We start from the raw sequence: 42,507 nt of genomic DNA, 5'->3' as shown, positions 1-42,507 counted from the left end.
ACCGTACTTGTTATGCTAATTTAACAACTGGTTCGAGGGAACAGGGAACAGGGAACAGGGAACAGAGATTAAGAAGGAATATTCAGGCATTTTCTTCAATAACCAACATTATTTCCCTTATACGGTAAGCTTTTTCGGATTTTATCAAAACAATTTAGCATATTAGGTACTGAAGAACCATAATTATCAATAAAATCAGTAATTTCCTGATAAAAAACCTGCCCTTTTTCCCTACTACTACTTGCAGTTACTAATAACCTTAAAGTTTCCACCAATGAACCGATAGTAGCATCACAAACCAAATCAAACAACTGACTTAAATCATCTTGGTTTTGTTGTCCATAGCCCAAAGCATGAATATAATCATTACGAATTTGATTATTAATCACTACAATAGGATACCCGGCACGAATTAACAATAAATTCATTAATAATCTAGCCGTTCTGCCATTCCCATCTCGAAAAGGATGGATAGAAACAAAACGATAATGTGCCATGGTTGCATATTCTACAGGATGGAGTGTTAAAGCAGCATCTGAATTGACCCAGGTCACAAAATCTGTCATTACTTGAGGCAGTAAATAATGGGGAGGATAAATATAATTTGTCCCTGCTGCCATTACATCTAATTGCCGATAAAAACCCGCTTCATTAGGGTGAATTTTCCTCAGAATTAGATTGTGAATTTGTTTAATTTCCCATTCATTAATTACTGTATCTTTTTGGGCTAAACTCTCAATATAGTCAATCGCTTCCTTATGTCCAATTACCTCTAAATGTTCATCAAGAGTCTTACCACCAATTGTAATTCCCTTGGTTAACACTAACTCAGTTTCACTTTGAGTTAAAGTATTCCCTTCAATGGCATTAGAGTTATAAGTAAAGCGGACATCATACAGCTTTTTTAGTTCGGCGACTATTGTTTGGTCAAATGGTCTAAAGTCATCTAACCAGGCTTTTAACTTGTCTATTTGTTCTAATTTAAGCTGGTAATTCATGCTAATATAGTTACTGATTAAAGCAGTTAAGGAAAAATCTTTTTTTTGACTTAAACCAATAACCTGATCAATAAACCGTTCATAAAGTTGAGAATAGGATACTAGCATAGGGTCTATGTTCATCCTGTAAATTATCCGTCCTTGGTGGAACCGTTCCCTGTTTTCTCTTACCTAACTTTTCGTTGGCAAAGAAATAACCTGTACTTCGCTGATTTTGAACAACTGCTGATCATTCGTAATCAACACTGCTGCACACTCCCAAGCACTCGCAAGAATAACAGCATCGGGAATCTTTAAGCTATATTTTCGTCGTAATTGAATCGTTTTTTCGGCAATAGTCGCATCTAGAGATACTTCGATAAGAGTTTTTAGAGTTGAGCGAATTAGATTCTCTTCCTCCAAAGATAAACCCTTAAAAGACAAAATCTCAATACTTGTGATCACAGAATAACCTATGTTACCATTGGGGACAGGTTGGGTTAATTCTTGATTGAACAATGAGATGAAAATATTAGTATCAATGAGATAATCCAGTTTCATCCCACTCACTCCGGATTTGCTCTTGCCAAGCTAAAGCATTAACCCCTTGAAAAGCTGTAATTTTGCCTGAGAGTTGGTTAATGGGATGTTCTAAAGCATGATCAAGATTGGATTGACTAGCAACTGCTTGGCTGTGGAGTTTTTGACCCAGATATTGGAAAATATCCTGTTTTTCTTGCCAAGATAATTGTTCAAGTAAACTAAATACTTGTTCTTTGGTAATTCGCAAGTTCAGCATTGCTTAAATCTCCATATCTTCTATTAGGTAATTGGTAATTGGTGATCAAATCTCTCTGTTCATCCTGTAAATTATCCGGCTTTGGTGGAACCGTTCGGTGTGTGCCATAAAACTTTTCTGTGCAGGCACTTTAACCCATACTTAAGTGTATAATAACTCTTGGCAATCACCACCTGACAAACCGCCCCAGACATGAGCAATCAAATCTACTGTCTCAACCCAGACTGTCTGCACCCCAACCCGGATAATTTTCAATACTGTCAGCAATGCGGTAGTAAGTTAGTGCTGACAGAAAGATACATACCCCGCTCAATCTTAGGTCAGGGTGGTTTTGGGCGCACATTTCTAGCTACAGACCAATATAAACCATCCCAGCCCTACTGTGTAATTAAGCAGTTTTTACCCCAAGCTCAGGGAACTGATACCATTGAAAAAGCATCCCAGTTATTTGCACAGGAAGCACAAAGATTAGAGGAGTTGGGTAAACATCCCCAAATTCCTGAGTTAATGGCTTATTTTATCGTCAATGGTCGCCAATATTTAGTACAAGAATTTGTAGCAGGAAAGACCCTACAAACTGAATTAGATCAAAAGGGTGTGTTTTCAGAACAGCAAATACGCGAATTATTACCAGAACTGTTACAGATATTAGAATACGTCCACAGCAAACAGGTTATACATCGAGATATCAAACCAGAGAATATTATTCGCCGCAGCAGTGACAACAAGTTATTTTTAGTAGACTTTGGCGCAGCTAAAGTAGTTAAACCACAACAGCGCACAGCAACAGGAACAATTATCGGCTCTGCGGAGTACTGCGCTCCTGAGCAGTCCATGGGGAAACCATTATTTACTAGTGATTTATATAGTTTAGGGGTAACTTGTCTCCATTTATTAACAGGGGTGAGTCCCTTTGATTTATATAGTCCCCTAGAAGGGGAATGGGTATGGCGAGACTACCTAAATGGGAATGTGGTAAGTGATGAGTTGGGGGAAATGCTGGAAAAGTTAGCCCATCCTATCCCTAAGCGCCGTTACCAGTCTGTGAGTGAAGTGATTCAAGCTTTGAGTCCGGTTAGTCCAGTAGTTACCCCGTCATCCAGTGTTTACCGTGACCAGGGAAAATCGGATTTAGCTCTGGCTGATTATAACCAAGCTATTGCGATTAATCTTAATAATGCTGATGCTTACATCCGCAGCGGTAATGTTTACCGTGACGAGGGAAAATGGGATTTAGCCCTTGCTAAGTATAACAAAGCTATTGCCATTAAACCTAATTTAGCCGATGCTTACTACAATCGCGGTGTTGTTTACCTTCAGCTAGGAGACATTAACAAAGTTAGGGAAAACCTGCAAAGAGCAGCGCAATTATTCTTAGCCCAAGGTAACAATGGTGCTTATCAACAAATTATCAGCTTATTACAATATTATGCTGATACTTACCTCAGTCGTAGTCTGGTTGACGCGCAGCAGCAAACAGGGGAAGTGATGAAGTCAATCAAAAACTGGGTCAGAGATTTCAGGAAGTGAGTATGTTAATGCCCAGCTGATACAATGAGTAACCTAGCTTGTAAATCTTCATATGTAATGGCTCGCACACCCACCCTACAATTTAACCGAGGTACTTTAATTTTACATCCACCACCACGGGGTAAAGGGTGGATGGATTACGCTACATGGGATGACCGGGTGGAAAAGTTTCGGATTCCGGCGATTAATTATCGCGCTGTGGTGGAAGCACTGCAAGGGGAGGAGGTATATTTTATTGATGAAGCCAAGGAATTTTACCCGGTGGATTTAATCCCCAGTTTAGAAATGGAGCCTTACCCCCACCAAATTGAAGCCTTAACGGCTTGGAAATTGGGGGGTAGACAGGGGGTTGTGGTTCTCCCCACGGCGGCGGGAAAGACTTATTTAGCACAAATGGCGATGCAATCTACACCCCGGACTACCCTAATTGTAGTGCCGACTCTGGATTTAATGCATCAGTGGTATGCTCATTTAGTGGCGGCGTTTCCTGATGCTGAGGTGGGTTTGTTGGGGGGTGGTTCGGGCGATCGCACGGCGATTTTAGTGGCGACCTATGATAGTGCGGCAATTCATGCGGAAAGTTTAGGCAATAAATATGCTTTAATAATTTTTGATGAATGTCATCACTTACCAACAGACTTTGGGCGGGTAATTGCTGAGTATTCTATTGCTCCTTATCGGTTAGGACTCTCAGCTACACCGGAACGTACCGATGGGAAACACGCTGATTTAAATATACTCATCGGGCCAGAAGTCTATCGCAAACGCCCTGAGGATTTAGCGGGGGGTGCTTTAGCTCACCATGAAATTGTGCATATGAAGGTGAAGTTATCCCAGCAGGAGCGAGAGAGATACAACCAGTTAATTCAAACCCGTAACGACTTCCTCCGCCAGTCTAAAATTTCCCTGGGGAGTATTCAAGGTTGGCAAATGTTTGTCAAAATGAGTGGGCGATCGCCAGCGGGTCGTAGAGCTATGTTAGCACACCGGGAAGCGAAAAATATTGCTTTAGGTACTGATGGCAAGTTGCGAATTTTAGCGGATCTATTAGCCCAACACTTCCCGGAGCGGATTTTAATCTTTACAGCTGATAATACCACAGTATATAGAATTTCCCAACAGTTATTAATTCCCGCCATTACCCACCAAACTCCTGTCAAAGAACGGCACGAAATTCTCACCAAGTTTCGAGAGGGTGAGTATAATACCTTGGTAGCTTCCCATGTCTTAAATGAGGGGGTTGATGTTCCCGCTGCTTCCGTAGCCATTATTTTATCCGGTACTGGTTCCACCAGGGAGTATATACAGCGGTTGGGTAGGGTGTTAAGAAAGGGGAATGTAGCTAATAAACAGGCGATTTTATATGAAGTAGTAGCAGAAGATACCAGCGAAGAGGGAACCTCCGCCAGACGCAGGGGGGTGGATCACCAAAGCCAGAGCAGGGAAAAACACCCAGAGAACAAGGGGAATTTACGGGTAATTTATGGCGGGGGTCAAGGTAGAGTCCCCAAAGCAGCAGAACAGTTAGACATTAAATATTCAACAGATCAGGGAAATGTTACCGACGGATTTACTGAGTCATCGCCAGAACGGAGAGGAAATCATTCCCAAGAGATTGAAGATTGATCGCCATAGTTTGGAGTTAGCGCAGGAGTTAATTAATTGTTTTGAGGGAGCGCGGGGTAAGTCTGTAGGGTTGCTAGAAAGTCAACTGTTAGACCTAGAGGGAGACGGGACAGATTACCGAGTCAAGCGGGGGTTAGGTTATATTCTCAAAAGCAGTTTCTGTACCTTTGAGGTAGTTAGTCCCCTAGAACCACCCATGTTAAGAGAGCGGGTATTTAGTTTAGCCTCCCAGTCTGTTTGTAGTAGAGAATCAACCCAAATTATTTTAACTAGAATTGCTGATGAACTGAGTCAGCAACTGCAAAGAGAAGTTTTATGGGAACAAGTGCGGGATGGGTTATATGCTGATTTGAATGAAAATAAGATTTTAACTAGTTTTGAAGCACCCACGCCCGTAGAATTATTAAATAGATATAACTTGTCTCAAGTCCAGGGAATTTTTTATAAAGCCAGTCAGTTAACTTTAAATGCTCATCGCAATGTGCCGGGGCAATATAAACTATTATTTCGGTATTTAAAATTGTTTCAATTGATGGCGTATATTGAGGGGGATGCTGACCATGGATTTACAATTACTGTTGACGGTCCGACAAGTTTATTTAGACCGAGTACAAGATATGGACTGGCGATCGCCAAATTAATTCCCGCCTTGCTTCATGTGACTAAATGGAGTCTTTGCGCCTCCTTACAGAGCAGAGATTTTGACACCCAAGAATGGAAAACTCGACGTTTTACCCTCAACTCTGAATGTGGCTTAGTCTCCCACTATTCCCCCGGTAAACCTTACGATAGTATGTTAGAGTCATCCTTTGCCGAGAAATGGGATGTACTCAAAACCGATTGGGTATTAGAGCGAGAAGTAGATTTAATTCCCATACCTGGTAGCGTCATGATTCCCGACTTTCGCCTAGTACATCCTGATGGACGTGACTACTTGCTAGAAATAGTTGGTTATTGGCGACCAGAATATCTACAAAAGAAATTTTATCAAGTGCGGCGTTCTGGATGTGAGAATTTAATTTTAGCCATTTCCGAAAGATTGAACCTAGAAAAAGCTGGAGTCAAGTTAGATAACGTCCCCGCCAAAATAGTCTGGTTCAAAGATAAACTTTTACCCAAAGCCGTGTTAACAGTCATAGAGGGAGACCAATAAAACCTCAGTGGTAACTCAGGTTAAAAAAACTCCACCTCATTTAACCTTGCTTCCAACAAATCTAATAACTCATTCACATCCTTACCCACCTGTGCAAAACAAACCGGGGGGGGAGGTTCAGGCGCAAACTGAATCAACTTCAGTTCACCCTTACCAATTGCAATCATCAACACTTCCACCTCAGGATCATGATGGTCAATAATTCCCAAAATTTCCTGAAGACGATTTTCTACCTTCTGATTTAAAACCTCAATCGCCCCTTGAGGACAATAAATAAAATGGGGACTAGGCTGTAAATCAATACCCAGGGTACCCTGCTCATTACCATTTTGTAACCACAACCCCCAAAAAACAGCCGCCAAATCGCGGTGATTATCCCTAACAAACTTATCTAACTCAACACGCCACTTGCTATTATGGGAAACCGCGCCACCACTACCAAACATCATAAACTCTCTGCGCCTGGTGCGCCTAGTACGTGAAACCTATCTTACCCCAGTTTGTCACCAAAACTGCAAAAACCGCGCCACCACAGCTAAACATTCAGATATTATAACAGAATTGAAAATTGTCCAAAGGTATCTTGAACACCAAACTAACCAATGATAGAATCTTGCTGCTTAACTAGCAGATCAACCGCCATGGCAATTAATGCTGGTGCTGCTAAGTTAAAAACTTTACCCAAAATCAAACAGCCGATAACGGGTCAAATTTATTGCGAATACTCGTGTTAGTAGTCAAGTCAGGGCTGACAGATAGGGCTTTTGGTCAGCCACAGCTAAGGTCATTTACCATTGGGTGAAACCGATATTACCACCATAGGGGAGAGGAGAGCATCTGGCTTTTGTAATCTGATTCTTCGGTGAGAACAGCTGAAGACGTGTCACCATAGTACAGGAGTTGCCTAAAGATGCAAAAGGAGATCAAACCTTGAAAAGTCAGCAATTCGGGAATTGGCAAACTACAGTTTTGGGTATTGTATTAGCACTGGTTGTCCTTGTGGGTGTAAATTCCTTTGTGATTCTCAGCCCGGGACAAGCAGGAGTCATCAGCATCTTAGGTAGAGCTAGAGATGGGGCGCTACTGGAAGGTATTCACATTAAACCACCGCTTATCTCAGTAGTTGATGTGTATGATTTGACAGTACAAAAGTTTGAAGTCCCGGCGGAAAGTTCTACCAAGGATTTGCAAAATTTATCTGCAAGATTTGCGATTAACTTTCGCCTTGATCCGGCGCAGGTAGTTGAGGTGAGAAGAAGACAAGGAACTTTAGCAAATATTGTTTCAAAGATAATTGCGCCGCAAACACAGGAAGCGTTTAAAATCGCGGCGGCCAGAAGGACGGTAGAAGAAGCAATTACCAAAAGAAGTGAATTAAAAGAAGATTTTGATTTAGCCTTGGGCGATCGCTTGGCTAAATATGGGATAATCGTTTTAGACACTAGTGTAGTTGACTTGAATTTCTCACCGGAGTTTGCCAGGGCTGTAGAAGAAAAACAAATAGCTGAACAACGGGCTCAAAGAGCGGTTTATGTAGCACGAGAAGCTGAACAGGAAGCGCAAGCAGATGTTAATCGCGCTAAGGGTAAAGCGGAGGCTCAAAGACTTTTAGCAGAAACCCTCAAGGCTCAAGGGGGAGAGTTAGTTCTGCAAAAAGAAGCAATTGAAGCTTGGAGAACTGGTGGCGCTCAAATGCCGAAAGTTCTCGTTATGGGTGGTGAAGCCAAAGGCAGTGTACCATTCATTTTCAACTTAGGTAATGTTTCCGACCAGTCATAATTTAGGTTAATCATAGCGGGGTGGGCTATACCCACCTCACACACACCACTAGCAAAACTCAACCAGAACATAAGAAACTAAGTTATGTCAACTCCCAACCATCAAAATCTCACAGTCTCAGAAGCCAAAAAAATTCTGAACAAATTCAACTGCTTAGATATAGCACCTATCCTCAAACCCTCAGAGGAGGCTTTAGTGCGTCGGTCTTTAATTTTGGTAACTAGTATTTCTGATTACCAAATATTGGGAATTTGTGCTGATACAGCCGCAGAAGGGATACTGGCGATGAGAACTTATTCTTATGCTTTTGGCTATGAAGCCCCGAGTAATTTACCAACACCAGAAGGTCCAGTTTATATCAAATTGAATGGCAAAAATGGTTTATGTTATCTTGATTCCTATGCGGGACATCATCGGGGAGTATTAATTTCTTGTCAATCTTATCGTGAAGGGGGAATTAACGAAATGTATGGACATTTGCCCCTGGATTTGTTTGCTTAGATCAGATTGGTAGTGAGGATTTTAGTCTTCTAGTTTAGATCAGGTTTGTAGTGAGGACTTTAGTCCTCTATGGATACAGCCGGATTTGATGGGAGTAGGTAGGCAGGGCGGGCAAGAAGCCCAGCCCACAATCAATATTTATGCTTATAATAATTAAAATAGCAAAATTTATATGAGTGTTATTACATTACAATCAGTTAAAAAAGATTTTGGGATCAAGGAAATTTTAAGAGATGCCAGTTTTAGTTTAGATGCTACTGATAAAGTGGGTTTAATTGGTACTAATGGTTCTGGTAAATCAACTTTGTTAAAAATGATTGCCGGATTAGAATCAATTGATAGTGGACAGATTACTTTTAGTGCTGGTGCAAAGGTAATTTACTTACCCCAGCAACCAGATGTAAACGAGAATTACACAGTTTTAGAGCAAATTTTTGCCGATAGCGGTGAGCACTTGTCTTTAGTACGTGAGTATGAGGAACTATCTCAGAAACTTGTTGATCATCCAGAAGATAGTCAGTTGATGTCTCGCTTGTCTGGGGTGATGCAAAGGATGGAAACCACGGGTGCTTGGGAGTTGGAAACCAACGCGAAAATTATTTTAACTAAGTTAGGAATTTCTGATTTTGATGCGGTGGTTGGGACTTTATCAGGGGGATATCGCAAGCGCATTGCTTTAGCTACAGCTTTACTATCGGAACCAGACGTTTTACTGATGGATGAACCTACTAACCATTTAGATGCGCTGTCTGTGGAATGGCTGCAAAGTTATTTAAATCGCTTTCGTGGTACGCTGTTACTGATTACTCACGATCGCTATTTCCTAGATCAGGTCACAAGCCGGATTATTGAAATAGACAGAGGTGATGTTTACACCTATGCAGGTAATTATTCATATTACCTGGAAAAGAAAGCTTTAGCCCAAGAGTCGGCTATGAGTAGCCAACGTAAACATCAAGGTGTATTACGTCGGGAATTAGAATGGTTGAGTCGGGGTCCAAAAGCCAGGAGTACTAAACAAAAAGCCCGAATTCAACGCATCCAAGCCATGCGGGAAACTGAGTTTAAACAAGTTCAGGGTAAAGTGGAGATTTCCACAGTTAGCCGCCGCATTGGTAAAAAGGTGATTGAATTAAATAATGTATCTAAGGGCTATGATGGCCGCACTCTGATTAATAATTTCACCTATGAATTTAGTCCAGAAGACAGGATTGGGATTATTGGGGGTAATGGTACTGGGAAATCTACTTTAATGGATATGATTACCGGGCGGATTCAACCTGATTCTGGTACTGTGGAAATTGGGGCTACGGTTCACATTGGTTATTTTGACCAGCATTCTGAAGAGTTACTCGCGGCGGTAGATGAAAATCAGCGGGTGATTGACTATATCAAGGAAGAAGGGGAATTTGTCAAAATCGCCGACGGTACTCAAATTTCGGCTTCGCAAATGTTGGAGCGATTTTTGTTTCCGGGAAACCAGCAGTACGCGCCAATTCATAAATTATCTGGGGGCGAAAAACGCCGTTTATTTTTGTTGCGAATTCTCATTGGTGCGCCCAATGTGTTGATTTTAGATGAACCAACTAATGATTTAGATGTGCAAACATTGGCGGTACTAGAAGATTATTTAGAAGATTTTGCGGGGTGTGTAATTGCGGTTTCTCACGATCGCTACTTTTTAGATCGGACTGTAGATAATGTTTTTGCCCTGGAGGAGGGCGGTAATCTGCGACAATATCCAGGTAATTACTCAGTTTATCTAGATTACAAAAAAGCAGAAGAGGAGCTAGAAAAACAACAGCAAGCAGCGAATACTCAGGAAAAACCAACCGCAGCACTTAAGGTGAGCAGTTCATCTACAGTGACGGAAAATAAAAAGCGTCGCGGACTGTCAAATTGGGAAAAGCGGGAATTTGGGGAGTTAGAACTTAAAATTGCCAAGTTGGAATCTGAGAAGGCGGAAGCGGAGAAAGCCTTGAGTAGTCTATCTGGGGGGAATTACACTCAGGTCCAAAAACTCTACGAACAGGTAGAAAACCTGAAGCAGTCCATTGATATAGCTACAGAACGCTGGTTAGAATTAGCGGAGATGGAATCTTAAGAAAAACGGTAAGAATTTATATGTCAGTTAAAGTTGGTGATACCGCCCCTGATTTTACCCTGAGCGATCAAAATGGCTCTAGAGTCAGTCTGAGGGATTTTCGGGGCAAAAAAGCGGTGGTTTTATACTTTTATCCCAAGGATGACACACCCGGATGTACGGCGGAGTCTTGTGGGTTCCGGGATCAATATGAGGTGTTTAAAACTGCGGGTGCTGAAGTGATTGGCGTGAGTGGAGATTCTCCGCAATCTCACCAGCAATTTGCGGCAAAATACAATTTGCCTTTCACTCTCTTGAGTGATAAAGATAACAAGGTGCGTAAGGAATACGGCGCTACTATGGCTTTTGGTTTTGTTCCTGGCCGTGTAACTTATGTAATTGATCAAGAGGGGGTTGTGCGGTTTGTTTTGGATACTATGTTTAATTTTCAGGCTCACGTAGAGGAAGCTCTGAAAATTTTGCAAGATTTAGCTGTGAAATAAATCCACCCATCACCCCTCCCCTGATTAAGGGGAGGGGACTAGATTTACTTACTTATATAAGTGGGATTTGTCCCCTACTGGATGATTAACATGGGCTGAATTACCATTCTTACCGTTGGTATGACCGTTGGTCTTGCGGGGTTGAATGACACCGTAACCGCCGTGGTTGCGTTCGTAAACTACGTTAATTTCGCCACTTTCTGAGTTGCGGAACATATAAAAGTCGTGTCCCACCAGTTGCAGCTGTTCTGTGGCTTCTGCAAGGGTCATGGGTGGCATGGTAAAGTATTTTGTCCGGATCACCTCATTGGGTAATTCGGGGGTGCGATCGCCGATTAAATCGGCGGCTACCGGTTCGGGAACTAAGGCTTGATTTGTGGGTTGTCCGTGAGTTTTTTGATCTTGACGTCTTTCTTTATATTTTCGCAGTTGACGGGCAATTTTATCTGCTACTAAGTCAATGCTGGCGTATAGGTTTTCGCTGCTTTCCTCCGCGCGGATGACGTTACCATTGGCGTAAATAGTCACTTCCGCTGCTTGCTTGGTAGTAATTCGGGGATTGCGGGCGACGCTTAGATGTACATCCACTTCATTAGTGATGTGTTGAAAGTGACTGACGGCTTTTTCAATTTTTTGATGTACATACTCCCGAATTGCATCGGTGATTTCAATATTTTTGCCGTGGATGACAAGCTTCATGTAAACTCTCCCACTGATATATTTTTTGATGTGAATTTGTTTTGTATGAATGGATGTCGCGGTAATATCGCGCATTACCGCCAAAACAAATTTTGAACAATTTTAATGTACTCTCTATCGGATCTTCGATCTGGTTTGAGATGCAAACTATTTATGATATTGATCGGCCAGTGCATTCGTTGTGATCCTGTTGGGCTTGATGCTTGATGCAGAGAATTCCTCCTAACACCATTGAGGTCATATATCTAACGTAGCACTTTGTATTCTGTAATGCACATTTAGTTGATGTTCCTTTAAAATCCTTTGCATAGCTTGACATTTGTTGCTTCAAGTCTTGTCATTTGCAATATATTTGGTCAATAAGGTAGTTGATTTTTGGCATGATCCGTAGTATGGAAACAGATCACAGAAGTTGTTTGTTATTTAATGTGGGATTGATGCCATATCTCGATGCTCTTTCATGGCAGCGATCGCTCTTGACTCAGCGCATTCATCACCCTAGTCTAGAGGATGTGTTAATCTTGCTCGAGCATCCCCCTGTCTACACTTTGGGACAAGGAAGTAACCCGGAATTTCTCAAGTTTGACCGACAAAATACTAAGTTTGATGTCCACACAGTTGAACGGGGCGGCGAAGTGACTTACCATTGTCCTGGTCAGGTGGTAGGTTATCCGATTTTAAATCTGCGACATTATCGCCAAGACCTGCATTGGTATTTAAGGCAATTAGAAGAAGTATTAATTCAGGTATTAGCTGTTTATGGCTTGTCGGGCGATCGCCTTGTGGGTTTGACTGGTGTTTGGCTAGAAGGACGAAAAGTAGCCGCCATCGGGATTAAAGTTAGCCGTTGGATTACTATGCATGGGTTCGCGCTCAATGTTTGTCCTGATATGTTAGGCTTTCAAGAGATTATCCCCTGTGGTATTGCGGATAAGCCTGTAAGTAGTTTAGCCGAATGGATTCCCGGTATTACCTCTCAAGAGGTACGTGTTCATATAGCCCGGTGTTTTGCCGAAGTATTCGGCGTGGAATTAGTCGCGGATGGACTAAACCGCTGGAGCAGCGGAAATCACCAACAATACTAGCAGTACCATCATCAGGATACTGAGTTTAAATATCAGGTAAGTGGTAGGGTCAGATAATGTGAGATTGTGAGTCATCTTACACCTCCATTTGCTGGGTTCCTACCTCCATTGTGGCTCAAAAATGCCTAAAATAGTGCTGATGTGAACTTTCAGTAATATTTTGTAGCATTCCTACACTGGGGCAGATTTTTGATATTCTATCCGTAGTTGTGGAATATCAGCGCGGTCACTCTCAAAAAATACAATCCGGTTGAGTTCTTGTAAACCCAATTGTGTAAACTGGGCTAGTTCGGAACTAGACAAAGGCCAAGGCGGTCCATCAGGTTCTACCTCAGTTTCGCGAAACCGATTAATCAATAGTAAAGTACCTGCTGGTGCAACTACAGAAGCAACCGATGTGATCGCGGTTGAGCGGATATTCAAGGGTAGAGCTTGGATATTCCTGATTTCTATAACTAAGTCAAAGGCTTGTTCCCAGTGTGAGGGAAGGGCTAACAAATCTACAACGACATATTTCACAGAGGAATCAGGAAATCTTTGCTGACACCAGTTAATAGCTGTGGGGGAAATATCAAAGGCGGTTACTTGAAATCCCCTGGTTGCTAAAGCTTCCGCATCATCCCCTAAACCACACCCAATTACCAGGGCTGATTTTCCCTCACCTTCAGGGTTAGTAGTCGTCAACCAATCTTGTAAATAGGGGTGAGCGGTTAACTTCGCCCAGGGGATTTGGGTAACATCACCCTGGGACTGACTATACAAAACATCAAACCAGGCGGTAGGATTTGAGTCCTCTATGGCTTCAGTGGCTAGTTGTTTTACCCTTTGCTGTAAATTTTGTGGCTGTTTCTCAAACATCTTTTACCTCTGGTTAGAATAAATTTATACATAAATACCCCCAGAAATTATGAGGGAGTTGGGGGGTATTCAATTCTGATGACTAGCTATACAGGGTTAGGTTGGTTTTTACCTTGCAGTAGCCGAATAATCGCGGTTTTTTCTAAAATTCCCACAAGTACCCCATTCTCAGAAATCACAGACAGGGTGGATAATTTGCGCTGTTCGAGTAGCTGTACTACTTCTAACAGGGGTTGATCTGATTTGACTGTGGTAGATTGCTCAATGGATTTCATGACGGCGCTGATGGGGGTTTGTGTCCATTGGGTTGTGGGAATACCTCGCAAATCATCCAGGTTAATTACCCCTACTAATCTTCCCTCTTCATCAGTGACTAGGAATTTCCTCCAGTCTTGATTTTGGAAAATTCTTTGATCGGCAAACTCTCTAAGGCTAGTATGAGCAGATACAATGGGGCTATCAGAGGTAACAGCATCTGCTGCTGTTAAACCTGTGCATTTTTCCTGTACTCTGGCAAATTGCGCTGCTCTACCGGCATTTTGCAGCAGGAAGAAACCAATTAATAGGTTCCAGAAGTTGGCGAAGCTACCAAAGAATACTAGTGGAATCACACCAGAGGCGATCGCCACCCAACCAAATACTTGTCCGACTCTACTGGCAAAGGATACACCTTTATAGGGATTTCCTGTAATCTTCCACACGGCTGCTTTGAGGATATTGCCACCATCTAGGGGTAAGCCGGGAATCAGGTTAAATAATGCTAAGGCTAAGTTAACGGAGGCGAGAACACCAAGGATGGCTGCTGTTGCTCCTGTGGCGGTGGTGGTGACATTAATTACTGTAAATGTCGCATACAGCAACAAGCTGACTAAAGGACCGGCGATCGCCACCCAAAATGCTTCCCCTGGGGTTTGGGACTCTTTTTCTAAGCTAGCTAGACCGCCAAATATAAACAGGGTAATAGATTTTACATCAATTCCCTGATGAATGGCGACAAAACTGTGTCCTAATTCATGGGCGACGACTGAGGTAAACAATAACAACGCCGTCATCAGTCCCAGTAAAAAAGCTAATCCCCCAGATAACCAGGGAAATTGTGCTGTTAGTCCACTACTGTAACTCCAAGCTACTAAGCCCAGCACGAGAAACCACGACGGATGGATATAGAAGGGAATCCCGAAGAGATTGCCAACGCGAATTGTACCATTCATGCCGTACACCTTTGAATACGTCTGCTGTATCCAATAATTGTAACGTAATATTAAAATCTATTAATTTATTCCCCAGTTGTGGTAACCGCACTAAAAGGGGCGGTTTTTAGCTTAAACAGCAACCTGACAACTCACTCTTAGAGGTTGTCACCTATGGAGATTCTGGAGTCTTTTGCAAGCGAATCAAGGTATTATAAACTTCTCGTTTTAACTCATTGTTACTTTGTAGCTCCATAGTGATTTTGTTGAATTGATCAATACTGAGTCCATTATTTTCGACTATTTTCTGAGAATTATTACAGTAAGTTACAGCGATATTTTGAGCCTGGCGTGGTAACTCTTGCATACTCTTGGGGTCGTTACAAAAGATTCTGGGCATTTCTCCACCCCCAATTAGTTTTTTAATTTCATCAAAAGCCTGTTGTCGGGGTGTTTCCATTGCCAAAATAGCTTGGGCGTAGTTGGTAATCTCAGTATTATTAACGGAATTGTTTACAGGTGGTGTTTGACCATCGGCTTGGTAACTGAAGGTAAGAGCGCTAGTGATGAAACTAGCAGTGGTGAGAATGCCTAAACATAGAATCTGGGAGAGCATATGTTGCAGACTAGTGTGACAAAATAAATTAGGGGTTGGTTTCATAAAGTCTATGACACACAAGTATAATAGGAATAGTTAATAGCTTTGAATTATTTTAGGAGTTAGAAGTTCCAACAAAACTGCCTGTGAATAAAATTTTTATCTTTTTGATCTTTAATCTTTACCAGAACAACCTCTGTTTGGGTGGGGAAACTCCTCTAAATAAGTGGGCTGAATGAATCAAGAATCCCCAGCGCTTCTAGCCTTGGGAGTGTCTACGAACTTGGCATACTTGACAAATTTCTATAACTTTTGTCTGTAGTGCGGATACTTCAGGGGATCCTTGCTTGAGACTTACTTCTAATTGTAGTAGTAGTGGCAAGCAACAGATGAGTTGCTCTAGAGAAAGTAATTTGACTTCTTGCTGTAAGAAGTAAATGCGTTTAGGGTTGTTAATTTCGGCTACTTGGGCGATCGCTTGGGGGTTACGTTCTCCGTTTTCCATGGCTATCTTTACTAATAACCAGGTACGGAATTGACCTATGAGAGTAGCAACTATCCTTAGTCCCGGTTCCGCAGCATTGATCAGATCGGCCAAAATGCTCAAGGCTTTGGGTGTATCTCCCATTCTAATTGCTGCTGCTAATTGTAAACTATTTTGGGTAGTATTTCTGACTAATTGCGTAATGGTATCTATGTCTAGAGGCTTAGTGGTATTAGTTGTATAAAGTCGCAGTTTTTCCATTTCATTATACAGCAAGCGTGTATCATTACCTACAGCCTCAGCTAAAAGTTCCGCACCGCGGGAAGTTAGTTTCACCCCCACAGTTTCAGCCACTTGATTGACGGACTGTACCAGCAATTCTGTTTTCCAAGGTGGGATGAGGGAAAATTCTCGAAATTCACTAGCGCATTTTTTGAGTAATTTAGTGGATTTGATGCGTTCATCTGGTTTGTTGCGACTGGTGAGTAATAACCAGGAGTTATCGGGAATGACTGACAAAGTTCGCGTTAGTTCTGCTAGAATGTTCTCTGGGCAATGCTGACAGAGTGTGCTATTGACTAGCCACACCAACCTTCCACCAGCACCAAAGGCTGGTGTCATCACTTGATTTAAACCAGCAATTGCTGCATCTGGTTGATCTGGTGATAGGATCGTATAGTTAAAACTTATCCACAGGGGATCAAGGATGCGATCGCGCAATGTTGCCACTGCCTTTTCCATGGCGAAATCATCTTCACCCCAATATACATAGATTGGCATAAGTTCACCCCAGATCAGATGCTGATATAAGTGGACAGAAAAAATAATATTCTAAGATAAGCAGTCAGATTTATGATTACATCAAAAACAGTGCAGCAATTACCGGCGCAATGGATAACACCAGAAAATTTTCGGTCTTATGGTCAGGTAATTTTGCCTAGTGAAGATGGCAAGAATTTTGATGGGAAAGATGCGCAATTAAACTTACAGAATGGGACACCGCGATTTTATATTATGAGGCTAGAAAATCGGGGTTGTAAGTTTGATAAAATTACTCGTCATTTACAATGTACCCAATGTTTAGGTTCTTTAGGAGGAAAGGACTGGTTGATGGCTGTTTGTCCTCCTCATAATCATTTAAATGAACCAGTATTAGCCCAGATGGCTGCTTTCCGTATACCGGGAAATTGCTTTATCAAATTAAACGAGGGTACTTGGCACGCGGGACCCTATTTTAGACATGAAGTTGTAGATTTTTATAACTTAGAACTGGCTGATACTAATGTAGTGGATCATTTCACTCATGATTTATTCGAGAGTCATCAGTTAGAATTTGAGATGGTGATATAATTCAGATAGTATACACCCTGAATAATGTTGGTATTCTGTGTTGATTTATAACCAATAGCAGTTACCGGGTTGTGCTGAGATATTATTTAACTTTTATATATGGAATTGCCGCCTTATAGCATGCAGGGGTGTATCGTTGAACTGCTCAAAATTAGAAGGGAATCAGCGGAATAAATTTTGATAACAGAAACCGCGTTAATACCAATAAGTTAAATAGTATGAAAGACTGAAGGCAAACATCGCGAAAATTACAGGAATGACATTAATCAGTTCCAGTTTTCGTTTAGTGAAAATTTGCCACAGGTTCATGATGATAACTACAGGCCATAAAATCGTTGTGACTAGAAACATCACAAAAGATAAAAATTTCTCTTCGGGGGTAGAAGTTGGATGACGCAGAGAAAATTTTAGCCAATTGGTGAAGAAATAGCAGCTCATCAGGAAATAACTTAATAGTAATGTTACTTGGATCTGATTCATGTTTCACACTCCTTATGATTAGTACCACTCAAGTGAATACAGCTATTATATGATTGGATTTCCCAAAATACAGATATATGTAACTTGGATCTTCTTCCTTCTGATACTGCACTAATATTTTTTAGTGAGATAGATAATATTACCCCTGAGAAGTAAACAGTATTTATGGTTAATTTTAGCTAAAAATTAGTGGGTGGCAATTATGACTAATTTTCAGTTAGACCAATTTACATTAATTCATTCTGGAACCAGTTGTCACAGGGGTGTAACCCCCGGTAACCAACTATACAAAAAGAATGTATCAGTCATAGAAATCCTGTGACCAATGTATAAATAATCAAAAAAAATACGCAGAGTAATTCCCGATTTTGCCATTCTACTTTCTGGTATTACTTAGTAGGTAGGCAGTAATAATTGTTTTAGCTCAATAAGGCATGGAGATTTACAGCTTGGAATTAGAAAGCATGCGATAACTATAGCCGAGATGGGAATCTTTTTGAATGTATTGTTTCATCCTATCGAGGTCAATAAATTCGTCAGCAACATCAATTAAATTATCGCTGGTCATGGTTCGCAAACTAACCAATTCAACGCGAGAACCTGTAGCGGTAACTGCATTGACCGCATAGGCTAAATCTCCGTCTCCACTAACTAAGATAGCTGTATCATAGTAAGGAGCTAAAGTAATCATATCCACAGCAATTTCTACATTCAAGTTGTGTTTTTTTGTATGGTCTGCCAGTTGTACTTCTTTGGTAACCACACGATAACCATTTCGACGCATCCAAAAAAGAAAACCTTGTTGCTTTTCGTTAGGGCGTGAACGTGTAGAACCTAGTCTTGAGGTATCGATAGCAGTGTAAAAGAAAGCTCGCAACAAGCGCGAACCCCCAGTTAAATAACACAGCAATTTGAGATAGTCGATTTCAATACTCAATTGCAAAGCTGTTTGAAATAGACTGACGCCATCAATGAAAATAGCTACTCGACCACGATTTTGAATATTTAATGAGGAAGCATCAGGTAATTGCTCTATTTTTGGGGAATGTTCATTTTTGGCACTATTTTTTATTAAGTTTTTTCTGGGTAAATCAGGTTCTTCCTGTGGTCGTTTGTGGGGCTTTTCTGCTTTGGTAAAATTGGTGCTAGTCATTGACTCCTCTAGATTTTAAATTTGGCAACGCTTGGGGGTAATTTGTCAATAGTCTGGTTTCATGGCGTAAATAGAGCTACCATTTGCAACAGTTTAAATCCCGAAATCAAAGTTTTTTGATGTTACCAAGGGGGGACTAGTTGCAAATAAACTCAAATTGTCCTAATTGTAGAGATTCCCAAATGTAAAGCCCAGAGCAGTGATTCAATCTGGTTAACGCAGGTTTTACGCAATCTTTCCAGTGCCTACAGGTATGTTTTTCATGACTTACTGCTAATGCATATAGGTTGACTACAGGAGACAATAACTTGGGTGAAACCCGCTTCCTGTAATGGTAGAAGTAAGCTTGAACCTTTGGCAGTTATTCTTATTGTACATCTCTATGAAAAAATTCCACATTAAGGCAATCTTTGTATATTCCTCTAGTGATATTTACTCTTAATGTTTGAGTTGAAGTTATCAAAACTAGATATTAGTTATTGCTGAATTTTTCAATTTAAGCAGAATAATGGAATTGCCTATTTTTTACTTATATTAAGGTAAAACGATGCCTACCCATAATACTTACACGATAACTACCTATAATCTGCTGTATGACATCGGGGGGAGTTAAAATAAAAAAATACCCCCAGTAGTTAACTGAGGGATTCTGCAAGTCGGTATTGTCACACAACGATATTCGAGAATTTAATCATATTAAATCTTCAGTAAGAAAATATGCCAAATTGCCGAATTATTTGCGATCGCCATAACCCTATGTCTACTGGTAGATGACCAAATTCATTTTGGGGAATGGGTCATGAAACCGAAACTACGTTTAAGATCATCAGTAAAGGTATCTTTACTAGCTTTGGCATGAAACGTATTGTTTTGATTGCTGGATTTGAATCGTTTAATGCTGACTTGTACAAGAAGGCGGCTGAGTTGGCTAAATCACGGTGTGCTCTGGATATTCGGGTGTTTAGCGATCGCAATATTACCACTGACCCTGGGGAAGTAGAAGCAGCACTGGATGGGGCGGATGTGTTTTTCGGCAGCTTAGTATTTGATTATGATCAGGTTTTGTGGCTGCGATCGCGCATTAAGCAAATTCCCATCCGTCTGGTATTCGAGTCAGCCTTAGAGCTAATGAGTTTAACCCAGTTGGGTAACTTTACCATTGGCGGCGAACCCAAAGGAATGCCAAAACCAGTTAAATTCATCCTGGACAAATTCAGCAACGGAAGGGAAGAAGACAAACTTGCTGGGTATATTAGCTTCTTAAAAATCGGTCCTAAACTGCTGAAATTCATTCCAGTCAAGAAAGTTCAAGACTTACGCAACTGGTTAATTATCTATGGATATTGGAACGCTGGCGGTTCTGAAAACGTTGCTGCCCTATTCTGGATACTAGCAGAAAAATATTTAAATTTAAAGGTTGGCGACATTCCCCCACCGCAGGAAACCCCGAATATGGGGTTACTGCATCCTGAATATGAGGGATTTTTCACATCTCCCCGGGAATATTTAAAGTGGTATCTTCAGAGACAGACATCATCAAAAAGCGGGGAACATAGCCACACAACCACACCTATAGTAGGTATTCTGCTTTACCGTAAACACGTAATTACGCAACAACCATACATTCCCCAACTCATTCACCGTTTTGAGCAAGGGGGTTTAATTCCCTTACCCATTTTTATCAACGGTGTAGAAGGACACGTAGCGGTAAGGGATTGGATGACCACCGACCATGAAGCCCAGCAACGAAAACAAGGAAATATAGAAACTTACTCGCTGTCAGATCAAGCAGTCCAGGTAGATGCAATTGTCTCTACCATTGGCTTTCCCTTAGTAGGCGGTCCGGCCGGTTCAATGGAAGCAGGCCGCCAGGTGGAAGTAGCTAAACGCATCCTGACAGCGAAAAATGTACCTTATATAGTAGCAGCACCCCTGCTGATTCAAGATATTCACTCCTGGACACGTCAGGGAATCGGCGGACTGCAAAGTGTAGTGTTATATGCTTTACCTGAACTAGATGGGGCAATAGATACTATTCCCCTGGGGGGGTTAGTGGGTGAACAAATTTATCTGGTGCCAGAACGAGTACAACGGTTAATTGGTAGAGTGAAAAATTGGGTTTCCTTGCGGCAGAAATTGCCATCTCAACGTAAAATAGCGATTATTTTATATGGATTTCCCCCTGGTTATGGGGCTGTGGGGACTGCGGCTTTATTGAATGTTCCCCGCAGTCTGGTTAAGTTTCTCCACGCCCTCAAAGACCAAGGTTATGATGTTGGGGATATCCCCGAGGATGGGGAAGAATTAATTCGTCAGGTGAAAGCAGCAGATGAAGAAATGGAAACCTGGCAAAAAAATCAGCCTTTTCCCTCGTCTGCTAATACTGTTCATGTCCGTAAACTAGAAAGATGGTTGGGGTATCTGCTGACTTCCCGCATTGAAAAACAATGGAAGTCTCTACGGGGAACTGGAATTAAAACCTATGGGGAAGAATTACATATTGGGGGTATACAGTTAGGTAATATTTGGATTGGTGTACAGCCGCCTTTGGGTATACAAGGCGACCCGATGCGGTTAATGTTTGAACGGGATTTAACTCCCCATCCCCAATATGCGGCTTTCTATAAATGGCTACAAAATGATTTTGCGGCTGATGCTGTGGTTCACTTTGGGATGCATGGGACAGTAGAATGGTTGCCTGGATCCCCCCTGGGTAATACTGGTTATTCTTGGCCGGATATTTTATTGGGAGATTTACCTAATCTATATATATATGCCGCCAATAATCCTTCTGAGTCGATTTTGGCCAAGCGTCGGGGTTATGGGGTGTTAATTTCTCACAATGTCCCTCCCTACGGTCGCGCTGGTTTGTATAAAGAGTTGTTATCTTTGCGAGATTTAATTGCGGAGTATCGAGAAGACCCGCAGAAAAATTATGCTTTGAAGGAGGTGATTTGTAAGCAGATTGTTGATACTGGTTTGGATGCTGATTGTCCGTTTACTGATGCTCAACGTTTGGGAATTGCTTTTAGTCCTGAGAATGTGAGGATGTTTAGCGCTCACGCCTTTGATGATTATTTGCTGAAGTTGTATGAATATCTCCAGGTGTTGGAGAATCGTCTGTTTTCTTCTGGGCTGCATATTTTGGGGGAACCGCCGAATCAGGAGGAGTTGGCGGGATATTTAGAGGCTTATTTTGGCAAGGAACACCCACAGGAGGAGGAGTTAGTTACTGACTTGTTGATGCAGTCTACTGATGAGTTGAGGAGTTTGTTAAGGGGGTTGAATGGGGAGTACATTTTACCTGCGCCCGGGGGTGATTTACTGCGGGATGGTGCGGGGGTGTTACCTACGGGCAGAAATATTCATGCTTTAGACCCTTATAGAATGCCTTCTCCTGCTGCTTATGCTCGGGGGCGGGAAATTGGGGGGAAAATTATTGCCCAGCATTTGGCGGAACATAAAACTTATCCGGAAACGGTGGCGGTGATGTTATGGGGTTTGGATGCGATTAAAACTAAGGGTGAGTCTCTGGGTATCCTTTTGGAGTTGGTGGGGGCGGAACCTGTGAAGGAGGGGACTGGGCGTATTGTCCGTTATCAGTTAAAGCCTTTAGCTGAGGTGGGACATCCGCGCATTGATATTTTGGGGAATTTATCGGGGATTTTTCGGGATAGTTTTGTCAATATTATTGAATTATTAGATGATTTGTTTCAACGGGCGGCTGATGCTGATGAACCCGAAGAGCAGAATTTTATTAGAAAGCACGCTTTGGCTTTGCGGGCCCAAGGGGTAGAGAATAGTTCTGCAAGATTGTTTTCTAATCCTGCTGGTGATTTTGGTTCTTTAGTCAATGATCAGGTGGTTGATGGTAATTGGGAATCTGGGGAGGAGTTGGGTAAGACTTGGGAAGGTCGCAATGTGTTTAGTTATGGTAGACAAGATAAGGGTCAGGCTAGACCAGAGGTTTTAAATGCTTTATTGAAAACTAGCGATCGCATTGTTCAAGAAATTGATTCTGTGGAATATGGTTTAACCGATATTCAAGAATATTACGCTAATACTGGCGGTTTAAAAAAGGCAGCAGAAAAGCAACGGGGTAAAAAGGTGACTACCAGCTTTGTGGAAAGTTTTTCTAAGGACAGTACCCCCCGGAATTTAGATGATTTACTCCGTATGGAGTACCGCAGCAAGTTAGTCAATCCCAAATGGGCGCAAGCCATGGCTAATCAAGGTTCTGGGGGTGCATTTGAAATTTCCCAACGGATGACGGCGTTAATTGGCTGGGGTGGTACTGCTGATTTCCAGGATGACTGGGTATATGACCAAGCGGCAGATACTTATGCTTTAGATGCTGAAATGGCGGAGAAGTTACGCCGGGCTAATCCTGAAGCTTTTCGGAATATTTTAAGCAGAATGATTGAGGCACATGGGCGGGGTTTATGGCAAGCGGATGCAGATAAAATCGGTAAGTTGCGTCAGTTATATGAGTTAACAGAGGAACAATTGGAAGGTGTGACGGTTTAACTGTGTTCATCTGTGGTCGAATGCTGCTTAACTAATTGAACAACTGCGGCTGCTAAAGTTTCTGGTTGTACTGGTTTAGGTATGTGGATTTGAAAACCTGCGGAAATAGCCTGTTGTTGGTCAAACTCAGCGGCAAAAGCCGTTAAGGCGATCGCGGGAATTCTCCCTCCCATTTGTGAGGGTAATCCTCGAACTTTTCGTAATAATTCATACCCATCCATATAAGGCATACCAATATCGCTGACTAAAATATCTGGCTGGGACTTGAGGAGCATTTGCAATGCTTCCCAGGCTGATGCTACTTTGGTCACTTTCCCGCCATACATTTTCAGCACAAAAGTGATAAAATCAAGGGAATCAGGATTATCATCCACAACTAAGATTTTAATGCCATTTAAATCCAAAGTTCCTGTTTGCAGTATATTCTCTGTTGATATCTCTGGCCGGGATGATTTATCTTCAGTCACTACGCATCTACACAAAGGTAGTTTCACACTAAAAGCGGCTCCGTGCCCTTCACCTAAACTATTAGCCTCAACAGTACCGCCATGTAACTCTACTAACTGCCGCACAATTGCCAGTCCTAAGCCTAGTCCCCCAAATTTTCTGGTAATTGAACTATCCTCTTGACGAAAGTAATCAAATATGTATGGTAAAAAATCAGGGCTAATACCTTTGCCTGTATCACTGACTTGGATTTGAGCCATACAATGAGATTCTTCCAGGCGTACTTCCACTTTCCCCCCCGGAGAAGTGAACTTGACAGCATTAGACAAAAGATTCCAGACAATTTGTTGTAAGCGAGCCGAGTCACCGGTAACTTCCCCTACATTTTCGTCTAACATAGTATTGATGCTAATTTCTTTCGCAGAAGCTGCCAAATTAATACTGTCTAAAGCGGCGGAAATAGTCTTGGCTAGATTGATTTTAGAAACATTTAAAGTTAGTTTTCCCTGAAGAATGCGAGATACATCCAGTAAATCTTCAATCAATTCCACCTGTAATTTAGCATTGCGTTCAATAATTTCTATAGCTTGAGCAGTCTTAGCCTGATCTAGTTTGTTAGTTTTCAATAGCTGCACCCAACCGAGAATGGGATTAAGTGGGGTGCGCAATTCATGAGAAAGGACTGCAAGAAACTCATCTTTAATGCGGTTCGCCTTTTCAGCTGCTGCGCGGGCTGCTTGTTGCTGTTCCAAGGCTTTCCACAGTTCTGCTTCGGCGCGTTTCTGGTCATCAATATCAGTAGAAGAACCAAACCACTTGATAATTTCTCCTTTGTGATTACGTAAAGGAAAAGCTCGCCCTAAGTGCCAGCGATATTCCCTATCACTAGCACGAAGGAAACGGTATTCTACCTGATATTTTTGACCTGTACGAAGACATTCACGCCAAGTATCTAGGCACATTTGCACATCTTCGGGATGCAGTACAGATTGCCAGCCCCAACCTTGACTTTCCTCCCAATTCATACCTGTATACTCAACCCAGCGTTGGTTATAATAGTCTAACCAGCCATCTGGACGGGAAGTCCAAACAATTTGTGGGACAGCGTCTGCCAAGGTCTCGAAACTTAAATTGGAGGAATTATTCACTTTATTGTGGCGGTCATTTATGCCTAAATTTTTATTGATGGCGATCGCAGCATCACTGCTCAACTCATAACTTTCTTGGTTGTGCATTATGTTAAATTCCCTGAATTTAACGGGACTTATAAACTTTCCCTTCCCACAAGTACTCCGACATCTGTGTTAATTAACTCATGAGGACACCGCAGCCAGGGCATAACAGCTATAATATTGCCTCGAGTTCGTAAGGATAGATTTACGTGAGGTTGTATACAAGCCACGGACATCAGAACCACCCATTTAATAGTTAATATGCACTTGACATATAATAGCCCCCATAAACACAGTTTAACCTATAGTTAACCCGGATTTGATAGCAACTGACTTAATTTATTTAAAGTCGATAAAATAGGATAATTGTGATATTTCAGAGGTAATTCATAGGATTTATTGCTAACATCTTGACCTAATGCCATTTACCAGGGAGACTGAGGCAAACTTTTCTGTTTTCAGCCCATGTTATGCCAATTAAAAGTGAAGCGTATGACTGTTATAGCAACGGACATATTGGTTAGGACATCATCATTATGGTTTTAAGGGAACAGGGAACAGGGAACAGGGAACAGGGAACAGGGAATAGTGAGTAGGGAATAGTGAGTAGGGAATAGGGAATAGGGGATAGGGGATAGGGAATAGTGAATGTCCTAATTACCTTGGCGGTTGCTATATATATATGATCGAGTAATGGGCTATTTTTGTATGTAATTTACTATACTCTCAACGGGATGAGTTAGATTTCCCAATCCTTGGGTGTGTTCGGGTGTGTTCCCTTAAGTCCTCAGTAATTATCTCATCTCCATGGTCTAGTTTGTGATTACTGTTTTGATCAAGGAAGGGTTGAATAAATAACCCTTGTGTAGCCAATTTCTGGTTAATAGTTCTGAAACCTTGTTGGAGGTTAAAGCTACTATTAATTTGAATTTGAAAGGAAGACCCATGGGAAAATTGAGATATTGATTGGTATCGTGCAGACAGGTTTAATCCTGAAAGCATCGGTATAGCGAATGTAGCATTTATCCCTGAGCCATCGTTACTCAGACCGGCTCCTATTCGCCACTGTAATCCATTTTTCTGAGCATATTGCCAAGATAATTCTAAGAAATTTCTTTGAAATTGGGGAATGGGATTTGTCAAAATATCATAGTTTTTTTGATAACCTTGATATCTCAATGCGATTTGATTAGTCGCCACCCCAGTATTAGCTTTTGGTAAATTGTATTTAATTTCAGCATCTATTCCCGATAAATTAGTACGGAAGGTAAAAATAAAGTTTTTATATGCTTTGGCTAAATTCAAGGTATTATTAAAATTTAAGTTCTGATTTTTGTCTAATGATATCTGTGTATTGAAATTATCATCATTTTGGCGCAAACTAATTTGTAAACTACCAGTTCCTGTATTTTGAATGTTGCTAAACAACTGCATAGTTGTACTTTGATTCAAATTTAATTGATGGTTAAAATTTAATGTCTGTGAGTATAAATCTCCATTTAAGTTGATTTGTGTGTTGTTAGAAATGCGATATTTAATGCGGGTATAAATATTGCTGCCACGATTTGAGGGATATTTGATTCTGTCTTGGGTATTCGCACTCAAATAAACACTTAAAGGGAGATTTTGAGGATGAAAAAATACCTCACCAATAGCATTAATATTGCCATGATAAAATGCACCTATTCCTAATGTGAGACTTTCGGAAACTCCCCACTTTTTTTTGATTCCAGCTTGAAAATTAGAGAAATTGCCGATAATTTGGGAACTTTGGGGGAATGGGGGTTGATATAACCAACCAGCAGAAAATACAGAGGAACTTGTCCCAGAAGATAATTGTCCTGGTGTGAAAGCTAAATTAATTACTTTAACTTGGGGTTGTGCTGTTAATCTTCGTCGGGGATATTTTTCAATCACAAACACCCCACTACTGACATTAGGAAAGCGATAAATACCAGTTTCATCTACTAATATTTGACCTAAGATATTTTTAGTGTCACTCTGGGGACGGAGGACGACAAAAGTTCCGGGTTCGGCTTTTCCCTGAATGGTACGTTTAACGTCAGTAGCTTGGTTGCGTTGCTCTATATTAGTGCTTTGGGTAGGTGACAAGGTGTAACCATGGCGCTGGACTAATGACACTCCCCAGTATTGCTGAAAGAATGTCCTGGGCCATAATGTTTGTTGCTGTCCTACAATGTAGTCTTGGTGTGCATCTGAATTAACCCATTGAAAGGAATTAATTTGGAATTTTGGGTTTTCTAGTATATTTCCTTGTTGAACTCCTAAGCTCCATTCTCCCTGAAAAGCTGTACCAATGGCTTGAAAACTAGCTGAACTTTGAATGGTATGGTTATGAGAACTATTGAACTGTATAGCGTGTAAAAGATGACTAAAGCTAAATAGTGGACTTTTGACTTTTGGTAATCCATCTAATGTGATTATTTCGGGTTTTTTCCTGGTTATTTGAGAAGGTGTTTGATCTAACCAGGGAGCTTGAATGAGCAATGTATAACTGTTAATGTCAAATTTGACTACGACATCAAATAATTCTTGTATATCTTTAATTTTAAGCACTCGTCCCAATTCTGGGTCTAGAGTAAGTTCTTTGGGATTGATTCCCAGGATAAAATGAGCTGATCGGAGTTCTAATTGACCATCTGGTAGTTGAGAGGTTTGAATGTCTAGAGCTTGTAAAACTACTTCATAGGGTATTTGCCAATTCTCTAAGTCTACTGGATTAAGACCATCTTCATAACCCCGGACTAAGGTACTTTGTACTACTAGACGATTATTTACAGATATAGCAAGAGGTAAAATTTCTAACTGGTATTTGCTATGTGATTGTTGATGTAAATTAGTCAGGAAAGTTCGGATGATATCAGCTGGTAAGTTATTTATTACTAAAGTTGATTGAGAATTATGACGTGATTTCGCCTGGTGATATGAGGATGAAAAGATAATCGGAGTAAATTCCTGATGGGTGATTAATGTTGGTGTATGGTTCTCAAAGTCAGCTAGATTGTGGTTGTTAGGGTCTAGTTTTCCTTCTGGTGTCGAGAAGGAATTGATATTTTGACCATGATAATCTTGAGGATGAAAAATCACCTTCAGTCTATATTTAATAATAACTGCTGCCCGAAGGCGATCGCCTGTTCTGGGGTAGAAACTTTTCCCTCAGCTTGTGCAATGGCAATTTCTGTCAATAGTTCGCCTAATTTTGGGGAAGGGGGAATATTTAGTGCTATGATTAACTCATCACCACTCACTAATTTAGTGGGATGGGCAACCAGGTCATCAGGGTTCAGGTACCGGCTGATTAGTGGTGCATAGGCGCGTAGCGACTTGTGGACTGAGGTCGCCGATACCAAATTATTATTTATTAAGGCTAAAATTATTGTAGCCGCAAATACATTTCCTGCCTCTTGGAAGAAAAAATATTGTTCTCTCACAGACATATGAGGGGATTTGAGTAGGGGAAACAGCTTTAGGGCGGTGGTCACAGCCTGAATTTCAGCACGGCTGTAAGTGAGTGCTTGGAGTTGGATTTTAGCAACTTCTGGGTCAGGGTGAACTAGACAAGCAAGTTTAGCAATGCCTAACCAAGTAGTTTTGACTGTATCCCGGATATGCTGTTGTAATTTTACATCTAATTGTGGCCAATGTTGAGCAATCAAATCAGCTACTGTGTCTATTGTTGGCAATTTTTGCCAACTTTCGGGGGTAGCATGGGGAAAGAAAGGCGCAAGTAAATGATGTGAGGCGGCTTTAACTAGCCAAAATGTGCCTTGAGGATTTGCTAATAAATAAGCAATTTCTCCCCGTACTCGTTCGGGGGCGACTTGTGTGATCTGTGGTGCTAAGGTGGTAATAGTTGCCTGAGTAGTTGGTTCAATGGTAAAACCAAGTTGGGCGGCTTGACGATATGCCCGCATTAATCGCAGGGGGTCATCTTTGAGGTTAGCTGGTGATACCATGCGTAATATACGCCGTTGTAAATCATCATAACCGTGTAAGGGGTCGAAGATGGTTTGGGTATGGGGATGATAGGCGATCGCATTAATGGTAAAATCTCTTCTTGATAAATCTGCCTCTAAACTATCTCCCTCCTGTTGGGCAAAATCGGCTGTAGCGTTGGGAAATACCACCCGAGCGATTTGCCTTTCGGGGTCGAGTAGCACAAAACCAGCATGATAATGGCGGGCGATGGTGTGAGCTAACAGCACCGCCTGAGAGGGAATAATAAAATCGAGATCCAAATATTCACGAGTCTTACTCAACAGGGCATCACGCACTGCACCACCTACCATATAAGCAGATGGAGGGAGAAGTTGCCAGTTAAAAGGGCAATTTTCGGTAACTAGAGTGAGATTTCTCAAACTGTGGATTGTCATAAAAATCAACCCAACAACTAGTGAATACAACTTGGGCTTAAGTTACATTAACATTAACAGTAAAATAGGTTTTTGGAGTCAGTTCGATTATGTGTATTTGTGTGAACTGCCACTACGTAGACCGCTGTCAAACCTACCACGCGGTAGAAACACAGCACCAACAGCCGCACCTAACTAAAAATCCCACCTTTGATCCGAGTGAACCTTCCATCAACGTCAACATTCGTACCAGCCAAGATATCATTGAAATGGAGTGGGACGTGGTGGGTTGTTTGAGCTTTAAGCAGGAAGTGGGTAAGTGGTCAAAATTGCGTCCTGGAGAACTAGTACCAACCTGAACCAATACAATTATCATTGAAGGCGGCTACTACTGAGTGACGCAGGTAGCCGTTTGGGCAAAAATCAGGGCGATGTTTCCTCCTGTATGGATTCTTATCGTTTAATGTACTCAGTTGCTTTGTAAGTGTGATGTGCATCTAACATAGAGGTTAAATGACTGTGGAATATACCATTGTAATTAGCCGTGATTGAACAACTAGAAGACCTTGGAGCCAAACCATACGCATTATCCCTACACACAACCACTCCCTCACTGGGTTTGGCTATCAGTGATTTTAATAGTGAAAGTCGTGCTCATACTTGGGATTTGGGGCGTGATTTATCTAGTTACGTCCATCAATACTTAGTAGAATTTATTAAGCCCCACACTTGGGAAGAGTTAGGATTTATTGCTGTAGCTAAAGGTCCTGGTGGTTTTACCGGGACTAGGATAGGCCTTGTCATTGCTCGCACCTTAGGACAACAATTAAATATCCCTGTATTTACGATTTCTACCTTAGCGGCATTGGCTTGGGCTAAAAAACCTCAAAACCGGGAAAAATCGGGGGTAATAGCCGTAGAAATGCCAGCACAAAGGGGAAAAGTGTTTGGTGGGATATATGAACCATCCCCTGATAAGTCGAGCATCAGAGCCTTATTACCGGATACTGTATTCACACCGGAAGCATGGCAAGAAACCTTAGCTAACTGGCAGAGTGAATATAAACTAATTAAAGCTACATCTAACTTGGCTATAACTGTAGGCAGTATTTTGGAATTGGCTTATTTAGATTGGCAAGAAGGTAAACATCCCCATTGGTTCGATGCTCAACCATATTATGGGCAGCACCCCGTAGAAAATTAACATATTTTGACATCTTCTGCTTCTTTCCTGGGTGGAACAGCGAGAGACAGGTACAACCCATCCTCGCTGAGGATATACAACTAAGCTGTCAAAGAAGCGATCGCTTGTTCAACAGCTTGTAAAGCCAAATTGATTTCCGCCTCAGTGACAATCAACGGGGGTACGAAGCGGACAACCTTGGGACCTGCGGGTACTAACAACAGACCCTGATCTATAGCCACCTGCACAATATCAGCGGCGGTGATCTGAATATCTGCTTGTAACTCCATACCATTAATTAAACCCCAACCGCGGACTTCAGAAATCACATGGGGATATTTAGCGGCGATGGCGTTTAATCCATCACGTAACTGAGTACCCCTGGTTTCCACATTCTGCAAAATATTTTCTTTTTCCAAAGTCTGACAGACAGCCAAGGCCACGCCACAAACAAAGGGGTTACCGCCAAAAGTACTGGCGTGTTCTCCTGGTTGAAAAACATCGCAGAATTTCTTACTCATCATCGCCCCAATGGGGATACCGCCACCCAAACCTTTCGCACTGGTAAAGATATCTGGTTCTACGCCCAGATATTCATAACCCCATAACTTACCGGTGCGTCCCATACCAACTTGCACTTCGTCGAACATCAACAAAATACCAGTTTCATCACAAAGTCGCCGTAGCTTTTGGAAATAAGCCAGATCCCCTGGGCGGACACCACCCTCTCCTTGCAAGGGTTCAATTAGAATTGCGGCGACACGATAATCACCTTCATCTAACTCACTAATTGCTGCCTCAAAGGCACTAACATCGTTATAGGGAACATATTCAAAGCCGGGGACTAAAGGATCAAAGTATTTTTGATACTTCGGTTGTCCGGTGGCGGTGATTGTGGCCAAAGTGCGACCGTGGAAACTAGCATTGGCTGTGAGGATAATCGGTTTGTCAATTTCTAGAACCGTGTGAGCATATTTGCGGGCTAGTTTAATGGCTGCTTCGTTAGCTTCAGCACCGGAATTACAGAAAAATACCCGGTCTGCACAGGAGTGTTCAACTATCCATTGGGCTAATTGACCTTGTTCGGGAATGTAGTACAAATTAGAAACATGGTGCAGCTTTTGGATTTGGCGCGTTACCGCCTCTACCATAGCCGGGTGGGCGTGTCCCAGGGTGCAAGTGGCTATTCCGGCCACAAAGTCCAGATATTCACGTCCCTGGGTATCCCAAACCCGACAACCTGCACCCCGATCTAAGGCTAGGGGGAACCGAGCATAGGTTGACATAACAGCTTCATTGAAGCTATCAGGGTCAAAAGGGCTGGATGACATAGAATTTGATGTTGGGGGGATGGTAGCTTGCTCAATGAGAGTTTCGATACTCACGGCCGCGCCTCCTGATATCTCTTTAATTTTAATAGTCACTTACTAGTTTGCTAGAAATTATTAAAAATAACATTTTATTTATTAAATCTGATACTTTTTTCTAGGTTAACGGTTAAATATTCTGCCAAATAATGGTAACGGTAAAATAACTTTGTATTCCACACTTGAGAAAAAATACCGAAGACTCCAACAAGAACTGACCTTGGGGACTATTTCCCTGGGGGGCGTTTTTCTGACCGGTACTTTATGGTACAAGTTCATGGAGGGGTGGTCATGGGAAGAAGCGGCTTATATGACGGTGATTACCTTAACTACTGTGGGGTTTGGGGAGACTAATCCCTTGAGTAGACAAGGACGATTATTTACAATTGCCTTGATTTTGTTGGGTGTAGTCACTATTGGTTACATGATCAATAGATTTACAGAAGCCGTGATTCAAGGCTACTTTCAAGAAGGAATGAGATTACGGCAGCAGAGAAGGTTAATGGAAACCCTGACACAACATTATATCATCTGTGGATTTAGTCGCACTGGCCGTCAAATTGCTAAGGAATTTCAGGCCGAAGGCGCACCTTTTGTGGTGGTTGATTCGGATTTAGAATCTGTAGAACAGGCACAAGCACAAAATTACATAGCATACCAGGGCGATGTCACTTTGGATGATACCCTCTTGAGGGTGGGGGTAGACCGAGCGGTTTGTATTGTGGCGGCTTTACCTTCTGATGCGGAAAATTTATATACTGTATTGACTGCAAAAACACTGAATCCGAAAATTAGAGCGATCGCCCGGGCTAGTACGGAGGAATCGGCAAAAAAAATACAACGCGGCGGGGCAGATATCGTGGTTTCACCTTATATTACTGGTGGTAAGCGGATGGCGGCGGCGGCCTTAAGACCGCAGGTGTTGGATTTTGTGGATGGTTTTATCTCTAGTGCAGACCGCCAGTTTTATATGGAACAGTTTCTAGTAGACCCCCTGGTATGTCCTCTGGTGGGTCAGAGTTTAAAAGAAACAAGGTTGCGATCGCAATCTGGGGCTTTAGTGATTGCGATTCGCCGCGCTGATGGTAGTCTGATTGGCGGTCCGACTGGGGATACTATGTTATTACCTGGAGATACACTAATTTGCCTGGGAACATCAGAGCAATTACGTAGGCTTAACCAAATTCTCATCCCTATTAATGCTCAACCACGACACCGAGGGAGAAATATTTAATTAATCCCAACATTCAAGTAAAGCCTTTGGTGTGTGTCTAATAAAGTATACACCAAGCTCCCCATTCCCTGTTCCCTATTTCCCATTCCCCATTCCCTGTTCCGGTGTTCCCTATTTCCCATTCCCTGTTCCGGTGTTCCCTATTTCCCATTCCCCATTCCCTGTTCCGGTGTTCCCTGTTCCGGTGTTCCCTTGATATTTGATTTAAATTCAATTCCAACCGTGTAAGGGTGCAATCTCTTTAGTAAAAGTGGCGATAATTCTTGGGGGTGCAGCTGATATTAAAATACTCGGATAAACTGCTGCACCCCATAGGGGATGAATCAGTACACGACATTTGTTTTTCATGACTGGATAGTTGAGCAAAGCTTGCACTACTGCTGTGTCATTGTGGGGAATTTTTCCCGGACGTGACAGTAAAGGATAGCCAGTGCGAGGATCAATCAGGTCTGTTAAATAGCCGCAATCTCTGAGTTTAAATGCTAAATCGCAACCAAACCGCATAAAATTTTCTCGTAAGCGTTCTTTCTCTAATTCTATTGCGGTGGTTCTTTTTACTAGTTGATAACGTGATTGCTGTAAAACAATTACGACCCATATACAGGCTTGATTTTTCCAGTCTGGTAATATCTGTTCGCAGTTGGCACAGATATAATGGCTGGGGGGATGAATAGAAATCTGCACTGCTTGTCCTGTTTCGCCAACTAAATTAATAGGACAGGTTTGCTCCGATAGCGATAGCGTGGCGTTAGCCATAGTGTAAACTGGGGAATAGTTCACTATATTAATTCGGGTTTCGCAAGTTTTACATTAAACTATTGCTATGATGATAACTCTTAAAAGTTCATAAAACTCATGAAATTTGCATAATTATTGATGTTTCTTAAAATTTGTTGTGTATGAGTGTTGATTTTTTGAGTCTGATGTTTATGGTTTATTAGGTGATACGTATAAATTATCATACATTTAATACTTGTATGAGGGAAAATTCCCCCACTGGTAGAAAAATAAAGGTCAAAACCTCAAAGGTATGACCTTGATAGAAGACTGGTGTCTAATTAAGTTTGAGCGCATTAACTGGGACTTCATCCCAAGAGTTAACTATTCGCAATTGTGCTACCCAACCGGCTAATTTTTGGCTATCAGTCAAATTTTCTTCAAAGGATTGATGACAGTGTTTGGCTTGGGATTCATCACAACAAGCAATACAAGCGTGAATCATACCGGAAGGATCAATTTGCTCGTTTACCCAAATTGTCATAGGATACATCCCCCTAAGGTAATTTAATTTATGTTTTTAGAATACTACTCAAGGGTGGGACTTTCATAAACTCACAACTGCTGGGAATTAGAAAACATCAGCTGGGTCAGCTTTACGTAGTTTACCTATGGCGATCGCGCCGGAAATACTACACATGATGACTGTGAGAATAAATACAGTTATGGCTCGTTCTACCTTCATAGTTATGGGTAGCATGGTGGCGGCGTAGGTTAACTGATATAATCCAAATGAGAGGAACAAAGCGGGGATATAACCTAAAACAGCTAAAAATAACGCCTCTTGTAGCAAAACCCCCAACAGATAGCCATCGGTATATCCAATGGCTTTGAGGGTGGCGTATTCTGGTAGGTGTTCGGAGACATCAGAGTAAAGAATCTGGTAGACAATGACTATACCGACAATAAAACCCACTACCACACCTAAACCAAAAATGAAGCCAATCCCAGTACTCTCGGCCCAGTAAGTCTGTTCTATTTGGGCGAAATCTGCTATGGTTAATACGCTAATATCATTGGGTAAGCCGGCGGCTAGTTGCGATCGCATTTTCTCAATATTTACACTAGGTTTAAGTGTAATTAATCCTACCTCTATCTGATCTCTTTGGCGTTCGGGGAAGAGTTGTAAAAAGGTAGAGTCACTGGTAATGACATTCCCATCCGCAGCAAAGGAAGCACCATTATTAAATAACCCCCGAACACTGATGGCTTTATTATTGAGTTCTGTGTTAAAGTTACCTGTTGTTGCGAAAATATCACCCACTGCGCCATATTCTGGACGACCATCTTGATCAAACAGAACTTGATACAATGATTTGAGATGATGCTGATTTTGTACTTGGGGAAATTTAAACGCCGGTGCTACAGGGTCGATACCCCAAACTAAAATAGCACGATCCAAACGTGTTTGGGGATTGCGCCATTGTCCAGTGCCAATATAAACAGAATTTACTGATTGTACACCCTCATAACCCAATGTTTGATAAAGTCGCTCTCTAGAAAAGCTTTTGACTGAAAATAAAGTTTGAAATTGGGGATTAATTAAAACTAAATCTGCTTGTAGGTTCCGATGCGGTTTGGTAGCTGCGTCAAATAGCGCACTTTCAAACCCTAGCTGAATAAACATCAGCATATCAGCAAATGTAATACCTGCGACTGCGACTAGTAAACGAGTTTTTTCTTTCATTAACTGTCGCCATGCAAGGGGGGTTTTATGTAAAAATTTGAAAAACATATGAGAGGTTGTTTTATAACTTTTCAACAGGTAAATTGCATCTTAGGGAACAGGGAACAGGGAACAGGGAATGGGGAATGGGGAACAGGGAATAGGGAATGGGGAATGGGGAATGGGGAATGGGGAATGGGGGGAAGCAATAAAATCAAGTCCTATTCCCTTCACAAGGGGAGGGTGAGGGTAGGGTAAAACAATATTTGATACACTAATCATACCTTTAAAACATCCTCTGAGTGTTATAATTCAATGGCTGTTTGCACTTGTAAGTTAGTTAATCCCGCTACTTTTTTACTGTCTGTGGGATCTAGGCGAATTCTTACCTCAATGACTCGACTATCTAGGTTTTCCCCTGGTTGGTTGCTAAATACGTTTTGTCTATTTACCTGTAAGCCAATTTGAGAAACTGTCCCGCGCAATTCACCATTAAATGCTTGACTGGTAACTACTGCTGATTGTCCTAGTTGAATTTTACTAATATCGGTTTGATATACTTCTGCTATGGCGATCATTTGCTGGGTTTGTGCTAGTTGCGCGATTCCATCATCCCCAATTTTTTCGCCCTTGCGGGCTTGAATTTTGAGGATTTGTCCCTGTATTGGTGCTTTAATATAGGCAGATTCTAAGTCGGTTTTCATTTGTTTGAGTACGGCGGTTGCATTCTCAATTTCAGTTTTGGCTAGTTCTATATCTACGGGGCGAATTTCAGCAATACTGTTGAGTCTGGCTTTTGCTTGTGTGATTTGTTTATTCCCGGTGGAGTTGATGCGCTTGAGCGCGACTTGCGCTTGGGTTAATTCTCTGGTTGCTGTGGAGTTAATGCGATTGAGAACTGCTTGCGCTTGTTTTAGTTGCTGTTGTGCGATGTCTAAACTTAAGCGTTTATTGTCAAATAAAGAATGAGAAATTACTCCCTGAGCAGATAGTTGCTGATAACGTTGATATTCCCCTTGGGCGTTATTCAGTTCTGCTTGCAGTTTGTTAATTGTCGCCTCTTGTGCTATCCTTTCCCCTAGCCATTGTGCTTCTATGCGGGCGATCGCTTCTTGCTGGGCGATGATGTCTGTTTCTAACTCAGCTTGTAAACGTTCAATTGTTGCTTGTTGCGCCTGAATTTCTCCAGTTTTAGCCCCAGCTTGAATTTGAGCTAGTTTAGCAACAGCAACTCTGAGCTGTTTTTCTGCTTGGACTACAGCAGTTTGCAGACGGGTTCTTGAGTCGAGAATTGCTACTACTTGCCCAGATTTGACTGGCTCTCCTTCCTGTACTAAAATCTCAGCTATGCGATCGCCATCTAATTGTAGTGGTGCTGATAGGCTAATTACTTCTGTTTCTGGTTCTAGTCTTCCTAATGCGGTAACTCTGGTTGCAGTTGGCTGATTTTCTTGGGCTACGGTATTTTCACTACTTAAATTAAACTGGGATAGTCCATAAATAGCAATTCCCGATGTGATTACCGTTGCACCTACCACTAATATGATTAACTTTTGATGGGGAATTTTAAATCGCACATTTGGGGACATTTTTACCTCTTTAATTAGTGTGCTTGCGATCGCTGGGGTTTAGGAGTTACAGCGCGCTTCATCGGGGTCAATGCAGAGTCAGTGACCCACTATGATTTGTATGTGCCTAATTCTGAGTCATCTTACTAAAAACCCGGTAGTAAAACCATGTAGTTGCTTCCTTGAGAGGAAACAGCAAATAGGTCAGAGGATTGATAGTGACAATAATATTTCGGTAATCTCGCCGTGCTAAAAACAAGATACCACGAGCCACCTGCTGGGCTGACATGACTCCATAGGGATTTAGTGAACTTTTGAACGGACCGAGTATTAACTTACGAATTACACAACTTCCATCTAAACGCTTGAGGGTAACAATATTCCCTAATGTGCGTTTACTCAGTTCATACAGGGGACTGAAAGCGGGGGAAACTTCAGCTTCGGAAGTATTCACCCAAATTTCCTTGGTGGCTTTGTCTTGGGGTCCGGTGACTGTAGTTAGAAATATATCTATCAGTCGCACTGCGGAAAAAGTGTTCACCTCATAGGAGGTGGCGATCGCCTCCGGTGTGCGATTGTTGTAGACATTCACACCGTGATTAATAATCAAGATATCGACTTTCTTCAAACTATCCTTAAGTTGGGCTTCATTCCCCAATTCCCAGGAAAGCACTTTGAAATTACTCTGGGGTGCTAATTTTTCGGGGTTGGTGGTTAAGGCGACTACTTTAGCATTATGCTTGAGTAGTTCTGCTGCTAATGCTTGACCCAGAGCGCCGGATGCTCCTGTTAAAGCGACGGTTTTACCTTTCAGGGATAGTCCTGTACCCAGTATTTTATCCACTAGGGGAAATACACCACTGTAGTAAGCATTGACATCATCAAAATGATGTCGCCAATGGTAGGAACGATTGACCCACCACACAGAAGGGATGATTTGTAAAGGTCCAGGTAAGTGGTTGTAGTCTGTATCGATTTTACCAGAAAAATACCGCACAGAAGCGCCATACAAGAAAGTACAGCCATAAACTACTCCCAGCCATAACCCCATGTGGTTAACCAGTAAGGCAATGATTGTTAAAACCACCACTAGTAAACCGGACTCAACCACATCATGATACAGTTGGGAATCCTGGTAAGCTTGTAGGGAGACTATAGACAAATCCCGCCGATATACTTGATGATGCTTATTGTGCCATTTAGCTAACCATTTCACCTGGTGACACAAAACATGGTAACTATCTCTGAATACTTCGGCCAGGAGCAGTGAAAACACTCCCCACCCAGCAAACTGCACACAGGTATTTACCACCACCCAATTAATTGGACTGAATATAGTCATCTTTTCCAGCACACCACTTAATCTTAATCTTTCTTTATATTCTGACAAGAATAGGATAACTTGGATTGACAAAAAAGATTACTGGGGAAATTTTTGTTATCCCAGACTTGCCATTTTAGGGCGCGGTGATAAATAAAATATTGAGGTAAGACTGAAATGTCTATACCCCTGAAGGCGACACCCGGATTTGAACCGGGGGATAAAGGTTTTGCAGACCTCTGCCTTACCACTTGGCTATGTCGCCGCTTTCATATTTGCTGATGATAACACATTCCACAAATTTACGCCATACGTCTGAGGAAATTTTTCTGGAGTTGAGGGAATTTAGTGGTTAATGGCATTTTAACACCCCGGGAGATGGTAAGGCGAGATAAAGATATATAGGGAAAGTGTGAGGAATTGATGAATTTTTGGCAAATATGCGTGACTTAAAATACAAAAAAAAATACAATTTCACTCTTAAGATGGATAAAAATTCAGAGATTTTGATAAATTCCATGTTGATTGATGGTTTTTAGTTCTATGGTGACATTAAAGATCAGTATGACCCGGGTGAGTTACTGCCAAGACAGAATCAGATATTCAGCAAATATGATAATCAGTGAAAATGAATCAAGTATCTCCCATGTCAATTGTCCAAATCACGGATATACATCTGTTTGGCTCGGAAAATCATAAAATGCTGGGAATGCCTACTATAAAGTCTTTCCAGGCTATTGTAGACAAATTACACGCATTCGGGAATGAACTTGATCTACTGCTAGTGACGGGAAATTTATCTGGGGATGGTAATCTTCAGTCTTATGACAATCTCCAAAGTCTGCTGAACCCACTACGAATACCTGTTTATTGGTTACCGGGAAATAATGACTGTGCGATCGCCATGGATAATATCTTAAATATGGGGATGATTTCCCGGCGCAAGTCTTTTAAGCGGGGTGGGTGGAATTTTATTTTACTAGATTCTTGTGTTCCCGGTTGTAGCCATGGTTATCTTGCGGGTAAAACTCTCGATCGGCTCAACCGTGAGTTGACAATATTGGGAGATCATCCCACTTTAGTGGCGCTACATCACCCCCCTTTTGCAGTCAATTCACCGTGGTTAGATCATAGCAGTTTGCAAAATCCCCAAGAATTATTTGCTGTTCTCGATCGCCATCCCCAGGTGAAGTTAGTCTTATTTGGTCACATCCATCAGGAATTTCAACGCCAACGCGGCCAAGTTCACTACCTGGGTACTCCCTCGACGGGACTACAGTTCCGCACCCAAAGCCCTACTTTGATGATTGACTCAAAATACCCGGGTTTTCGGTTGTTAAAACTCTACCCCAATGGGATGTGGGAAACTACAGTAGAAAGAGTTCCTTATTTCCAGCCATTGGAGTTAGTTGCTACAGTATCTTAATTGAACTATATTTGTGTTACCTATATTACCTCATCGGCAAAAGTTTGGCGACGGACAAAGTAAAATGGACCTGCGACAGAACCCCAAATATGTTGGTTAGTGTCTAAATCCCGGCCTCGGTCAAGGCTGATAAATTTGTCTTCGTCAATTTCAAATTCACTATCTAGGTAGGTTTTTTGTCCTTTACGAAAAACAATACAACCTTTACCGGGTTCTACCTTACCTTTGAAGCTGTTACCAGACCACTCTACAATCATATTACATCCTGGTAGCTTTTCTAAGCAGTCCTTAGTTAAAGTTTGTAAGCGTGGGAGGTTACGGGATGCGCCATAAAAATTTTCTTCTGATTTGACGGTGTAGTTTTCAATCTCGATGCGATCGCCAGCGTTGACCAATTTTAACACCCGCACACGGTAGGGGTCATTGAGCATATAATCATAGGCTTGTTCGACAAATAAACTCACCCCTGATAATAATTCTACAGGTAGGGGGCGCATACACACGCGAATATGGGCAAAAAAGGGCGGATTTTCAAAGGCTTGTGCTTGATTACTAAAATCAGCCGCCATCCAGCGGGCTAAGGTGGTAAGATCCATGGAATTAGTAATTACAGATGTTAATTTAAATTATCTAGCTTTATTTTAAGGCTTGGGATGATCACATCTGAGGTAAATTATCGATGCTCAGGCACTTGTATATTACTGTTAGTCTAGTTATCCTCTGTCAGTTTCATACTGCGGTTACCCTAGCACAGGCTCAATTTACGCCCAATCCCCTAGAACTTACCACACCTGACCCACTGCTACCGCCTTTGAGGGATAAACAGCAGTTAACTATCCCACAACGGGAAAACTTAGAGAGGGCTTTAGATGCTTTGAATCAGGAAGCTACAGCTAAATTACAAGGGGGAGACCAACCAGGAGCTTTTGCGATTTGGAACCGGGAAATACGGTTACGCCGCTATTTAGGTGTATTCGCGGAAGTAAAAGCCTTGTCCCGGTTTGGTGCGATCGCATGGGGTGAAAATGACAGGGAGCAAGTAAGATATATTACACAGCGGCTACAAACTATCCAGCAGTCAGCCCAAAAAGCTAAGGGTTTTGATTGGGAATTAATGCGATCGCTCGGTGAAGCATACCAGCAAGTGCGATCGCCTAAATTAGCTTTACAAGCCTATGAGCAAGTTTTAACAGTAGTACAACAGCAACAAGATACAGCAGCAGTATTGCAAACCCTGACCACAATTGGCGAACTCCATTTGAGTTGGTTCGATTATCCCCAAGCTGCGGCCACCTATGAGCAATTATTCAATTTAACTGCTAACCAGGGCGATCGCGCCAGGGAGTTAGTATATCTGCAACAGCTAAGTTATATATACCAGCAGCACCAACAACCCCAAGCAGCAATAGATACCCTCCAGAGAATAGTAAAAATTTACCAACAGGAAAATAACCTGACTAAAATAGCAGAATTACAACTCGCCATCGGCACTAATTATCAACTCCTCGCCCAAAAAAATCCTAGTTTACTCAAACAAGCATTCAACAACTATCAACAAGGTTATATTATAGCCATGGAATCGCGGCAATATGTTCGGGCTGGGGAAGCTTTACAAAAAATAATTTCTTTATATATTGACCAAGGACAAACAGACGCAGCTTTACAAGTCAGCCAAATTTTAATAGAAACCCAAGAGCAAGCCATGAATTATTATGGCATGATGGCGGCTTATGATCAAATGGGTCAATTGTATTTACAAACTCAGGACTATTCCCAAGCACTCATAGCCTTTGAAAAAGGATTAGAACTGGCTCAACAACTCAAACATCAAGAAACATACTTTATCCAGCAGATTGAGAAAGCCTCAAAATATAGCATTTCCCATGCTCGTGAGGTACAAAGTTGTTTAGTTTCAGGGAACAGGGAATATTGTTGTACTTTCTTAGTTTAGCCTATTGGTAGCGTCAATCTCCATATGCTAAAAATTTCAACATTTCTTCAATACAATTAATCATTTTGTAGAAATACTTCACCCAATATCCCCATTCACCATCCCATGAGGTAAATTAATATCATAAGTATTCCCTAGTATTCCCTGGTTACTCTGATGATAAAAAAATTAATAGAAGTCGCCCTACCCCTAGAAGCCATCAACCAAGAATCAGCCAGGGAAAAATCCATCAGACACGGACATCCTTCCACACTCCATTTATGGTGGTCAAGAAAACCTACAGCCACTTGTAGAGCCGTATTATTTGCTTCCTTAGTCGATGACCCCTCTAGTCACCCCGACAAATTCCCCACAGAAGCAGACCAAGCACAAGAAAGACAACGCCTATTTGATATCATTGGCAAAATTGCTACCCTAGAAAAAAAAGGTAAACAAGAGCAAGTAGTACAAGGTTTAGTATCCTGGGACAGTATCAACAAACCGGAAATTATCCAAACCGCCCAAGCAGAAATCGCCCGCTGTTTAGCCTGGAGTCGCAACGAAACACCACCCACAGAACCCGCAAAAGTACTGACATACCTACAAACCTACGCACCCCCAGTTTATGACCCCTTCTGTGGCGGTGGTTCCATACCCCTAGAAGGACA

At 41.8% G+C, this 42,507-nt stretch carries 37 protein-coding genes and 1 tRNA gene; 16 read left to right on the top strand and 22 right to left on the bottom strand.

The window, feature by feature from the left end:
* Positions 1 to 95: 95 nt before the first annotated feature.
* The 3 genes from NWP21_RS06455 to NWP21_RS06445 form a co-directional block, all read right to left on the bottom strand.
* Positions 96 to 1,106, bottom strand: coding sequence for a Fic family protein (locus tag NWP21_RS06455; protein ID WP_280792054.1), 1,011 nt, complete (start codon positions 1,104 to 1,106; stop codon positions 96 to 98).
* A gap of 63 nt (positions 1,107 to 1,169) precedes the next feature.
* Positions 1,170 to 1,538, bottom strand: a complete 369-nt coding sequence (locus NWP21_RS06450; protein ID WP_280792053.1) for a type II toxin-antitoxin system VapC family toxin — start codon at positions 1,536 to 1,538, stop codon at positions 1,170 to 1,172.
* The gene (locus tag NWP21_RS06445) at positions 1,516 to 1,776 is read right to left on the bottom strand and encodes a hypothetical protein (protein ID WP_280792052.1); all 261 of its coding nucleotides are present in this window, start codon (positions 1,774 to 1,776) and stop codon (positions 1,516 to 1,518) included. The genes NWP21_RS06450 and NWP21_RS06445 overlap by 23 nt, the downstream gene beginning before the upstream one ends.
* 192 nt (positions 1,777 to 1,968) lie before the next feature.
* Here NWP21_RS06445 and NWP21_RS06440 point away from each other — a divergent pair, with 192 nt between their 5' ends.
* The 3 genes from NWP21_RS06440 to NWP21_RS06430 are packed head-to-tail and all read left to right on the top strand — an operon-like array spanning position 1,969 to position 6,085.
* Positions 1,969 to 3,306: a tetratricopeptide repeat protein gene (locus NWP21_RS06440; protein WP_280792051.1), complete on the top strand. Its 1,338-nt coding sequence runs from the start codon at positions 1,969 to 1,971 to the stop codon at positions 3,304 to 3,306.
* Between the two features lie 57 nt (positions 3,307 to 3,363).
* Positions 3,364 to 4,932 carry a DEAD/DEAH box helicase family protein gene (locus NWP21_RS06435; protein ID WP_280792050.1) on the top strand — a complete coding sequence of 523 codons (1,569 nt, stop codon included), beginning with the start codon at positions 3,364 to 3,366 and terminating at the stop codon, positions 4,930 to 4,932.
* Positions 4,862 to 6,085, top strand: coding sequence for a DUF790 family protein (locus NWP21_RS06430; protein ID WP_280792049.1), 1,224 nt, complete (start codon positions 4,862 to 4,864; stop codon positions 6,083 to 6,085). Before NWP21_RS06435 ends, NWP21_RS06430 begins: the two co-directional genes overlap by 71 nt.
* Positions 6,086 to 6,105: 20 nt before the next feature.
* Here NWP21_RS06430 and NWP21_RS06425 read toward each other — a convergent pair whose 3' ends face one another.
* Positions 6,106 to 6,534: a hypothetical protein gene (locus tag NWP21_RS06425; RefSeq protein WP_271734820.1), complete on the bottom strand. Its 429-nt coding sequence runs from the start codon at positions 6,532 to 6,534 to the stop codon at positions 6,106 to 6,108.
* 481 nt (positions 6,535 to 7,015) lie between these two features.
* Between NWP21_RS06425 and NWP21_RS06420 the strand changes: the two genes are divergently transcribed.
* The 4 genes from NWP21_RS06420 (at position 7,016) to NWP21_RS06405 (ending at position 10,951) form a co-directional block, all read left to right on the top strand.
* Positions 7,016 to 7,864: a prohibitin family protein gene (locus NWP21_RS06420; RefSeq protein ID WP_280792047.1), complete on the top strand. Its 849-nt coding sequence runs from the start codon at positions 7,016 to 7,018 to the stop codon at positions 7,862 to 7,864.
* Between the two features lie 84 nt (positions 7,865 to 7,948).
* Positions 7,949 to 8,365, top strand: coding sequence for a DUF1824 family protein (locus NWP21_RS06415; protein ID WP_280792046.1), 417 nt, complete (start codon positions 7,949 to 7,951; stop codon positions 8,363 to 8,365).
* A 172-nt stretch (positions 8,366 to 8,537) separates the two neighbouring features.
* The gene (locus NWP21_RS06410) at positions 8,538 to 10,469 is read left to right on the top strand and encodes an ABC-F family ATP-binding cassette domain-containing protein (RefSeq protein WP_280792045.1); all 1,932 of its coding nucleotides are present in this window, start codon (positions 8,538 to 8,540) and stop codon (positions 10,467 to 10,469) included.
* A gap of 20 nt (positions 10,470 to 10,489) precedes the next feature.
* Entirely contained in the window at positions 10,490 to 10,951 is a 462-nt protein-coding gene (locus tag NWP21_RS06405) for a peroxiredoxin (protein ID WP_271734813.1), read from the top strand.
* A 48-nt stretch (positions 10,952 to 10,999) separates the two neighbouring features.
* On the opposite strand, the gene raiA is transcribed toward NWP21_RS06405, so the two are convergent.
* Positions 11,000 to 11,650, bottom strand: coding sequence for a ribosome-associated translation inhibitor RaiA (gene raiA, locus NWP21_RS06400; protein WP_280792044.1), 651 nt, complete (start codon positions 11,648 to 11,650; stop codon positions 11,000 to 11,002).
* A 380-nt stretch (positions 11,651 to 12,030) separates the two neighbouring features.
* Here raiA and lipB point away from each other — a divergent pair, with 380 nt between their 5' ends.
* Positions 12,031 to 12,735, top strand: coding sequence for a lipoyl(octanoyl) transferase LipB (lipB, locus tag NWP21_RS06395; RefSeq protein WP_280792043.1), 705 nt, complete (start codon positions 12,031 to 12,033; stop codon positions 12,733 to 12,735).
* A gap of 171 nt (positions 12,736 to 12,906) precedes the next feature.
* Here the strand turns inward: lipB and NWP21_RS06390 are convergent, their stop codons facing one another.
* The 4 genes from NWP21_RS06390 to holA form a co-directional block, all read right to left on the bottom strand.
* Entirely contained in the window at positions 12,907 to 13,593 is a 687-nt protein-coding gene (locus NWP21_RS06390) for a class I SAM-dependent methyltransferase (protein ID WP_280792042.1), read from the bottom strand.
* An 86-nt stretch (positions 13,594 to 13,679) separates the two neighbouring features.
* Positions 13,680 to 14,804, bottom strand: a complete 1,125-nt coding sequence (locus tag NWP21_RS06385) for a site-2 protease family protein (protein ID WP_280792041.1) — start codon at positions 14,802 to 14,804, stop codon at positions 13,680 to 13,682.
* 151 nt (positions 14,805 to 14,955) lie between these two features.
* The gene (locus tag NWP21_RS06380) at positions 14,956 to 15,444 is read right to left on the bottom strand and encodes a DUF4168 domain-containing protein (RefSeq protein WP_271734807.1); all 489 of its coding nucleotides are present in this window, start codon (positions 15,442 to 15,444) and stop codon (positions 14,956 to 14,958) included.
* A 196-nt stretch (positions 15,445 to 15,640) separates the two neighbouring features.
* Positions 15,641 to 16,645, bottom strand: coding sequence for a DNA polymerase III subunit delta (holA, locus tag NWP21_RS06375; RefSeq protein WP_280792039.1), 1,005 nt, complete (start codon positions 16,643 to 16,645; stop codon positions 15,641 to 15,643).
* A gap of 72 nt (positions 16,646 to 16,717) precedes the next feature.
* Here holA and NWP21_RS06370 point away from each other — a divergent pair, with 72 nt between their 5' ends.
* Complete coding sequence (locus NWP21_RS06370; RefSeq protein ID WP_280792038.1) at positions 16,718 to 17,215, top strand: ureidoglycolate lyase; 498 nt, start codon at positions 16,718 to 16,720, stop codon at positions 17,213 to 17,215.
* Positions 17,216 to 17,410: 195 nt separating this feature from the next.
* On the opposite strand, the gene NWP21_RS06365 is transcribed toward NWP21_RS06370, so the two are convergent.
* Complete coding sequence (locus NWP21_RS06365; protein ID WP_280792037.1) at positions 17,411 to 17,695, bottom strand: hypothetical protein; 285 nt, start codon at positions 17,693 to 17,695, stop codon at positions 17,411 to 17,413.
* A gap of 442 nt (positions 17,696 to 18,137) precedes the next feature.
* On the bottom strand, positions 18,138 to 18,848 hold the full coding sequence (locus NWP21_RS06360; protein WP_280792036.1) for an NYN domain-containing protein: 711 nt from the start codon (positions 18,846 to 18,848) through the stop codon (positions 18,138 to 18,140).
* A gap of 855 nt (positions 18,849 to 19,703) precedes the next feature.
* On the opposite strand from NWP21_RS06360, the gene bchH reads away from it, so the two are divergent.
* Complete coding sequence (gene bchH, locus NWP21_RS06355) at positions 19,704 to 23,375, top strand: magnesium chelatase subunit H (RefSeq protein WP_280792035.1); 3,672 nt, start codon at positions 19,704 to 19,706, stop codon at positions 23,373 to 23,375.
* Here bchH and NWP21_RS06350 read toward each other — a convergent pair.
* The 3 genes from NWP21_RS06350 to NWP21_RS06340 all read right to left on the bottom strand — a co-directional run bounded on the left by NWP21_RS06350 (position 23,372) and on the right by NWP21_RS06340 (position 29,388).
* Positions 23,372 to 25,057 carry an ATP-binding protein gene (locus tag NWP21_RS06350; RefSeq protein WP_280792033.1) on the bottom strand — a complete coding sequence of 562 codons (1,686 nt, stop codon included), beginning with the start codon at positions 25,055 to 25,057 and terminating at the stop codon, positions 23,372 to 23,374. The two genes, bchH and NWP21_RS06350, sit on opposite strands and share 4 nt — an antisense overlap.
* 663 nt (positions 25,058 to 25,720) lie before the next feature.
* Positions 25,721 to 28,102: a hypothetical protein gene (locus NWP21_RS06345; protein WP_280792032.1), complete on the bottom strand. Its 2,382-nt coding sequence runs from the start codon at positions 28,100 to 28,102 to the stop codon at positions 25,721 to 25,723.
* Positions 28,103 to 28,104: 2 nt separating this feature from the next.
* Positions 28,105 to 29,388 carry a CCA tRNA nucleotidyltransferase gene (locus NWP21_RS06340; RefSeq protein WP_280792031.1) on the bottom strand — a complete coding sequence of 428 codons (1,284 nt, stop codon included), beginning with the start codon at positions 29,386 to 29,388 and terminating at the stop codon, positions 28,105 to 28,107.
* An 89-nt stretch (positions 29,389 to 29,477) separates the two neighbouring features.
* Between NWP21_RS06340 and NWP21_RS06335 the strand changes: the two genes are divergently transcribed.
* Positions 29,478 to 29,726 carry a Ycf34 family protein gene (locus NWP21_RS06335; RefSeq protein ID WP_280792030.1) on the top strand — a complete coding sequence of 83 codons (249 nt, stop codon included), beginning with the start codon at positions 29,478 to 29,480 and terminating at the stop codon, positions 29,724 to 29,726.
* 185 nt (positions 29,727 to 29,911) lie between these two features.
* On the top strand, positions 29,912 to 30,571 hold the full coding sequence (gene tsaB, locus NWP21_RS06330; RefSeq protein ID WP_271734794.1) for a tRNA (adenosine(37)-N6)-threonylcarbamoyltransferase complex dimerization subunit type 1 TsaB: 660 nt from the start codon (positions 29,912 to 29,914) through the stop codon (positions 30,569 to 30,571).
* 80 nt (positions 30,572 to 30,651) lie between these two features.
* Here tsaB and NWP21_RS06325 read toward each other — a convergent pair whose 3' ends face one another.
* A complete protein-coding gene (locus NWP21_RS06325; RefSeq protein WP_280792056.1) occupies positions 30,652 to 31,935 on the bottom strand; it encodes an aspartate aminotransferase family protein in 1,284 nt (427 codons plus the stop codon).
* 151 nt (positions 31,936 to 32,086) lie between these two features.
* Between NWP21_RS06325 and NWP21_RS06320 the strand changes: the two genes are divergently transcribed.
* The gene (locus NWP21_RS06320) at positions 32,087 to 33,151 is read left to right on the top strand and encodes a potassium channel protein (RefSeq protein WP_280792029.1); all 1,065 of its coding nucleotides are present in this window, start codon (positions 32,087 to 32,089) and stop codon (positions 33,149 to 33,151) included.
* 210 nt (positions 33,152 to 33,361) lie between these two features.
* On the opposite strand, the gene NWP21_RS06315 is transcribed toward NWP21_RS06320, so the two are convergent.
* The 6 genes from NWP21_RS06315 to NWP21_RS06290 form a co-directional block, all read right to left on the bottom strand.
* Complete coding sequence (locus NWP21_RS06315) at positions 33,362 to 33,907, bottom strand: methylmalonic aciduria and homocystinuria type D protein (protein WP_280792028.1); 546 nt, start codon at positions 33,905 to 33,907, stop codon at positions 33,362 to 33,364.
* Between the two features lie 298 nt (positions 33,908 to 34,205).
* Positions 34,206 to 34,412 (bottom strand): glycogen debranching protein, encoded by a 207-nt coding sequence (locus NWP21_RS06310; RefSeq protein ID WP_200986888.1) that lies wholly within the window; start codon positions 34,410 to 34,412, stop codon positions 34,206 to 34,208.
* A gap of 87 nt (positions 34,413 to 34,499) precedes the next feature.
* Positions 34,500 to 35,663 (bottom strand): ABC transporter permease DevC, encoded by a 1,164-nt coding sequence (gene devC, locus NWP21_RS06305; RefSeq protein WP_280792027.1) that lies wholly within the window; start codon positions 35,661 to 35,663, stop codon positions 34,500 to 34,502.
* A gap of 236 nt (positions 35,664 to 35,899) precedes the next feature.
* Positions 35,900 to 37,183, bottom strand: coding sequence for an ABC exporter membrane fusion protein (locus tag NWP21_RS06300; RefSeq protein WP_280792026.1), 1,284 nt, complete (start codon positions 37,181 to 37,183; stop codon positions 35,900 to 35,902).
* Positions 37,184 to 37,289: 106 nt separating this feature from the next.
* Positions 37,290 to 38,504, bottom strand: coding sequence for a bifunctional sterol desaturase/short chain dehydrogenase (locus NWP21_RS06295; RefSeq protein WP_280792025.1), 1,215 nt, complete (start codon positions 38,502 to 38,504; stop codon positions 37,290 to 37,292).
* Positions 38,505 to 38,676: 172 nt separating this feature from the next.
* A tRNA-Cys gene (locus NWP21_RS06290) sits at positions 38,677 to 38,748 on the bottom strand.
* 363 nt (positions 38,749 to 39,111) lie between these two features.
* Between NWP21_RS06290 and cpdA the strand changes: the two genes are divergently transcribed.
* Complete coding sequence (cpdA, locus tag NWP21_RS06285) at positions 39,112 to 39,909, top strand: 3',5'-cyclic-AMP phosphodiesterase (protein ID WP_280792024.1); 798 nt, start codon at positions 39,112 to 39,114, stop codon at positions 39,907 to 39,909.
* 20 nt (positions 39,910 to 39,929) lie between these two features.
* On the opposite strand, the gene NWP21_RS06280 is transcribed toward cpdA, so the two are convergent.
* Positions 39,930 to 40,517: a chromophore lyase CpcT/CpeT gene (locus NWP21_RS06280; protein ID WP_280792055.1), complete on the bottom strand. Its 588-nt coding sequence runs from the start codon at positions 40,515 to 40,517 to the stop codon at positions 39,930 to 39,932.
* Between the two features lie 71 nt (positions 40,518 to 40,588).
* Here NWP21_RS06280 and NWP21_RS06275 point away from each other — a divergent pair, with 71 nt between their 5' ends.
* Together NWP21_RS06275 and NWP21_RS06270 are read left to right on the top strand one after the other, a co-directional pair.
* Positions 40,589 to 41,860, top strand: a complete 1,272-nt coding sequence (locus tag NWP21_RS06275) for a hypothetical protein (RefSeq protein ID WP_280792023.1) — start codon at positions 40,589 to 40,591, stop codon at positions 41,858 to 41,860.
* 156 nt (positions 41,861 to 42,016) lie between these two features.
* Positions 42,017 to 42,507: DUF1156 domain-containing protein (locus tag NWP21_RS06270; RefSeq protein ID WP_280792022.1), on the top strand; the 491-nt coding region annotated here is incomplete at its 3' end.

This window comes from Anabaenopsis sp. FSS-46 (assembly GCF_029891665.1).
GTDB lineage: Bacteria > Cyanobacteriota > Cyanobacteriia > Cyanobacteriales > Nostocaceae > Anabaenopsis > Anabaenopsis arnoldii.
This window is presented reverse-complemented; position numbering and strand designations above follow the sequence as displayed.

What these genes read in the sequence shown, in the direction of transcription:
- NWP21_RS06415 (WP_280792046.1), top strand. Translation starts at nt 7,949, where the DNA reads ATGTCAACTCCCAACCATCAAAATCTCACAGTCTCAGAAGCCAAAAAA.
- cpdA (WP_280792024.1), top strand. Translation starts at nt 39,112, where the DNA reads ATGAATCAAGTATCTCCCATGTCAATTGTCCAAATCACGGATATACAT.
- NWP21_RS06440 (WP_280792051.1), top strand. Translation starts at nt 1,969, where the DNA reads ATGAGCAATCAAATCTACTGTCTCAACCCAGACTGTCTGCACCCCAAC.
- NWP21_RS06390 (WP_280792042.1), bottom strand. Translation starts at nt 13,593, where the DNA reads ATGTTTGAGAAACAGCCACAAAATTTACAGCAAAGGGTAAAACAACTA.
- NWP21_RS06435 (WP_280792050.1), top strand. Translation starts at nt 3,364, where the DNA reads ATGGCTCGCACACCCACCCTACAATTTAACCGAGGTACTTTAATTTTA.
- NWP21_RS06425 (WP_271734820.1), bottom strand. Translation starts at nt 6,534, where the DNA reads ATGATGTTTGGTAGTGGTGGCGCGGTTTCCCATAATAGCAAGTGGCGT.
- NWP21_RS06340 (WP_280792031.1), bottom strand. Translation starts at nt 29,388, where the DNA reads ATGACAATCCACAGTTTGAGAAATCTCACTCTAGTTACCGAAAATTGC.
- NWP21_RS06430 (WP_280792049.1), top strand. Translation starts at nt 4,862, where the DNA reads ATGTTACCGACGGATTTACTGAGTCATCGCCAGAACGGAGAGGAAATC.
- devC (WP_280792027.1), bottom strand. Translation starts at nt 35,663, where the DNA reads ATGTTTTTCAAATTTTTACATAAAACCCCCCTTGCATGGCGACAGTTA.
- NWP21_RS06455 (WP_280792054.1), bottom strand. Translation starts at nt 1,106, where the DNA reads ATGCTAGTATCCTATTCTCAACTTTATGAACGGTTTATTGATCAGGTT.
- NWP21_RS06405 (WP_271734813.1), top strand. Translation starts at nt 10,490, where the DNA reads ATGTCAGTTAAAGTTGGTGATACCGCCCCTGATTTTACCCTGAGCGAT.
- holA (WP_280792039.1), bottom strand. Translation starts at nt 16,645, where the DNA reads ATGCCAATCTATGTATATTGGGGTGAAGATGATTTCGCCATGGAAAAG.
- bchH (WP_280792035.1), top strand. Translation starts at nt 19,704, where the DNA reads ATGAAACGTATTGTTTTGATTGCTGGATTTGAATCGTTTAATGCTGAC.
- NWP21_RS06385 (WP_280792041.1), bottom strand. Translation starts at nt 14,804, where the DNA reads ATGAATGGTACAATTCGCGTTGGCAATCTCTTCGGGATTCCCTTCTAT.
- NWP21_RS06450 (WP_280792053.1), bottom strand. Translation starts at nt 1,538, where the DNA reads ATGAAACTGGATTATCTCATTGATACTAATATTTTCATCTCATTGTTC.
- NWP21_RS06300 (WP_280792026.1), bottom strand. Translation starts at nt 37,183, where the DNA reads ATGTCCCCAAATGTGCGATTTAAAATTCCCCATCAAAAGTTAATCATA.
- NWP21_RS06370 (WP_280792038.1), top strand. Translation starts at nt 16,718, where the DNA reads ATGATTACATCAAAAACAGTGCAGCAATTACCGGCGCAATGGATAACA.
- NWP21_RS06365 (WP_280792037.1), bottom strand. Translation starts at nt 17,695, where the DNA reads ATGAATCAGATCCAAGTAACATTACTATTAAGTTATTTCCTGATGAGC.
- NWP21_RS06410 (WP_280792045.1), top strand. Translation starts at nt 8,538, where the DNA reads ATGAGTGTTATTACATTACAATCAGTTAAAAAAGATTTTGGGATCAAG.
- NWP21_RS06315 (WP_280792028.1), bottom strand. Translation starts at nt 33,907, where the DNA reads ATGGCTAACGCCACGCTATCGCTATCGGAGCAAACCTGTCCTATTAAT.
- NWP21_RS06295 (WP_280792025.1), bottom strand. Translation starts at nt 38,504, where the DNA reads ATGACTATATTCAGTCCAATTAATTGGGTGGTGGTAAATACCTGTGTG.
- NWP21_RS06350 (WP_280792033.1), bottom strand. Translation starts at nt 25,057, where the DNA reads ATGCACAACCAAGAAAGTTATGAGTTGAGCAGTGATGCTGCGATCGCC.
- lipB (WP_280792043.1), top strand. Translation starts at nt 12,031, where the DNA reads ATGATCCGTAGTATGGAAACAGATCACAGAAGTTGTTTGTTATTTAAT.
- NWP21_RS06335 (WP_280792030.1), top strand. Translation starts at nt 29,478, where the DNA reads ATGTGTATTTGTGTGAACTGCCACTACGTAGACCGCTGTCAAACCTAC.
- NWP21_RS06380 (WP_271734807.1), bottom strand. Translation starts at nt 15,444, where the DNA reads ATGAAACCAACCCCTAATTTATTTTGTCACACTAGTCTGCAACATATG.
- NWP21_RS06445 (WP_280792052.1), bottom strand. Translation starts at nt 1,776, where the DNA reads ATGCTGAACTTGCGAATTACCAAAGAACAAGTATTTAGTTTACTTGAA.
- raiA (WP_280792044.1), bottom strand. Translation starts at nt 11,650, where the DNA reads ATGAAGCTTGTCATCCACGGCAAAAATATTGAAATCACCGATGCAATT.
- NWP21_RS06310 (WP_200986888.1), bottom strand. Translation starts at nt 34,412, where the DNA reads ATGACAATTTGGGTAAACGAGCAAATTGATCCTTCCGGTATGATTCAC.
- NWP21_RS06360 (WP_280792036.1), bottom strand. Translation starts at nt 18,848, where the DNA reads ATGACTAGCACCAATTTTACCAAAGCAGAAAAGCCCCACAAACGACCA.
- NWP21_RS06275 (WP_280792023.1), top strand. Translation starts at nt 40,589, where the DNA reads ATGCTCAGGCACTTGTATATTACTGTTAGTCTAGTTATCCTCTGTCAG.